The organism is Lentilactobacillus rapi DSM 19907 = JCM 15042, assembly GCF_001436255.1.
In the GTDB taxonomy this organism is placed as follows: Bacteria; Bacillota; Bacilli; order Lactobacillales; family Lactobacillaceae; genus Lentilactobacillus; species Lentilactobacillus rapi.
This window is the reverse complement of record NZ_AZEI01000014.1, coordinates 1-48,166: the sequence shown is the minus strand read 5'-3', so window position 1 is coordinate 48,166 and position 48,166 is coordinate 1. Positions and strand designations below refer to the sequence as shown.

Annotated in this window: 54 protein-coding genes and 1 riboswitch; of the genes, 26 read left to right on the top strand and 28 right to left on the bottom strand. The window is 43.9% G+C overall.

Annotation, left to right across the window (positions count from 1 at the left end; genetic code table 11):
- Window positions 1–345 precede the first annotated feature (345 nt).
- Window positions 346–1,194 (bottom strand): metallophosphoesterase, encoded by an 849-nt coding sequence (locus FD12_RS02335; protein ID WP_056981465.1) that lies wholly within the window; start codon window positions 1,192–1,194, stop codon window positions 346–348.
- A gap of 328 nt (window positions 1,195–1,522) precedes the next feature.
- Here FD12_RS02335 and FD12_RS14375 point away from each other — a divergent pair, with 328 nt between their 5' ends.
- From FD12_RS14375 to FD12_RS14370, 3 genes are read left to right on the top strand one after another with little or no spacing between them, the layout of a single operon-like run.
- Window positions 1,523–1,858, top strand: coding sequence for a type II toxin-antitoxin system RelE/ParE family toxin (locus FD12_RS14375; protein ID WP_082622141.1), 336 nt, complete (start codon window positions 1,523–1,525; stop codon window positions 1,856–1,858).
- Window positions 1,845–2,003: a hypothetical protein gene (locus FD12_RS14130; protein WP_225427355.1), complete on the top strand. Its 159-nt coding sequence runs from the start codon at window positions 1,845–1,847 to the stop codon at window positions 2,001–2,003. The genes FD12_RS14375 and FD12_RS14130 overlap by 14 nt, the downstream gene beginning before the upstream one ends.
- Window positions 1,948–2,079 carry a helix-turn-helix domain-containing protein gene (locus tag FD12_RS14370; protein WP_225427354.1) on the top strand — a complete coding sequence of 44 codons (132 nt, stop codon included), beginning with the start codon at window positions 1,948–1,950 and terminating at the stop codon, window positions 2,077–2,079. The genes FD12_RS14130 and FD12_RS14370 overlap by 56 nt, the downstream gene beginning before the upstream one ends.
- 346 nt (window positions 2,080–2,425) lie before the next feature.
- Here the strand turns inward: FD12_RS14370 and FD12_RS02330 are convergent, their stop codons facing one another.
- The 7 genes from FD12_RS02330 to lysA all read right to left on the bottom strand — a co-directional run bounded on the left by FD12_RS02330 (window position 2,426) and on the right by lysA (window position 9,948).
- The gene (locus tag FD12_RS02330) at window positions 2,426–3,508 is read right to left on the bottom strand and encodes an aspartate-semialdehyde dehydrogenase (protein WP_186825972.1); all 1,083 of its coding nucleotides are present in this window, start codon (window positions 3,506–3,508) and stop codon (window positions 2,426–2,428) included.
- Between the two features lie 257 nt (window positions 3,509–3,765).
- Window positions 3,766–4,953 (bottom strand): aminotransferase class I/II-fold pyridoxal phosphate-dependent enzyme, encoded by a 1,188-nt coding sequence (locus FD12_RS02325; protein ID WP_054747887.1) that lies wholly within the window; start codon window positions 4,951–4,953, stop codon window positions 3,766–3,768.
- Between the two features lie 42 nt (window positions 4,954–4,995).
- Complete coding sequence (gene dapB / locus FD12_RS02320; protein WP_054747889.1) at window positions 4,996–5,769, bottom strand: 4-hydroxy-tetrahydrodipicolinate reductase; 774 nt, start codon at window positions 5,767–5,769, stop codon at window positions 4,996–4,998.
- Between the two features lie 34 nt (window positions 5,770–5,803).
- A complete protein-coding gene (dapA, locus tag FD12_RS02315) occupies window positions 5,804–6,709 on the bottom strand; it encodes a 4-hydroxy-tetrahydrodipicolinate synthase (protein WP_056981463.1) in 906 nt (301 codons plus the stop codon).
- A gap of 40 nt (window positions 6,710–6,749) precedes the next feature.
- Window positions 6,750–7,901: an N-acetyldiaminopimelate deacetylase gene (locus FD12_RS02310; protein ID WP_054747891.1), complete on the bottom strand. Its 1,152-nt coding sequence runs from the start codon at window positions 7,899–7,901 to the stop codon at window positions 6,750–6,752.
- Window positions 7,902–7,905: 4 nt separating this feature from the next.
- Window positions 7,906–8,616 carry a 2,3,4,5-tetrahydropyridine-2,6-dicarboxylate N-acetyltransferase gene (dapD, locus tag FD12_RS02305; protein WP_054747892.1) on the bottom strand — a complete coding sequence of 237 codons (711 nt, stop codon included), beginning with the start codon at window positions 8,614–8,616 and terminating at the stop codon, window positions 7,906–7,908.
- A 24-nt stretch (window positions 8,617–8,640) separates the two neighbouring features.
- Entirely contained in the window at window positions 8,641–9,948 is a 1,308-nt protein-coding gene (lysA, locus tag FD12_RS02300) for a diaminopimelate decarboxylase (protein WP_056981461.1), read from the bottom strand.
- Window positions 9,949–10,367: 419 nt separating this feature from the next.
- Window positions 10,368–10,547, bottom strand: a riboswitch (Lysine riboswitch).
- Window positions 10,548–11,001: 454 nt separating this feature from the next.
- Here lysA and FD12_RS02295 point away from each other — a divergent pair.
- Window positions 11,002–12,372, top strand: a complete 1,371-nt coding sequence (locus FD12_RS02295) for an aspartate kinase (RefSeq protein WP_056981459.1) — start codon at window positions 11,002–11,004, stop codon at window positions 12,370–12,372.
- A gap of 31 nt (window positions 12,373–12,403) precedes the next feature.
- Window positions 12,404–13,393: a diaminopimelate epimerase gene (dapF, locus tag FD12_RS02290; protein WP_056981457.1), complete on the top strand. Its 990-nt coding sequence runs from the start codon at window positions 12,404–12,406 to the stop codon at window positions 13,391–13,393.
- Window positions 13,394–13,630: 237 nt separating this feature from the next.
- On the opposite strand, the gene FD12_RS02285 is transcribed toward dapF, so the two are convergent.
- Together FD12_RS02285 and FD12_RS02280 are read right to left on the bottom strand one after the other, a co-directional pair.
- Window positions 13,631–13,852, bottom strand: coding sequence for a hypothetical protein (locus FD12_RS02285; protein ID WP_307725452.1), 222 nt, complete (start codon window positions 13,850–13,852; stop codon window positions 13,631–13,633).
- Window positions 13,853–13,856: 4 nt separating this feature from the next.
- On the bottom strand, window positions 13,857–14,450 hold the full coding sequence (locus tag FD12_RS02280) for a hypothetical protein (RefSeq protein WP_054747896.1): 594 nt from the start codon (window positions 14,448–14,450) through the stop codon (window positions 13,857–13,859).
- Between the two features lie 127 nt (window positions 14,451–14,577).
- On the opposite strand from FD12_RS02280, the gene FD12_RS02275 reads away from it, so the two are divergent.
- Window positions 14,578–16,938 (top strand): ATP-dependent DNA helicase, encoded by a 2,361-nt coding sequence (locus tag FD12_RS02275; RefSeq protein ID WP_056981452.1) that lies wholly within the window; start codon window positions 14,578–14,580, stop codon window positions 16,936–16,938.
- 101 nt (window positions 16,939–17,039) lie between these two features.
- Window positions 17,040–17,891: a fumarylacetoacetate hydrolase family protein gene (locus FD12_RS02270; RefSeq protein ID WP_054747899.1), complete on the top strand. Its 852-nt coding sequence runs from the start codon at window positions 17,040–17,042 to the stop codon at window positions 17,889–17,891.
- 598 nt (window positions 17,892–18,489) lie between these two features.
- Here the strand turns inward: FD12_RS02270 and FD12_RS02265 are convergent.
- Window positions 18,490–19,545 (bottom strand): lactonase family protein, encoded by a 1,056-nt coding sequence (locus tag FD12_RS02265; RefSeq protein WP_056981450.1) that lies wholly within the window; start codon window positions 19,543–19,545, stop codon window positions 18,490–18,492.
- Window positions 19,546–19,643: 98 nt separating this feature from the next.
- Here FD12_RS02265 and FD12_RS02260 point away from each other — a divergent pair, with 98 nt between their 5' ends.
- The 5 genes from FD12_RS02260 to FD12_RS02240 all read left to right on the top strand — a co-directional run bounded on the left by FD12_RS02260 (window position 19,644) and on the right by FD12_RS02240 (window position 24,376).
- Window positions 19,644–20,135, top strand: a complete 492-nt coding sequence (locus tag FD12_RS02260; protein WP_056981448.1) for a GNAT family N-acetyltransferase — start codon at window positions 19,644–19,646, stop codon at window positions 20,133–20,135.
- A gap of 146 nt (window positions 20,136–20,281) precedes the next feature.
- Window positions 20,282–20,752 (top strand): Fur family transcriptional regulator, encoded by a 471-nt coding sequence (locus FD12_RS02255; RefSeq protein WP_054747901.1) that lies wholly within the window; start codon window positions 20,282–20,284, stop codon window positions 20,750–20,752.
- A gap of 308 nt (window positions 20,753–21,060) precedes the next feature.
- A complete protein-coding gene (locus FD12_RS02250) occupies window positions 21,061–22,053 on the top strand; it encodes a peptidoglycan recognition protein family protein (protein WP_054747903.1) in 993 nt (330 codons plus the stop codon).
- A 270-nt stretch (window positions 22,054–22,323) separates the two neighbouring features.
- The gene (proB, locus tag FD12_RS02245) at window positions 22,324–23,139 is read left to right on the top strand and encodes a glutamate 5-kinase (protein WP_056981471.1); all 816 of its coding nucleotides are present in this window, start codon (window positions 22,324–22,326) and stop codon (window positions 23,137–23,139) included.
- Window positions 23,132–24,376 carry a glutamate-5-semialdehyde dehydrogenase gene (locus FD12_RS02240; protein ID WP_054747905.1) on the top strand — a complete coding sequence of 415 codons (1,245 nt, stop codon included), beginning with the start codon at window positions 23,132–23,134 and terminating at the stop codon, window positions 24,374–24,376. The genes proB and FD12_RS02240 overlap by 8 nt, the downstream gene beginning before the upstream one ends.
- Window positions 24,377–24,542: 166 nt before the next feature.
- Here the strand turns inward: FD12_RS02240 and FD12_RS02235 are convergent, their stop codons facing one another.
- From FD12_RS02235 to FD12_RS02220, 4 genes are all read right to left on the bottom strand, one after another.
- Window positions 24,543–25,313, bottom strand: a complete 771-nt coding sequence (locus FD12_RS02235) for a YibE/F family protein (protein WP_054747906.1) — start codon at window positions 25,311–25,313, stop codon at window positions 24,543–24,545.
- Window positions 25,313–26,428: a YibE/F family protein gene (locus tag FD12_RS02230; protein WP_054747908.1), complete on the bottom strand. Its 1,116-nt coding sequence runs from the start codon at window positions 26,426–26,428 to the stop codon at window positions 25,313–25,315. The genes FD12_RS02235 and FD12_RS02230 overlap by 1 nt, the downstream gene beginning before the upstream one ends.
- A gap of 298 nt (window positions 26,429–26,726) precedes the next feature.
- Window positions 26,727–27,161: a universal stress protein gene (locus FD12_RS02225; protein WP_056981446.1), complete on the bottom strand. Its 435-nt coding sequence runs from the start codon at window positions 27,159–27,161 to the stop codon at window positions 26,727–26,729.
- A gap of 74 nt (window positions 27,162–27,235) precedes the next feature.
- Complete coding sequence (locus FD12_RS02220; RefSeq protein WP_082622137.1) at window positions 27,236–27,751, bottom strand: acyl-CoA thioesterase; 516 nt, start codon at window positions 27,749–27,751, stop codon at window positions 27,236–27,238.
- Window positions 27,752–27,893: 142 nt separating this feature from the next.
- On the opposite strand from FD12_RS02220, the gene FD12_RS02215 reads away from it, so the two are divergent.
- Together FD12_RS02215 and FD12_RS02210 are read left to right on the top strand one after the other, a co-directional pair.
- Window positions 27,894–28,241, top strand: a complete 348-nt coding sequence (locus FD12_RS02215; protein ID WP_054747910.1) for an ArsR/SmtB family transcription factor — start codon at window positions 27,894–27,896, stop codon at window positions 28,239–28,241.
- Entirely contained in the window at window positions 28,231–28,857 is a 627-nt protein-coding gene (locus FD12_RS02210; protein WP_054747912.1) for a cation efflux transmembrane domain-containing protein, read from the top strand. The genes FD12_RS02215 and FD12_RS02210 overlap by 11 nt, the downstream gene beginning before the upstream one ends.
- 208 nt (window positions 28,858–29,065) lie before the next feature.
- Here FD12_RS02210 and FD12_RS02205 read toward each other — a convergent pair whose 3' ends face one another.
- The gene (locus FD12_RS02205) at window positions 29,066–29,539 is read right to left on the bottom strand and encodes a GNAT family N-acetyltransferase (protein WP_263862407.1); all 474 of its coding nucleotides are present in this window, start codon (window positions 29,537–29,539) and stop codon (window positions 29,066–29,068) included.
- A gap of 61 nt (window positions 29,540–29,600) precedes the next feature.
- On the opposite strand from FD12_RS02205, the gene FD12_RS02200 reads away from it, so the two are divergent.
- Complete coding sequence (locus FD12_RS02200; protein ID WP_054747914.1) at window positions 29,601–30,119, top strand: NUDIX hydrolase; 519 nt, start codon at window positions 29,601–29,603, stop codon at window positions 30,117–30,119.
- A 3-nt stretch (window positions 30,120–30,122) separates the two neighbouring features.
- On the opposite strand, the gene FD12_RS02195 is transcribed toward FD12_RS02200, so the two are convergent.
- From FD12_RS02195 to FD12_RS02180, 4 genes are all read right to left on the bottom strand, one after another.
- Window positions 30,123–30,455, bottom strand: a complete 333-nt coding sequence (locus tag FD12_RS02195; protein WP_056981445.1) for an AzlD domain-containing protein — start codon at window positions 30,453–30,455, stop codon at window positions 30,123–30,125.
- A complete protein-coding gene (locus FD12_RS02190) occupies window positions 30,442–31,149 on the bottom strand; it encodes an AzlC family ABC transporter permease (RefSeq protein ID WP_056981443.1) in 708 nt (235 codons plus the stop codon). The genes FD12_RS02195 and FD12_RS02190 overlap by 14 nt, the downstream gene beginning before the upstream one ends.
- Window positions 31,150–31,487: 338 nt before the next feature.
- Window positions 31,488–31,991, bottom strand: a complete 504-nt coding sequence (locus tag FD12_RS02185; protein WP_054747916.1) for an O-acetyl-ADP-ribose deacetylase — start codon at window positions 31,989–31,991, stop codon at window positions 31,488–31,490.
- Window positions 31,984–33,327 (bottom strand): replication-associated recombination protein A, encoded by a 1,344-nt coding sequence (locus FD12_RS02180; RefSeq protein WP_054747918.1) that lies wholly within the window; start codon window positions 33,325–33,327, stop codon window positions 31,984–31,986. Before FD12_RS02180 ends, FD12_RS02185 begins: the two co-directional genes overlap by 8 nt.
- Before the next feature lie 210 nt (window positions 33,328–33,537).
- Here FD12_RS02180 and FD12_RS02175 point away from each other — a divergent pair, with 210 nt between their 5' ends.
- The 4 genes from FD12_RS02175 to FD12_RS02160 are packed head-to-tail and all read left to right on the top strand — an operon-like array spanning window position 33,538 to window position 36,167.
- Window positions 33,538–34,401: an ABC transporter ATP-binding protein gene (locus tag FD12_RS02175; RefSeq protein ID WP_056981441.1), complete on the top strand. Its 864-nt coding sequence runs from the start codon at window positions 33,538–33,540 to the stop codon at window positions 34,399–34,401.
- Window position 34,402: 1 nt separating this feature from the next.
- The gene (locus tag FD12_RS02170; protein WP_054747919.1) at window positions 34,403–35,272 is read left to right on the top strand and encodes an ABC transporter permease; all 870 of its coding nucleotides are present in this window, start codon (window positions 34,403–34,405) and stop codon (window positions 35,270–35,272) included.
- Window positions 35,273–35,295: 23 nt separating this feature from the next.
- Window positions 35,296–35,751, top strand: a complete 456-nt coding sequence (locus tag FD12_RS02165; RefSeq protein ID WP_056981439.1) for a LytTR family DNA-binding domain-containing protein — start codon at window positions 35,296–35,298, stop codon at window positions 35,749–35,751.
- 8 nt (window positions 35,752–35,759) lie between these two features.
- The gene (locus tag FD12_RS02160) at window positions 35,760–36,167 is read left to right on the top strand and encodes a DUF3021 domain-containing protein (RefSeq protein ID WP_082622136.1); all 408 of its coding nucleotides are present in this window, start codon (window positions 35,760–35,762) and stop codon (window positions 36,165–36,167) included.
- A gap of 50 nt (window positions 36,168–36,217) precedes the next feature.
- Here FD12_RS02160 and FD12_RS02155 read toward each other — a convergent pair whose 3' ends face one another.
- Complete coding sequence (locus FD12_RS02155) at window positions 36,218–36,562, bottom strand: hypothetical protein (RefSeq protein WP_054747924.1); 345 nt, start codon at window positions 36,560–36,562, stop codon at window positions 36,218–36,220.
- Window positions 36,563–36,876: 314 nt separating this feature from the next.
- Window positions 36,877–37,773, bottom strand: a complete 897-nt coding sequence (locus tag FD12_RS02150; RefSeq protein WP_056981437.1) for a polyphosphate kinase 2 family protein — start codon at window positions 37,771–37,773, stop codon at window positions 36,877–36,879.
- A 176-nt stretch (window positions 37,774–37,949) separates the two neighbouring features.
- Between FD12_RS02150 and FD12_RS02145 the strand changes: the two genes are divergently transcribed.
- A complete protein-coding gene (locus FD12_RS02145; RefSeq protein ID WP_371862797.1) occupies window positions 37,950–39,920 on the top strand; it encodes a M13 family metallopeptidase in 1,971 nt (656 codons plus the stop codon).
- A 473-nt stretch (window positions 39,921–40,393) separates the two neighbouring features.
- Here the strand turns inward: FD12_RS02145 and FD12_RS02135 are convergent, their stop codons facing one another.
- Both FD12_RS02135 and FD12_RS14030 read right to left on the bottom strand, forming a co-directional pair.
- Window positions 40,394–40,639, bottom strand: coding sequence for a hypothetical protein (locus FD12_RS02135; RefSeq protein WP_054747926.1), 246 nt, complete (start codon window positions 40,637–40,639; stop codon window positions 40,394–40,396).
- 240 nt (window positions 40,640–40,879) lie between these two features.
- Window positions 40,880–41,041, bottom strand: a complete 162-nt coding sequence (locus FD12_RS14030) for a hypothetical protein (RefSeq protein ID WP_164480507.1) — start codon at window positions 41,039–41,041, stop codon at window positions 40,880–40,882.
- Between the two features lie 485 nt (window positions 41,042–41,526).
- Here FD12_RS14030 and FD12_RS14025 point away from each other — a divergent pair, with 485 nt between their 5' ends.
- From FD12_RS14025 to FD12_RS02125, 3 genes are all read left to right on the top strand, one after another.
- Window positions 41,527–41,697, top strand: coding sequence for a hypothetical protein (locus FD12_RS14025; protein WP_164480506.1), 171 nt, complete (start codon window positions 41,527–41,529; stop codon window positions 41,695–41,697).
- A gap of 86 nt (window positions 41,698–41,783) precedes the next feature.
- Complete coding sequence (gene map / locus FD12_RS02130) at window positions 41,784–42,581, top strand: type I methionyl aminopeptidase (RefSeq protein ID WP_056981430.1); 798 nt, start codon at window positions 41,784–41,786, stop codon at window positions 42,579–42,581.
- Between the two features lie 279 nt (window positions 42,582–42,860).
- Window positions 42,861–43,361, top strand: coding sequence for a phosphatidylglycerophosphatase A family protein (locus FD12_RS02125; RefSeq protein ID WP_054747928.1), 501 nt, complete (start codon window positions 42,861–42,863; stop codon window positions 43,359–43,361).
- On the opposite strand, the gene FD12_RS02120 is transcribed toward FD12_RS02125, so the two are convergent.
- The gene (locus FD12_RS02120; RefSeq protein ID WP_056981428.1) at window positions 43,358–43,984 is read right to left on the bottom strand and encodes a DNA-3-methyladenine glycosylase; all 627 of its coding nucleotides are present in this window, start codon (window positions 43,982–43,984) and stop codon (window positions 43,358–43,360) included. The two genes, FD12_RS02125 and FD12_RS02120, sit on opposite strands and share 4 nt — an antisense overlap.
- 46 nt (window positions 43,985–44,030) lie before the next feature.
- On the opposite strand from FD12_RS02120, the gene FD12_RS02115 reads away from it, so the two are divergent.
- The gene (locus FD12_RS02115; protein ID WP_054747929.1) at window positions 44,031–44,399 is read left to right on the top strand and encodes a DUF488 domain-containing protein; all 369 of its coding nucleotides are present in this window, start codon (window positions 44,031–44,033) and stop codon (window positions 44,397–44,399) included.
- Here the strand turns inward: FD12_RS02115 and pgmB are convergent.
- Window positions 44,381–45,055 (bottom strand): beta-phosphoglucomutase, encoded by a 675-nt coding sequence (pgmB, locus tag FD12_RS02110; protein WP_056981426.1) that lies wholly within the window; start codon window positions 45,053–45,055, stop codon window positions 44,381–44,383. The genes FD12_RS02115 and pgmB overlap by 19 nt on opposite strands.
- Window positions 45,056–45,277: 222 nt before the next feature.
- Entirely contained in the window at window positions 45,278–45,718 is a 441-nt protein-coding gene (locus tag FD12_RS02105) for a VOC family protein (protein ID WP_054747930.1), read from the bottom strand.
- Window positions 45,719–45,899: 181 nt separating this feature from the next.
- Between FD12_RS02105 and FD12_RS02100 the strand changes: the two genes are divergently transcribed.
- Complete coding sequence (locus tag FD12_RS02100) at window positions 45,900–46,463, top strand: DUF2179 domain-containing protein (protein WP_054747931.1); 564 nt, start codon at window positions 45,900–45,902, stop codon at window positions 46,461–46,463.
- Here FD12_RS02100 and FD12_RS02095 read toward each other — a convergent pair.
- Window positions 46,457–47,317, bottom strand: coding sequence for a ribonuclease H family protein (locus FD12_RS02095; protein WP_054747932.1), 861 nt, complete (start codon window positions 47,315–47,317; stop codon window positions 46,457–46,459). The genes FD12_RS02100 and FD12_RS02095 overlap by 7 nt on opposite strands.
- A gap of 200 nt (window positions 47,318–47,517) precedes the next feature.
- Here FD12_RS02095 and FD12_RS02090 point away from each other — a divergent pair, with 200 nt between their 5' ends.
- Complete coding sequence (locus FD12_RS02090) at window positions 47,518–48,009, top strand: hypothetical protein (RefSeq protein ID WP_056981423.1); 492 nt, start codon at window positions 47,518–47,520, stop codon at window positions 48,007–48,009.
- Window positions 48,010–48,166 lie beyond the last annotated feature (157 nt).

Here is a 48,166-nt window from a genome sequence, read left to right as displayed (position 1 = left end):
GTTACTGTTTAGTGTACACTCATTTTTTGAAATAGTAAGTTTGACTTTCTATAGGATAGGCGTTTTGATCCCAGAATTTAACGAATAAGACCAATTATTCCTGATTTTTGGATGCAGGAATAGTTGGTCTTATTCGTTAAATGGCCGGGACCAGCCGTTTATCGCCGCTTTTATCCAAGTGGCGACAGCGATCCAAATGAATAAGTACTGAGTGGAAATTAATATTTGTCCCAGTCTCTAATATCTCAAGCTAGCTATCTAATAATGCTTCTCTCTGTGGACATGCAAATACCGGGCCAAAAAGAATGCCAAATCACAACACCAAGTCTCAATTTGCTTCATCACTTAATCCTCCAAAATAAACATTAATCGTTTTAACTCACTCAACGCATCCCCAGCATTTTGCCACTGGAAGTCATACCCGAGGGAAATGTTCCGGTACTGGATACCATTATAGTCAACTTTGGTCGGCATATGGGAATGACCACTAATTGATATGCTAACGTGGTTTTGTTCAAATAATTTCCGATATCTTTCACTCCCTAATTGATACATAAACCGATCGTAAAACGGAATCGGCATTTGCCGAGCAAGCCGCTTAGTTGGGAGCATGTGGCTGGCCACTAAAAGTTTCCGGGAACCGAGCTGCAATTGATTAATTTGGTGCTGCCAGGCGAATATTTGCCGGGTGACCCAGTTGCGATCACGTTGATAGTCGATTTGATTGCCATTAATATACATCTGATCCGGCCAGACGTGTTTGGCCACAAAATTATCCGCATACTCAGGACCCCTTTGTGCTTTGAAATTCTTGGCAAAAGTGTAATCATACCAGCCATTGATCCCGGTGATTGCCCAGTGAATGGTCAAAATTGGATGCCGCGTTAAAGCGGTCGATAAATTGTCCAACTGAAAATATGTTTGCCGTGACTCACGTTGAATACTGTCAACACGACGCCTTCGAGGATGACTTACATATAAATCATGATTACCAATCAACGTGTTAAATGGAATTGGTAATTTCTGAGTTAAACGAGTATAAAAGTTCAAATTACGTTGCCGCCCATTAGCAGAATCGCCCATGATAACCAGTCGATCCAGCTGTTCATCTTGTACCAGTTTGGCCAAGATATCGCAAAAATCATACTGGCGATTAAAATCGATATGGAGGTCTGACACAAACCCAATCCGCATAAGTCCACCATCCTTTAATTGCCGCTTTTCTTTATTGTATCTCAATTTAAAGTTTTTTTATCTTTCAGAAGAGACACCATCCATTGCAATCCTTTTACGTAACAATCTCGACCCGCATAAGACAAACTGCATATTCTTGGCAGTTTGTCTTATGTGGCTTTTTTATAAATAATGCCTCGTAAAAAACTATTTGGCATTATTTTCGTATTTATAGTATTAGGTGATCAAAATGTGTGAAAGAGCCCATTGTATTAGGTACACCCAGAGACCAAATATATCGACAACCCCTTTCATAACATATATGATATAAAAGGCAGCTAAGGAGAAACTGTTAAAATTCCAATACTATAACTACCAAGAATTCACGAAGTTTTTAGATAAACTTTCGAATGAGGATGTTTCACTTATTTTATCTAGACTCAAGAAGCTTGAAACGATCGACATTGTAACTGCTATGAGCTATCAAATGATTAAAAAGCTTGAATCAAATCTTTACGAGATTAGAATTCATCTAAGCCATGGGATAAGCCGTTCAATTTATTTTAAAACGGTTGACCACAACAATGTTATAGTAACAACGTTTATCAAAAAATCTCAAAAGACACCCCAGTCTGAACTAAAGAAAGCACGCAACAGAAGGAGGAAGTATCATGACCCAGACTGATGATTTAATTAAAAAGTTTACGAAGAAACGTCCCGGCTTGGAAAAGCAGATTGCATACTACGACCAACAATTTGATTACGCAACAGCAATTGGCGGACCGAATCGGGGTTCCTCAACCAACGATTGCGCGTTGGGAAACTGGTAACGGTAATATCACCATGAAAAACATGGAAAAAATTGCCCATGCGGCCAACAAAAAGTTAATCATTGGCTTTGTTTAGTCATTTTGCTATTCTGATGGTTTCTTTCATATACGACATATAGTGTAAGATACCAAAATATGTCGTATCTAAAAAATTCAATCACTATTTTGACCGCCAATTGGCGAGACCGGAACATTCATTTTTGGGTTTTGCTTTTTTATGTAAAAAAGACCGACCAATTCGAAAAATGGTCAGCCTTTTGTTAATTTTTGAATTATGTGTGAATCGTGTTTCTCTTCTCTGTAGATTAGGACAGCTCCGACGCAACTGATGCTAACGTGTAAGGTCGAAATGATTTAAATCCAAGACCAGGATTTTAATCATTTCGACCTTACACACCGCATCACCCGTTGCTAGTCGCTCACTATCCCAAGTACGGATTATCCGGTACTCTTACCAGATCATCAGCAACTAATCGTTCAGCAATCTGAACAGCGTTCCACGCAGCACCTTTTAACAAGTTGTCGGAAACAACCCACATATTGAAGGCACCCTCGTTTTCATAATCAGGACGAACCCGGCCAACAAACGTTTCCCGTTTGCCTTCAGCGTTAATGGATTGTGGATAAATTTGGTGAGCCGTGTCATCTTGTAAGACAACGCCATCAGCACCATCCAAAGCGTCTTTAATTTGATCAGTCGTTGCACTCTTGTCGGCAACTTCAAAGTAAACCGTCTCGCCATGAGCAATTCGGATTGGCACTCGGACACAAGTTGCAGTTACCTTAATGTCCTTGGCATCCATGTCGTCCAACATGATCTTCTTAGTTTCATGGATCATCTTCCACTCTTCGTGAGTGTAATAGCCATCTTGTTCGAAGACATCAATTTGAGGTAAGAGGTTAAAGGCCATTTGGTAATGCTTTTTATCACCCTTAGTTGGCAAAATCTTTGGATCAGTTGGTTCGCCGTTCAAGACTTGTTGAGATTCTTCCATCAACTCATTAAGGGCAGATTGACCCGCACCGGAAACGGCTTGATAAGTTGAAACGATGACTTGCTTCAAGCCAAATTTCTTATAGATGGGTTCCAAACAAACCACCATCTGAATAGTTGAACAGTTAGGGTTTGAGATAATCCCGCGATGATTGTATAGAGCTTTTTCGTTAACTTCAGGAATGACCAATGGCACTTCTTTTTCCATTCGGAAAGCACTGGTGTTGTCAACGCACACAGCACCACGTTTAACAGCTTCTGGCAGGAACTTCTTAGAGGTTGAGCCACCTGCTGAAGACAGCACCAAATCAATCCCATTGAATGAATCTGGGGTGGTCTCTTCGACGGTCACATCTTGACCTTTAAATTGAAGCACCTTACCTGCGGAACGTGATGAAGCCAGTAACTTAACACTCTTCACCGGAATGGTTGATTGTTCCAACTGCTGGATCATCCGAGTTCCAACAGCACCAGTAGCACCTAAAATTGCAACGTTAAACTCTTTCATCATAAAACTCCTTTTCTGTAGTGAGCGGAGCCGGGCGCTTAGAAACTGGAACATAAGTCTCCTTCAGCGGAAATTCCCGCTTTTGGAATTTTGGCGGAAGGTGCTTATGTGCAAGTTTCTGCCCGGCGCAGCTGTCCTAATATAGTGAGCGGAGCAAAGCGGTTAGAAAGCGGAGCATAAGTCTCCTCAAACTGAAATTCCCGATCTTGGAATTTTGGTTTGAGGTGCTTATGCGCAACTTTCTGCTTTGCGCAGCTGTCCTATTCAGCTAATTCTAACAAATATTGATTCATGCGATCCATTGCCAACTTGATATCTTCATCAGCGGCTGCATATGACATCCGAATCCAACCTTCACCTCCGGGGCCAAATGCTGAACCTGGAGTCACGCCAACCTTAGCTTCCTTTGCTAATTTTGTCGCAAATTCCACTGAGGTTTCGTTTATTGTACCAGGAATTTTGGCAAAGATGTAAAATGCGCCTTGAGGAAAGGCAATTTGCATCCCCATTTGCTTCAATCGATCCGCGATGTAGTCCCGGCGCTTCTCATAAGTAGCCCGCATTGGAATTGGATCATCCAAGCCATTTTTCAAAGCTTCCGCAGCCGCATATTGAGCGGGATTGGAAGGGGCGGTGACAACAAATGCATGCATCTTGGAAGCATTGGTAATAAAGTCCTTGGGAGCGGCTAAATAACCGATCCGATATCCGGTCATCGCATGGGACTTGGACAAGCCGTTGATCAAAATCGTTTGCTCAGGAATCATGCTGGCAATTGAGTGATGCTCAACCCCATAAGTTAGTTCACAATAGATTTCATCGGCCAAAACATACATCTTGTGCTGCGAAATAATGTCTGCCAACGCCTTTAATTGGGCTTCAGAATATTCAACGCCGGTTGGGTTAGTTGGATAATTTAAAATAATTGCTTTAACCTGATCGCCATTCTCATCGAGAGCTGCCTGCAGTTTCTCAGGGGTTAGGACAAAACCATCGTCAGAAGTATCAATTGTAATCAATTCTGCGCCAGCGACTTTGATAATTGGGAAATACAATGCAAATGCTGGGGTTGGCACAATCACCTTATCGCCAGGGTTCAAAATCGTGGTTAGGGCTGAGTAAATTGCCTCTGTTGCCCCAACCGTGACGATTACTTCTGATTTAGGATCATAATAAACGCCAGTCCGTTTTTGAAGATAATTGCTGATACCTTCGCGCAATTCAATAATTCCCTTTTGGGCTGAATAATGTGATTTGTTCTCCTTGATACTTTCAATCGCGGCTTGTTTGGCATGTTCCGGCACGTCGAAGTCCGGTTCACCAATCGTCAATTTCACGATTCCAGGAACTGATGAAATCTCTTGATCAAATTCTCGAATTCCTGAAGGGGCAACTGACGCAACGTTCTTGTTAACAATCCCTGAAATTTTGCTATCTAACTGTGGCATTTTATCCTCCCGTTGTTGATATCTATTTTAACTCTGTTGTTGCTATAAAATGTTTTCCAATCCGAAAATGAGCTCCGTCGCCTTGGCCGCAAATGGAACCGCGATTTTAACCCCGCTCATAAACGAACCGCGGTCAAACGAGTCCTGTCTAATGGTTAAGGCCTCGCCTTTGCTGCCGAAAAGCACTTGCTCATGGGCAACGTAACCTGGCAGTCGAACCGAATGGATCTTGATGCCATGATAGTCACCGCCACGAACACCTTTTAACGTTTCCTCTGATGCTGGTGCTGGCTTGTCACCACGGACTTCACTGATCATTTGAGCAGTGGAGAGTGCCGTTCCTGATGGGGCATCCAATTTGTCTTCGTGATGCATTTCAATGATTTCAGCATCCGGCATGTACTTCGCAGCTTCCTTAGCAAATTTCATCAACAACACTGCAGAAATCCCAAAGTTTGGCGCAATCATGCCGCCGACCTGTTTCTCAGCTGCAAGCTTCTGTAACGTCTTAACTTGGTCTTCACTCAGACCTGAAGTTCCAACAACTGGATGAATGCCATGTTCAATCGCAAATTTGGTATTCTCAAATGCAGCCGCTGGAACCGTAAAGTCGATCCAGACATCCGCATCAGTTTGAATATCATCTAATTGACTGAAGACTTTCACATTGTCACTCAAGCCCATCCCCTGCAGATGGTTCATATCAATTTCGGGACTATAGGCGCCAACCAGCTCAAAATCGTCAGTATCATTAACCATTTGAACCGTCTTTTGACCCATTGAACCCGTAAATCCAGCTACTAGAACTTTGATCATCGGAAAAACTCCTTTTTAATCATTATTTTTCAATTTAAACCCGTGCTTTATCAAACGGAATGTCTGACAATTGGGCAACCCCAAGGGCAGCTGCCAATTTGGCCTCTTCCTCGTCGTTCAACGAAAGAATCGGCAAGCGGCAATCACCGACGCCATACCCGTTGGCGTTTAACACAGCCTTAACTGGAGATGGTGATGGGTACATGAACAATGCCGCCATTTTAGGGGTAAGGTCACGCATCAGTTTGCCCGCTGCGTCAACGTTTCCGGCAGCCAAATCATCGTACATTTCACGCATTTCGTTACCATAGATATGACTGGCAACGGAAATGACCCCGTTGGCACCCACTGTTTTAGCGAATAATGCCTGGGCATCTTCGCCCGTATAAACGTTAAATCCTTGGGCAACGTTTTGAACCAAGTACTCCAAGTCTGCCATTGACCCACACTGCTTAACACCTGCAATGTTTGGGTTCGAGGACAAGGCCACGATGGTATCGGTTGTCATTGTCACGCCAGTTCGGCCAGGAATATTGTACATGATAATCGGAACAGCAGATTGAGCTGCAACCGTTGTAAAATGCGCCACCATTCCCCGTTGGTTCGGCTTGTTATAGTATGGCACAACTACCAGAGCGTAATCAATACCGGGGATCTGGCTGACTTCAGCGGTAAACTCAGTCGTTTGGCGGGTATTGTTACTTCCCGTTCCAGCGATGATCGTTCCTCTACCATCCACAATCTTGGCAAATCGGGTATAGAGTTCGATTTTTTCATCATGGCTCAAAGTTGGCGTCTCGCCAGTAGTGCCACCAATGACAAATCCTTTACTGCCAGTTTCAATACAATGGTTGGTGAGTCGTTCGAGGGCATCAAAGTTGATTGTCCCATCGTCCCCAAATGGCGTGATAATTGCTGTCATAATATCTGCATTAATCATAAGAACCCCTACTTTCTTAATTGACTGTGATCTTCATCGATTACTCATTCATCCTGTAATTCAAGAATCTGATAATTGACCCAACGCCCTTTGGAATTGACGACTCCTTCGGGTTCAAGGTCGCTGAATGCAGTTGAGAGTCATCATCGACTCCCAGCCAAAACATGGTACCCGGGATCTTCGAAAGCAGATAGCCAAAATCTTCGCCGGTCATGGCCGGTTCTGTTTCAACGAACTCTGTTTTCGCGTCCTGTTTAGCAAATGCTATGAAACGTCTGGTTAATTCGTCGTTATTCTCGACTGGTAAATAGCCACCTTGATTAAATTGGATATCTACCTTGGCACCATAACTAGTGGCAACCCCATCAGCAACTTGCTGCAGTCGGTCGACAATGTGCTCGATCATCTTCTGGGTGAGCCCGCGGATCGTTCCTTCGATTCGGGCTTGACCGGCAATCACATTTCGGATGGTGCCGGCGTCCAATTTGCCAAAGGTGATCACGCCACCTTCAATTGGATTAACGCTTCTGGAAACAATTGTCTGCACTTGGTTAATGAACTGGGCTGCCGCAACCACCATATCGTTAGCATCTTGCGGATAAGCCGCGTGCCCACTTTTACCGATCAGATCAACATTCACTTCAGTGGTTCCGGCAAACAATGTTCCCATCCGACAGCCAATCGCTCCAGCCGGTAAATCAGGATTGTCATGCAAACCATAAAATTCGTCTGGCCGCCATTTTCCTTCAAATACGCCTAATTCATAGGCAACCTTACCGCCATTTTCACTTTCTTCAGCGGGTTGGAAAAAGAAGATCATGTTGTCTTTTGGCTGATGTTCCGTGAAGTAGTTAAGAACCCCAAGGGCCACCGTCATGTGAATGTCGTGCCCACAAGCATGCATCACACCGGGATTTTTGGAGGCAAACGGTAATCCCGTAGCCTCGGTCACCGGCAGGGCATCGATATCAGTTCGATAACCGATTGTCCGCTGAGGATCGCTGCCGTTCACATAAACCAGCAAAGCAGTCGGTAAGGATTTAACTTCTCTAATTTCGATATACTGTTGATTGAACTTTTTAATCGTCGCCAGCAGGTAATCGTGAGTGGTAAACTCGTGCATTGCCAACTCTGGATGTTCATGCAAATGGCGACGAATATCAATTAATGCTTCCTGAGTAAGTTGAGCCATTTAATCACAGCTTTCTTAAATCGTCTTCCAAACCCGTTTCAGATGTTGTCTTATCGTCAACATCTTTGATTTTACGGGCAGGGACACCGGCAACGACTGTGCGGGGAGCAACGTCTTTGGTTACAATTGCGCCCGCAGCAACCACTGCGCCTTCACCAACGTGGACGCCTTCAATGACAACTGCGTTAGCGCCAATCAACACATTATCGTCGATTTGGACTGGTGTTGCCGAGGCGGGTTCAACCACCCCGGCAAGCACTGCGCCGGCACCGATATGCGAATGTTTCCCAACAATAGCTCGGCCACCCATGACAACGCCCATGTCGATCATGCTGTCATCGCCAATTTCCGCGCCGATATTGATAATGGCGCCCATCATCACAACAGCGTTATTGCCGATAGTGACGTGATCCCGGATAATCGCACCTGGTTCAATCCGGGCATTAATATCTTTAACATCTAATAATGGAACAGCGGAATTTCTGGAATTTGCTTCGATTTCATAGTCATCGATTGCTGATTTGTTTTTCTTCAAGAAATGTTTGACGTCTTTCCAATCACCAAACAAGGTAGCCGTGTGCTTTTCCGCGAAGGCCTTGATCGTTTTTGGAAATTTGATGTCCTTGATTGATCCCTTGAGATAGACCTTGACGGGCGTCTTCTTCTCAGCATTACCAATAAAATCGATGATTTCTCGTGCGCTTAATTGTTCCATTATGATTCTCCTTCGAATTATTTCCTATTGTAATGGTTGATCGAGTGATACTAAATCTGCAAATGTTTCTCGTTTAATTGCTAACTGGGATTTGCCATTTTCGACAAATACCACAGCCGGCCTTGGATTACGATTATAGTTTGATGCCATTGCGTAGCCGTAAGCCCCAGTTGCCAGCATCGCCAGCACGTCTCCCGGCTTAGTTGCCGGTAAAGCCTGCTTTTGGATCAAGATGTCGCCTGATTCGCAATACTTGCCGGCAACCCGAACCGTTTCTTTCATTGGTGCCTTGGGATTGTTGGCAAGGACTGCTTCATACTTGGCTTGGTATAGGGCGGGACGAATGTTGTCGCCCATACCACCATCTACCGTCACATAAGAACGAATCCCGGGAACGTCTTTGCGGCTGCCAACTGTGTACAGATTATAGCCTGCCGGGCCGGCAATTGAACGACCGGGTTCGATCCAAACGGCTGGCATTGGTAAGGATAGTTCACCAACTCGTTTCTTGATTGCCTTGACAATCGCGTCCACGAACATCTCAGGGGCAATTGGATCGTCTTCTTCAGTGTAGCGAATCCCAAAGCCACCGCCGACGTTGACCACTTTGGCTTCGTACCCAACTTCTTGATGCCATTGACCTAACGTATCGATCAATTTAGTGGCGGCCATTTCAAAGCCCTTGACTTCAAAGATCTGGGAACCAATGTGGCAATGAATGCCAAGCATGTTCATCCGTTTGTCTGCCAGCACTAAGTCCAATGCTTTTCTGGCCTGGCCACTTTGAAGGTCAAAACCAAATTTACTATCTACCTGGCCGGTTTGATCATATTCATGGGTATGAGCGGAAATTCCGGGCGTCACCCGTAACATCACATTGATGCTGGCGTCTTTTTCCTCTAGAATCTGCTTCAATAAGTCAATTTCATGGAAGTTATCCAAGATGATGACCCCAATTTGGTGATCAACAGCCATTTCCAACTCATCAACTGATTTGTCATTGCCGTGAAAACTGACATGATCCATTGGAAAGCCTGCTTTAATTGCGGTGTACAACTCACCACCAGAAACAACATCGATGTGCGCATTTTCTTGATTTACCAGTTGAAACATAGCGATGCAGGCAAAAGCTTTGCTGGCATAACTGACGGCATAATCAACTCCGTTATCATTAAAGACCTTTTGGAAATGATGAATCTGATCTCTAATTGCCTTAACATCATAGACAACCAGTGGCGTTTTATATTGTTTGACCAAATCAAGGCTGTCGACACCGCCGATTTCTAGATGGCCTGATTGATTGACTGATAACTGATCGAGCTGATTACTCATGTTGGGTTCCTCCGAATGTTTGTAGTTGATGGACTGTTAATTTTGATTCAATGTTTCTAATTCATATACGACACGTAGGCATGCACTTTGTTATGGATGCCATTACTCCGTTGGGTAGAAGATCATCCATAAACGCCTTCTGCTTGGCAACAGAGATGAAATGTGTTCCAACAAGCAGTGATCTGCACGTAGGCACCTTTCTACTTGGCATCATAGGTGAAATGTGTTCCACCAAGCAGGAATCTCCGCATAAGCACCTTTAGGAAAAATTCCAAGCCCAGGAATTTCTCCTAAAGGCGTCTTATGCTGCGATTCCTAACCGCTTGGTTTCACACTCTCCACAAAAAAACGTCCCTTCATTCAGCGCTTGCCAAACAAAGAGACTCAGAATTTTATAGTCGCAATAATATTCTTTATCAATTGTCGTTAGCGCCCCGCCACGGCGTACCATGGCGACAGTCCAAAGCCTCTTAAGCTAAGTCCCAGCGCGCCAAAGGCTACCTCCCTTGGTGCTTCGGCAACCGCCCCTTTTGCCAGCTTCAAAGTCCAAGTAGGAACTCCACTGGTTACTGATGTTGGTCGCAACCTCTAATGATTTAATTGACATAATTCTATAATGTTTCTCATAAAGTGTCAACTGTTTATGGAAATTTATGCAAAATTGCCATGGCAAAGGATATCAATTTGCAGAATTTAATTTTTCTAGGCAACACAGATTAAGATCGTTCCGCAGAGCAGAAGTCTGCACATAAGCGGCCTCGTTCAAAAATCCCAAGCCCGTGGATTCTTGAACGAGGCCGCTTATGTACCAACTTCTAACCGCTTTGCTACACTCACTTACTTTAGGACAGTTCCACAAAGCAACAACCTACACAGAAGCAACTCAACCGTCAGTTCCAAAGCCAGGAACTCACGGTTGAGCCGACTTCTGCTCCGGTTATTAACCGCTTTGTTACACTCACTCTTGCAAATTCATTCAAAAATGCTAGAATTCGTTTTAACGATTTCTAATCGAATTGTTAATTAATGGGAACATCCAGGGAGTGGAAATTAATGAAAGTTGTCAAGTTTGGGGGCAGTTCTCTTGCGGACGCCGCCCACGTTGAAAAAGTCGTTCAGATTGTGCAAGCCGATCTAGATCGCAAGGTTGTGGTTACTTCTGCACCCGGCAAACGTTTTGCTGGTGACATCAAAGTGACCGACCTGCTCATCAAGTATGCTAACGCCACTTTGACGGGCGACACCGATCCAAAATACGTTGCCGATATTTTCACTCGTTATGAAGAAATTGGCCAGGGATTCAATGTTCCCGAAGCTGTATTAGCTGACATCAAGGCCAAATTAGAGTCGCTGCCAAAACAATCTTATCCAAATGATGATTATTTGATGGCGGCTTTTAAAGCTCATGGTGAGCGATTAAATGCCGAACTTTTTGCGGCCTGTCTCACTCAATCTGGAACCAAAGCCCGTTTTGTTGACCCTAAGGAAGCCGGTATTTTACTCAGTGATGATCCGAACCAGGCGTCTGTGCTGGAAGAAACCTATGATAACCTTAAAAAAATTAAAGTGGGTGACGAAAAGCTCGTCTTTCCTGGATTCTTCGGCTTTACTAAAAATGGTTATATCGCAACCTTTGCCCGTGGTGGCTCTGATATTACCGGTTCAATTCTTGCCCGCGGTCTGAATGCTTCTCTATATGAGAACTTCACCGATGTCGATGCCATTTTTGCTGCTAATCCTAAGATCGTTGATCATCCACTGCCAATCACCAAGATGACTTTCCGCGAAATGCGAGAACTCTCTTATGCCGGCTTTTCGGTGTTCAATGACGAGGCCATCATTCCAGCTATCCAGGGTCAAGTTCCAATCAATGTCAAAAACACCAACAACCCTGACCTGCCGGGAACGCTGATTGTCCCTGAAAAAGATGTCACCCCCACCCGACCGGTAACCGGGATTGCCGGTTCAAATCGCTTTGCGGCTCTCTACCTGCATCGTTACTTGCTGAACAAACAGGTTGGGTTTACGCTTAAAATTTTGAACATTTTATACAAGTATGGCGTATCATACGAACATATGCCTTCCGGAATTGATGACCTCACCATTATTTTCGACCGTAATCAGCTGGATACCGACACCATCCACAAGATGTGCAACGACATTCAGAAGACGCTCAATCCTGATACTTTGGAATGGATTGACGATTATGCGATCATTATGGTTGTCGGTGAGGGAATGCGTGCTAAAATTGGTACTATTGAGAACATTATTCGTCCCCTCGCTGAACATGGCATCGCTGTCCACATGATTAACCAAGGTGCATCCCGAATTTCAATCATGTTGGGGACTCGCGAATCGGATGCCGATGATGCTGTCAAATATATTTATCAGCATTTCTTTAGTAATGCGAAATTAAAGGTTTAACAAATCAGTTTCATAATTGGAGGAACACATGATGGTGCAGTTATTAAAAGTCCACGGATCCCAAAACCAATTTTTCATTCTTGATCAAACGCAATTAAAAAATAAGCTTTCCGATCAGGAACGAGTTGACCTGGCAAAACACATCACGGATGAAAAAGCCGGCCTTCTGAATGGTGCCGATGGCTTATTAGTGATCGACAGTTCAGATCATGATGGTGCGCTTGGCAGCATGGAAGTCATCAACACGGATGGCAGTATCGCTTCAATGTGTGGCAATGGCTTGAGAACCGTTTCCCGCTATTTGTCAGAAAAATATGGCAAGGATGAATTCAAGGTTCAGACCCAGGATAGTGACCTCGCTGTTCATAAAGAAGCTGACCTCGCGGCTGGTGTACCAACCTTTAGTGTTGAAATTTCACCCGTTTCTTTTAACAAGGAATCCCTGCCATTTGATAACTTTGGCGTGGACAAAATCATTGACCAACCAATTCCTGAATTTGGCGTTGGCGTTCATTTTACGGCCTTAGCAGTTCCAAATCCCCATTTGATTGGCTTTGGCAACTTCAAAACGATGAAGCCTGATGGCCTGAGAGTATTAGGTTCCATGCTCAATCACAAGAACAAGTATTTCCCAGATGGTGTGAACGTCAGTTTCGCGGAAGTCGAAGGGCCAAACACCCTCTTTGTTCAAACTTTTGAACGCGGGGTTGGCATGACCAACGCCTGCGGAACCGGGATGTCAGCCGCTAGTTTGGCCTTTTGCTTGAACAAGCCCGGGATGGCTGAATTTGAAAAGACCATCACCGTTTATAATCCGGGCGGCATGGTCAAGACCCGGGTTCATAATAACGATGGCGACTACACCATCGATTTGATTGGTAACGCCACCTTCACTCACACCGTTGATATCGATGAAGCTGCTCTTCATGCAAATGACTTGAGTGACGCTGAAGTTGAGGAAACCAACGAACAGGATGCTTACGATCAGTTTGTCGGTGCCTTGGATAACGGCCGATTCTAAACATTAAAACAAGTCTAAGACAGGGTACAGTTGAATCTAAATTGAAGAGGTTGAGACATATATTAATTTCCAATCAGTCATTATTCGTTTGGATCACTGTAGCCACTTGGATAAAAGCTGCGCCAAACGGCTGATCCCAGAATTTAACGAAAAGAACCAACTATTCCAAAATCAGGAATAATTGGTTCTTTTCGTTAAATTCTGGGATCAAAACGCCTATTGTCTCAGTCTCTTTTGTTATACCCCCGGAGTTGTCCGCTCATTCTGCCACACTTCAGCAATCAATTGGTTAGCCATCACCTTACAAATCAATTCAATCAACTGGTCCTGCATGTATTTGGTTGCGTCAAAAGTGACCGCATGACCATTAATCTTAGTCAGGATCATCCCCTTTGTTTCAATGGCAATCTGATACTTGGCAAATGCGGTCACAATTGCCTGCAGCTTTTTTTCATTCATCAATTTACTGGCCTCCCAACTTCAATTTTAGCCGCCATTCATCTTGACGAACCTGATTGTCAGTTAAGCGCAGATCCATATACGGAGTCACCGATAATAAGAAATCTTTCACCTGTTCATAATGAGCCTTGCTGGAAAAATAGTGATTGGCTTTCCGCTGTGATAGCTTATCAATTTTAGCCTGTAAATCTTTCAAATAGGCCTCAACCAACTGAATGGTATTTTCTCGAATACTGGCCACGTAAGCGATCTTCTCGTCCTTAGGATCTTCAATCTCCAATTCTTCAACTAAGTGAAAATCGCTAAGTTGGTCAGCATCGACATTCAATAAGTCAATCTCGTGATTCAAGACAGCCGCTTTGAAGCCTTCGAGATCCGTTTTATCCAGATAGGCTGGCAGCTCATGGCCATTCACCTTTACCAATAGTTGTGCCTTTCGGGTAATCCCGGCGCCAAATTTGATATGGATCACAAAATCCTTTTTGCCAATATAATTAACATTATCCAAAATAAGCTGTGGATTATTGGTCACAACTGTTCCCAAGGCAAAGTACCGGGCGTGTTTAGTTTTCAATAATTGACCAAATTGCAGTTCCATCGCTGCCTCCCATTTCGTTGAATTCAATGTTTTAATTGTATAACGTCAAATTTCGACTGTATAGTGTTTTTAGTTCGTTCAGCTATTGTATAATGTAGAGCAGTGAAAAATCGAAAGGAGTGGCAACATGACTGTTCATCAAATTGGCATTCGCGAGCTGGTTGAATTTTTACTGCGAACCGGCGACCTGAGCCCTGTCATCAGCAGTGAAAACACCCCTCAGGAAGGCAGTCGGATTCACCGAAAAATTCAGCGTAGTCGACCAAGCACCTACACCCCAGAAGTCGCCTTGAAAACTTCATTTGATTATCAAGACGATGAGTATGTCATCAACGGCCGAGCGGATGGGATCGATACCCAGGACGACCAGATCTTGATTGAAGAAATCAAAACGTCCGATCTGGAATACACAGCGATCCCGCAGGCCACCCTCGATCTTTATTGGGGACAAGTGAAAGTGTACGCCTATATCGTCCTTCAAGATCAAGATCTGGCGTCGCTCACCATGCAATTGACGTACGTGCAAACCCCGGATGAAATCATCACCACCAAGCAACAAACAATCACCAAAGATGAGGCCAATCAATTTTTTGCAGACCTCATCACCGAATACAAGGAGTGGCTCAAGCTGCGCCGTGAACTTGACGAGCGCCGAATTTCCTCAGCTAAGCAACTCAAATTCCCATTTGCCAACTACCGTCCCGGCCAACATCAACTCGCAACCAATGTCTATAAGGCGATCATGCTGGAAAAGCACTTATTTGTTGAAGCACCGACTGGAACGGGTAAGACCATTTCAACCCTCTTTCCAGCCATTAAATCAATGGGTGAGGAATTGATTAGGCGGGTCTTCTATTTCACCGCCAAGCAAAGCACGCGCCACGTTGCAGAAAATACCATTTCAATCATGAGTAAAAAAGGACTAACCCTCAAAAGCATCACCCTCACGGCCAAAGACAAGATCACCTTCCCGGCAGAAAAGGACGTTGTCCCCGAAGAAAATCCTTACATGGTGGGCTACTATGATCGAGTCCGCCCCGCCATTAAAGACCTCATCCAAAACGAGAATCAAATCACCAAAGAAACGATTCAAAAATATGCGGAAAAACACAAGGTTGACCCGTTTGAATATTCACTGGATGTCAGCTTATTTTGCGATGTGATCATCTGCGATTATAACTACCTGTTCGATCCCCAGGTCCACTTACAGCGATTCTTTTCGGTTCCGGATAAAGACAACTGTTTTCTGATCGATGAAGTCCATAACCTGGTCCAACGATCAAGAGAAATGTACTCAGCCACCTTGGAGTCAACCCCGATTGACCCCTTAATCAAGCGGTTATCACATAAAAAAGCTGCGAACGCCAAATTAATTAGCAAGCTCAAATCACTGAAGCGCTCATTCAAACGTTACAGCAAGGATGCTGCAGCAACCGTTGATCACCAGCTTGCCCAGCTTGAACCACTAACGAATTTCAACAGTACTCTCGGTGATTTGATTGAAATTACTCATCAATGGTTAGCCACTCAACCGCCGAGTGACACGGTTGATGCGGTGGTGGATTATTACTTTGCCTGCCGCAGTTATTATTTGATGGTGCAATTTTATGACGAAACGTACCGTACCAGAATAATCGTCAACGGTGACCGCATCATTTTCCGTCAGTTTTGCCTGGATCCCAGCGAGCACCTCAAGGAAAGCTTGGACTTAGGGCGGGCAGCGATTCTCTTTTCAGCAACTCTCAGCCCAATTAACTATTATCAACAAGTTCTGGGAAATGAAGCAGAGAGTTTGTGTATGATTTCCAATTCCTCATTTCCACAAAAAAATTCACAGGTCATTATTGCCAATAACATCAACACCCTCTACGCCAACCGGCAAAATAGTATCGAGCCAATTTGTGAGACTATTTTTACCATGATTTCGGCAAAAACTGGCCATTACATGGTCTTTTTTCCTTCCAACACTTATATGAACTTAGTCCTCAACCGCTTTGTGGAGCGCTATCCGGACGTGACCGTTGTCAATCAACGCCCTGATATGGATAACGCCGCCCGACAAGAATTTCTGGATGAATTTCGCACTCCCGATGGTCAAACCAAAGTCGGGTTTGCCCTTCTTGGTGGGATTTTTTCTGAAGGAATCGACTTGAAATACGACGCGTTAATTGGTGTCGGTATCGTGAGCGTGGGTTTACCTGGCATCAATGAAGAATCCGACTTGATTAGGGATTATTTTGATCAACTGAACGGTCAGGGATTTTCATTTGCCTACCAACTTCCGGGATTTAACAACGTCAGCCAAGCCGCTGGCCGGGTCATTCGCACTGACGACGACAAAGGCGTGATCGTGTTGATGGATCGGCGATTTAACCAAACCCGTTATCGCCAAATTTTTCCTCAGAACTGGCAAAATATTCAAGTTTCCAATAATGACCGTCAGCTGAATCATTTATTGGGACAATTTTGGAAGAATGGCAATGTTTGAGAATGAGTCGCTTTCTGGACACACTCACTCTGGTTCCCATTCACAATTGGGTGTATACTAATATCGCTATTTGTAATTGGACTATGCCAGGAGGGGTTATATTGAAATTAGCAATGTATGAAGATAAGCCAACATTGGTGGCTCTCCAAAATAATCAATTCTGGGGAGTCCCAGTTGATGGCTACAACTCAATCGACGACATTTTAAACGATTGGCAGGGATTCGTATCCAAAGTTCTGATTGATGTCAGTGACGAAAAAATCATTAACAACGATGATTCCAAAGCACTTGATCCATCTCAGTTTGAGTTACCCGTTCAACATCCCCGTCAAATTCCAGCAATCGGCTTCAATTATCTTGATCATATGAAAGAAATGGCGACTGCCAAGCCTAAAGCACCCAACGTCTTTAACAAATTTGTCAGTTCATTGGCGGGCCCGCAGAACGCCATTCACCTAAGCAGCGATACCGTGGACTGGGAAACTGAATTAGTGGTTGTCATTGGCCGCGGTGGCCGTAACATTAGCCGTGAAGACGCCGAAGATGCGATCGCCGGCTACATGGTCGGCCAAGACCTTTCCGATCGGCACCTACAGTCGATTGACGGTGCTGGCACTCAATTCGATCTCAGCAAGTCATTCAAGCACTACTCACCAGTTGGCCCTTACATAAGCACAATCGCCGATACCGATGACATTGTTTCCAAGCAAGTCATTACCAAGGTTAATGGTGAAATCGTCCAACAGGCGACCATTGACCAGATGATCTTCGATATTCAGACACTTGTGTCCTATATTTCCGGCGTCATTGAGCTGTATCCCGGTGATCTCATCTTCACTGGAACCCCTAGTGGAACAGGAGTTGGCCGGGATCCCCAAGTATTCTTGAAATCTGGCGATGTTATTACCAGTGAAATTGATGGCTTGGGAGCTATTTCAACGAAAGTTAATTAATGTGTTAAATACAAAAATTCCGGGAGAAGTTGTCTCTCGGAATTTTTTGATTGGTCTGTTGATGTTGGATTGGGGAATGGTTTTAGCGGGCTTGGCGGCGTGGATTAGGACAGCTCCTCCAAGCAGGAACTTCCACATAAGCACCCCAATCAAAAATCCTCAAAACCAAGGATTTCTGCTTGGGGAGACTTATGCTACAGTTCCTAACCGCTTGGATCCGCTCACTTTTCTTAGGACAGCTGCGTAAAGCAGAGATCTGCATGTAAGCACCTCGAACAAAAATTCCCAAAATCGGAATTTCCGTTCAAGGAGACTTACACTCCGATCTCTAACCGCTTTACTCCGCTCACTTTTCTTAGGACAGCTCCTCCAAGCAGAAAGCTGCATGTAAGGACCTCGGAGAAAAATTTCAAAACCGGAAATTTCTCTCCGGGGACACTTACACTCCGCTTTCTAGTCGCTTGGATCCACTCACTCTTTTCTTAGGACAGCTGCGTAAAGCAGAAACTTCCACTTAAGCACCTCAACCACAAATTCCAAACCCAGGAATTTCTGGTTGAGGCGACTTAAGTTCCAGTTTCTAACCGCTTTACTCCGCTCACTTTTTTCTTAGCACGCTAACCCCTTCCGGTACCGCGAAGTCCTTCTGGAGCATGGTTAATTTGCCAGATTCTGCATCTCTGGCATATAATGTGGCATTGTCAGAATTTTGATTTAAACAGATCACAAATGACTCGTCATCGCTCAAGTTGAAATCTCGTGGGAAATCGCCTTCCGTTGAGATTCTTTGGATTAATTTCAGGTCACCTTTTTCATCTGAGCTGAATACGGCGATCGTATTATTGCCCCGGTTGGAGACATACACAAATTTGCCATCGCTGGATTGTCTAACGGCAGCTGCACCATTATGTTCCGTCCAGTCATCTGGAATGGTTGATAAAATATTTCTCAATGACAGCTGACCGTTCTTGGCATCATAATCCAAGACGGCAATATTACTGCTCAATTCACCCACCAGATAGGCCACCTGCTTTTTTTCATCGAATGTGATATGGCGGGGGCCATAACCGTCCTCCATCTGTAATTCACTGACCGGCGTCAACTTACCAGCCTCACTTACGTCATAAATAAAGACCTTGTCAATTCCCAGGTCAACGACAACCACCCGATTATCCGGAGTCAAGTCGATATAATGTGGATGAGGGCCATCCTGCTGTTCTTTTCTGAAGCCAAGGGTTCCCTTATCCATAATTCGATCAGCCAGAGAAATTGACCCATTGTCAGCAATTTTATACGTACTGATAATGCCAGCATGGTAGTTAGCTGTGAAGACTAATTTTCGGGCATCGTCTACCGCGATATAAGCTGGTGAAGTTTCTTGATCGTGAATCCCGGCGATTGGAGCAAGTGGATAATTATCGTTAGTCCCATCCCATTCATAAAAACCGCCGGTGACATTACCGTTATTGTCATCTCTGACTTTAGTAATCGCATAGATGCGTTTTTGCTTCGATTCAGCGACATAGGTGGGATCAATGGCGCTGCCAACAAATTCCAAATTTTTTAGTTTTTGATTATCTGGATCCAATTCAAGTTGATAAACACCTTTACTGATTCTTCTGGTGTAGGTTCCAATTAAATATGTTTCAGTCAAAATGATACCTCCAGTAATTCAGTTTATATATTCATTATGCCACAGATAAAGCGCAACCAAAATACTTTGAAAGCTTTTTCACGAAAGGATCGTTTTACATGACTTCATTTGAAAAGTTTCATCCCGTTCTAACCGCCTACTACACGTTAGATTGGCTGACCCAAACACCCGTTAAACAAGTTGACGCCCTTTTTAATCAGCCAGTAATTTCAACCACCAAAGCCGATCACCTGCCCACCCAAATTTTGGATACAGTTAAAAGTATCAACCGGGTGATGCAAAAAGTGATGAATGGCGCTGAATTGACTTGGGGAATCACTAACTCCGATTCTCAGCAGTTTATTGGAATCATCACAATCTCTGGCTTTGAAACCACCGATCAAGTTGGCAACATCGACTTCATCATTGACCAATCAGCAATCAATTCTTCGAAGGAAGTCATTGAACGAACAGTGAAATTTGCCAGCGACCATTTTAATTTCTCAAGCTTGCAGATTGAACTCGCCCAAAAAGATGATCAGATGATTCAGATTTTGGCAGGGCTTGGCTTTTCTCGGGCATCCTCATTAACATTCACCACCCAACTGTAACCAGCCAACTTGTCGCAATTGAACCGCTTATTATTTGTAACCAATTTGTAACTTCATAATGATTGAATAAATCGTCAAAACATATTAGAATGATTCTAAAGTAGTTAACGATTCTATTTCACGTCATTGTGTGAAAGAGGCCCACCATGCCCACTAATTCAACATTAAATCACTCACTTGGTCGCCTGAAGGAACAAGGCGTTCGGATCACACCACAGCGAGAAATTATTTTGGACTATTTGATCACTCACCACAATCACCCATCCGTCGATACAATTCGGGAGGGGATTGAATCTAAGCTTCCCAATTTGAGTGTTGCCACCATTTATAACACCCTGAAACTGTTAGTGGATAAGGGATTGGTGATTGAATTACCAAATAACGACGGCGGCATTCGCTACGACTTTTTTGGCTTTCCTCACTATCATGCGATCTGTGAAAATTGTGGAAAAATTATCGATATTTTCGACGATGAGTATCCGGATATCGTTAACCATGTCCGAGAAACGACCAAGGCAAAGACTGGTTTCCTAATAACGGGAACTCAACTCGAAGTTTCCGGTATCTGCCCAGATTGTCAACGCAAACTTCACTTAGATAGCGGTTCTAAACAATAACCGGTTTGCTTTATTCAGGCAATTGTTACAAGCTAAACACACTGGTACATCAATGTTTTAATCAGTTTTCGCCCATTTTGTCAACAACTCTTAATATGATTGACAATAACGACGCTAAAGCCCGTGGGAACGCGTTAAATCGCGACTCACGGGCTTTTTGTCTGGTTGAAATGACCCACCCAAATCGTTTATATTAACACTCGTAGCATTAAACTATGTAAATATATGATATATAAAAACAACTAAAACTTTACTTTTAAAAATGCAACTTGTAACAAACTATTATCAATTCTGAAGGGGAAATCACTTTGAAAAAGCAAACCATTTTAACTGCCGTTTGCTCGCTGTCATTTGCAGCACTCGGCCTATTTTCACTTAATACCACGCCGGCCCATGCCAGCAGCGTCAACGACTATATCGCCAGCAATAATATTGGCCATTCGAGCATCACGTCGTCCATCTGGAGTGGCTTTCCCAAAAATAAATACCGCAACAACAAACCAGAAGGCGTTGTGGTTCACGAAACCGCAAACCCAAATTCAACCATTTATAACGAAATTGCGTATATGAAGCGCAACTATTCTGCTGCGTTTGTCCACACCTTTGTGGATGCCAGCCGAATCATTAACATTGCCAACACCAATTACTTGGCTTGGGGAGCCGGTTATCCTGCCAACGCCCGCTACGTCCAATTTGAGCAGGTTCGCGTTCACAGCAAGTCAGCATTTGCTCACGAGATTGCAAATGCAGCCTACTATACTGCCTATATTTTGAACCAGTACGGTCTCACCCCAAATGATGCTGCTTATGACGGTAAAGGCACTGTCTGGTCACACGGCGCCGTTTCCAAGTATCTCGGTGGCACCAATCATACCGATCCAACCAGCTACTACGCATCAATGGGGAAAACTTACTTTGGGGCCAGTTATACATTTGCCCAATTCTACCAATTGGTTAAGACAACTTACAATAACCTTCAAAGCAGCGGCTCAGCTCATGGGGCAATTACGTCGAGCGTGAAAAAATCATATGATCAAGTTTCGTATGCCAGTGCAGATTCACAAGCGTTATTAGGAGATAACTACGATTCATACAGGCTATACAATCATGTGAAAAATTCTCGGGCGAATGTCAAAAAGTACTCATGGTCCTCTGTCAAGCCGAAAGTTGGTAAGAAGGTCTATATTGATAACATTGGGACTAAAGATAATGGTCACGATTGGTACCGAATTCGTTTCTCATCGGATGCTGGAGCAACCAAATACTGGGTTTACGAAAAGGCCCTCAATTTGGAACAGTAACAGCCAATCAGTTGACAATTACGCATCAGTTAGGATATGATTACGGTGTTTTAGAAGACCAAGTAGTGCCCCTCAGAGAGGATGCCAATAGCTGAAAGGTGTCCGTTGTGCACGAATCCTACCTTCTTCATAATTTGTCTTAACCTGATACGGATCTTTCCGTTATAAAATCAAAAGTGTGAAGCCTAGCTTTGAATGAGAATGGTACCGCCCGCAATGGGTGTCTCAATTCAAGGCGGGCTTTTTTTATACAAAAATGGTGGTGAAAAAATGGGAACTAGAAAAATTAACGCAAATCGAATTGTCGTCAAAGTTGGAACCAGTAGCTTGATCCATCCAAATGGCGCCATTAATTTAGAAACCTTTGACCAGTTGGCCTATACCCTGAGTGCCCTCAATAATCAGGGGAAAGAATTGATTCTGGTTTCCTCTGGCGCGATGGGGGTCGGTCTTAATAAGATGCATCTCAAGCAGCGGCCAGCAGAAATTGGCGCTCAACAGGCATTATCAGCGATTGGGCAATCGGAATTGATGACGTTATTCACCCAACGGTTTGACCATTACCTGACAGATATCGCTCAGGTCCTGCTCACCCACGATATCTTCGACTATCCCAAGAGCAACAAGTTCGTTATGGACACCTTCAATTGTTTGCTCAAGGACAATGTTGTCCCGGTTGTCAATGAAAATGACACTGTGGCAACCGATGAATTGGATCACCGGACAACCTTTGGTGATAATGACCAGTTGTCAGCAATCGTTGCCAGTCATATGAATGCCGATTTATTGATTGTCTTGTCAGACATCGACGGCTTTTATGACCAGAACCCCAAAAAGTTTACCGATGCGCATTTGATTAGTGAAGTTTCCAACGTTGCCGATGATGAGTTTACCGTTGCCGGCGGCAGTGGCAGTCGTTTCGGTACCGGTGGCATGCACACCAAGTTACTCGCCGCTCAACGCATGTTGGCTGAAAATCGGCAGATGGTGCTTGCTAACGGCAAAGACCCCCAGATCATTTTTGATATATTGGCCGGTAAACCCGTAGGAACCCTATTCTCAAAGGAGTGTGTTACCCATGAATGAGGAATTAATCCAGATAGGTCAAAACGCAAAGGCAGCTGCTTATAAACTGAATTTGTTGGATACCGTTACCAAGAACCAAATCTTGAATCAGTTTGCCGAATCCTTAGTTGCAAACACCGACGACATCCTGGCCGCAAATCAAAAGGACGTCAAAGATGCCAACGACATGCCAGCTAAATTTACTGACCGGCTTAAACTAACCGAACAACGCATCAAAGATATGGCAACCGGCTTACAACAAGTTGCTGCCCTCGCCGATCCAATCGGCAATATTGATAAGGGCTGGACCAACGATGCCGGCTTACTCATCGAAAAGCGGCGCGTGCCATTAGGTGTCGTTGCCATGATTTTTGAGGCCCGGCCAAACGTCACCGTTGACGCGTCTGCCCTCACCTTTAAAAGTGGCAATGCCGTCATTCTTCGAGGGGGCAAGGAAGCTTTGAACAGCAATCTCGCCCTTGCCAACGTTTTACGGGGTGTCCTTAAGAAAAATGGCCTAGATGAGAATGCAATCCAAATTTTACACGACACCAGCCATGCCACTGCCAATGATTTAATGCATCTCAACCAATACGTTGACGTGTTGATTCCCCGTGGTGGTGCGGGCCTCATCAATGCGGTTGTCAAAAATTCAACTGTCCCCGTCATCGAAACTGGGGCCGGCAACTGTCATATCTACGTTGATAAGGACGCCGAGGAACAAATGGCCATTGACATCATCGTGAACGCCAAGGTGCAGCGCCCCTCTGTTTGTAACGCAGCTGAAAAATTGCTGATTCATCAAGACGTTGCGGATCAAATGCTGCCAGCCATTGCCCAAGCACTCGCGGATCATGGCGTTGAGTTGCGGGGTGACGACCGCAGCCGGGCAATTGTCCCTTCAATCAAACCGGCAACGGATGAAGACTGGTCAACTGAGTACAATGATTTGATCATGGCAATCAAAGTCGTTGACGATGAGCAGGCTGCCATTGATCACATCAACACCTATTCCACTGGCCATTCAGAGGTCATCATTTCAGACAATTATCAAAGCGGTCAAGCGTTCTTGACCCAAATCGATTCAGCGTGCGTTTACGTCAATGCTTCGACCAGATTCACCGATGGCTTTGAGTTTGGATTTGGTGCCGAAATCGGCATCAGTACCCAGAAGTTACATGCACGGGGCCCAATGGGATTGACCGAACTTACGACCACTAAGTATGTGATCCGTGGAAATGGCCAAGTTAGAAAATAAACTCAAGGATGGACATTAGTCAGCAAAGGATTTATCAATGCAATCTGGCTTTCCCGTATTATATTGATAAAACTTGCGACAAATAGTTAATCCAAATCTCAAAAAAGCACTTCGAAATCAAAATCCGCGGCTTGGATTTTGGCTTCGAAGTGCTTTTTTAGTGTGATCATTTATTCATCGTTTTATCCTGAACTTTTTTCAACCGAAAACTCATCATCCAAGTCGTAATTGGAATCGTCAGGACGACCCCGATCAGCGACACCACAATTGCAATCAGCTCAGCGGCGAACACCTTATCATTCAAGATTTCACCCAATGAGTAGTTCAAGCCATAGAACCAAATGAACAGCGCCAGGGAACTACCGAAGAAGCCAAAGAACAGGGTGTTGACCGCCGTGCCGATAATCTGCTTGCCGATAAAAACGCCATCAGCAAATAATTCGCCACTTCGAATTTTATCATGCTGGGTCAAAATTTCATCCAGGCCTGAAGCGATCGCAATCGCGGCTTCAGCAATCGCACCAAGTGAGCTCAAAATAGCTGTGGCAATTGCAATCTTGGTAAAGTCAATTCCAATGTAGGTCGACAGGCCCTCCAATTCCTCGCTGTCCTCCAAGCCAAATCCACCAACCTGCGCCCAATACTCAATTGGGATAATGATCGCAATGAGGAGAATCAAGATGACACATGAAGCTTGAAATGCGGTCGTAGAAGCATTATCGCTAGCGCTGCTCCAGAAGATCGTAATGGACAGCAGAATCACGCTGGCAACTATCGTCACAATGATCGGCGGCGTGTGAAAAGCAATCAGGACAATCGAGAAGAACAGGATTCCAAAATTGACCACCATACTGAGAAATGAAGTGATCCCCTGCTTGCCGCCAACAATCATCATTAGGACGAGCAAAACGATCCCCAGACATGTAATTGATCCCATCAGCGTTCATCCCCTTTGATCCACAAGCCGGCAAATAGGCTTGATAAAATGACCGTCAAGACAATTCCAATGCCACTAATCAGACTGGAAGTCATCCCCAGTGACATGTTCATCGAAAATGAATATTGCCATGTATTACCATTTTTCAAATACAGCAGCGTCATTGGCAATGTTTCCGCCATGAAAATGAAGAATAGGACGTTAATCAGCGGTCCCATGATCGATTTCCCAATTTGACGGCCAGAATTGAACAACTGCATTTTAGAAAGTTCGGGCTTCTCAGTCTTCAAAGTCGCCAATGAGGCCACAATATCAGTGGCTTCATCCATGACGGCACCAAGGACCCCAATCAAAACTTCAGCGATGAAAAGTGGCTTCGGCAGCTGAGTTACATATTGCATCGATTCATAATAAACGCCCTTTTCATGGGTAATACCAAAGACCATTAGCGTGATCAAAATGGTAATTGCGGTTGCTGCCAACACGGCTGAGAGGGTCACCAACATTTTCCGACTCCAGCCCATGACTAAAAACAACGTGACGAAGCAGAAAATCACGGCGAGAATGCTAAAGATTAAAATCACGGCAGCCCCGTCATTATTGTGATCAATTATGATCGCAATCCAAAACAGAATGGTATTAATGACGATGCTGGAGATGACCGTCACCCCTTTCCATTTCAAAATGATAAACAACAAGCTGATTGCCAAGGCAAACAGAAAGGCAATTGGCGCGTCCCGCTTCAAATCTTTAACGGTTGCGTGAAGTTTGGGGCTTGTATGGAGGGTGATAAACAGTTTCTGGCCTTTAATGTAATGATGATCCATTGCGTGGGAGTCTGAATAAGCGTTATCAATCGTCAGCCGATGACCAGCATATTTGCCATTCACGATCTTGCCGTAAAGCGTCTGTTCATGATAATGATCGACATTTTGAAATTCATCCGTCATTTTGGATGTCTTGCCTGATTCCACCTTGGTCACTTCAAAAATCGGCTGGGAATATAAGGCATCATTATGCATAAATAAAAACGCGGTCAAAAAGCAAAAGGCGATTGCAATTAAAACTTGGACCCACGTCATCTTGTTCGTTAATTTATTATCCATGTCAGCCATCTTTTCAAAATTAAGTTAGTGTTATTGTAACATTTGAAAAGACCAGTTAAAGGGTAATCGTTACATATTAAAAAAACCGCAAACAATGACTAATTGCTTGCAGCTTCTGGTCGCCCACCAGATTTTCCAGCCTGTGCGTGGAGATTTCTCCAAGCTGAGAGAATACCGGCCATCGGAGCTGAACCCGGGCTTCGAGTAGCACAGCTCACTTCTAAAAAGGGGCGCTGATTCAAACCCTAAAAGTCAGGATTTAATCCAGCGTCCACTGTCGAAAATGATCCTAAAAGCCAGCTTCTTTCTATGCGCGCTGGTCAATAACCATCACATTTACTTGAGAATGACGAACCACATATGCGGTAGTTGAGCCTAAAATCGCTCTGGAGATGCCGTTGACACCCGATTTCCCCATGACGATCAAGGATGCGCCGTATTTTTCTGGTAATTCTTTTGAAATTTGAACCTTTGGCACCCCAACGACAAAGTGGGTTTCTGCCTTGGCATCTGCTTTTTCAGCTTGTTGCTTAGCATCAGCCAAAATCTCTTCGCCGCGCTCACGAAATGTCTCCATCACATCTTGGCCTAAAGTGACCCCGTATTGAACATATCTTTGGTCACTGGCCACCGACACAATTTGCAGCGTTGACCCAAATTTTGCGGCAAGGGTGGCTGCTTCGCCAACAGCATGCTTGGAATTTTCACTCCCATCAACTGGGACTAAGATTGTTTCATACATAACCGACACCTCCAAATTGGTATTTTCACCTTTAGTTTACCATTTTGGTCATGATTAGACATGCATAAGGATTGTTAGTTTGATAAATGTTTCAGAATCGTTTGATTAGCTGCCAATTCGGTGTGTCGACTCGCCAACCGGTCTTGAAATCCCCCACATATGAATTTCTCTTCGGCACTTTCAGGCACTAATTTTGGAAACTGGATTTGCTGAGGATCCGCCATCACAATTAAGGTGCAAAATGCAATGAACGCCGGTCGCACTGCCCTCGTTTGCTTATTAAACGTTGAAAATTTGGTGAACACCTCAACTGATCGTTTATCGGCGCCAGTCACATACGACGTGCATTTCAGGATATCTTCCGGCGTGGCTGGGCTGACAAACTGAACGTGATCGTAACCAGCCGTCACGAAATCTAAGTCGGCCGGAATAAATTTAGCCGCTGCCAAGCCAGCATTGGCATCCAAAATTTCCAGCGTCTTGCCACCAAATTGAATCCCGCCATTATTGAGGTCAGCGGGAAAAATATAACTTTCATGAATCGCATAGGTTGCTGCACAAGTTATTTTCTCGATAAAGATCGCCTCCAAAAAACATTATGCGGACCATACTTGCTATCATGATACCTTTTTTAGTGGGGCGAGGACAACTTCCACCATCGTCATTTTTAAATCAAGTGATTGCAAATCCCAGTTCATATGTTATGATCTTCATATGAAAGAAGTGACATATATGAAGACTGAATCGGATCTTTCGACTCAACCAAGCTTGATTGATTTAAAACATCTCTCCGAATCGGAACGGATTTTTAAGTTACTCAGTAATCCCACCCGGCTGCAAATGCTCAACGTGCTGGAACAGCAGGAATTAAATGTGACTGAATTAGGCGAACTCTTGAATCTGGAACAATCCGCCGTCTCTCACCAGTTGGCCCTGCTACGGAAGCATCAGTTAGTGTCCGCGAAACGGGTTGGCAAATCAAACTATTATCAATTAGATGATCCCCACATTTTAGATGTGATCAATGAAATGTTGGAACACGCGGATCACGTTATTAGGGGGAAGCAGCATGGCCAGTAACTCACCAGCAACATCGCTCGTCACCAAAAGCCTGCGTATCGAATATTTCTCAACGGCGTGGATGGCCTTCGAATTTATGGTGGGCTTTTATTCAGGCCTCAAAGCAGGTTCAATTCTGCTGATTGCTTTTGGCCTTGATAGCTTTTTAGAAATCATTTCCGGCAGCACCTTGATATGGCGGCTGCGAAAAGAAAACGCCGGCGCACCAGCAGCCGAAATTGAAAACGCGGAACGCCGATCATCGTTAATCGTTGGTAGCGTTCTATTACTGCTGTCAGTGTACGTGGTTGGGGTCTCACTCTTTAATCTGTTTGCTCACCAGGCTGCGGACACCAGTTTTTCTGGGATTGCCATCGCGATTGCATCGGTCATTTTAATGCCGGTCTTGACTTTAAAGAAACGATCACTGGGAAAATCATTACATTCAGACGCGTTAGTGGAAGATGGCATGTGCAACATCACCTGCGCTTACATGGCGGCAACCGTCTTGATTGGTGGCCTATTGACGGCCTTGTTTAACTGGTGGTGGGTTGATTCTGTCGCCGCATTAATTTTAGTTTACTTCATTGCCAGTGAAGGTTGGGAATCATTTCAGGCAGGCCGAAACCGTGACTAATCAGGGCATTTAATAAAGCGAGGCGGGGAAATCTATTGATTTTCAATCAATGATCATTCACTTAGATTGCCGTAGCTACCTAGATAAAAGCTGCGCCAAACGGCTGATCCCCGCCATTTAAGCAAAAGCGGCAGCGCATTCCAAAATCAGAATGCACTGCCGCTTTCACTTAAATTCTGGAATCAAAACGCCGATTGTCCCAGTCTTATCATATTTTCTTTGACATCCAAACGTCCGTCGTTTCAAAGCCACTCTTCTCGTAGACATGAATGGCCCGCTTATTCTGACCGAATACGTGCAGGCCAATTTTTTTGAAACCCAGATGCTCCGCTTCATCATCGATGAGTTGAAGCGCCTTGGTTCCGAATCCTTGATTTTGATACGCTGGCGAAATCGAAATATCATAGATAAAGGCCTCTTCAGAACCGGCCTTGCGTTCCGCGAGCCAGACCACCCCAACCTTGGTGTTGCCCGCCACAATTTCATAGAGGTAATGTCCCGGGGTCGATAAACCATCCGGGAGCAGTTTTTCGAATTCTTGATTGGCATTTGCCTGAGCAGTATCCTTTTCCCACGCCCCAGCTGTCACTTTTTGGTTAGCGTAATTGACAACCGCAGTTTGGCGATATCTATCAAAGTCTGATTGAGACATTTTCTCTAATTTGAGCAGAATAACAATCATCTCCTAATCAGATAGTATATTACAATATAACCAACCCTAAATAAAGAAGGCTACCCAAAAAATGACAAATACCAGCGACCATCTATACGAACTCTGGGATATATATGATCATGATCTCAACATCGTCGGAACGCAGCAACGCGACCAAGACGTGCCTACTGGCTATTTTCATCTTGTCGTCAGTGCATTTATTTTTACTGATCAAGATAAAATCATCCTACAACAACGTTCCGCAACCAAATTGAATTATCCCAATCGATGGGACTGTTCTGCTGGTGGATCCGCCTTAAAGGGTGAAAATCACCTGCAAGCAATTCATCGAGAAATCTTTGAGGAACTTGGGCTAACGATCAACGTTACTGAAAAGAACTTCATCGTGCGTCGTTATAACAGTGATTGGATTGAAGACTGGTTTGCTTTGAAAACTCATTTAACAATGGACCAACTGCGGATTCAAAAATCCGAAGTCAACCAAGTTCAGTTATTCTCATTTAACGACGCAGTGGTCCAACTACGACAATTTGGCGTCGCACCTTATACCAGTGAATTAACGGCCGCCAAAGAGTGGCACGATCAATGAAAATCACATTCCGAAAAATAACCGCAGGCATCCCAATGAAATCACGCCAACAATGACGATGACCAACAAGTTCTTCCAAATCACGGCACTGATGATGCTTGGGGCTGAAGCTAAAAAGTTGCCCCAATCAATTGATGGCAAATGACCAATATGTTGAACAAATAAATTTTCAAACCAGAGAGCAGACATAATCGCAATGGGGACAAAGCTCAAAAATTCGACCACTCCGGCTGACAATTTGAATTTTTTCAAGATGACAAAGGGTAAGATCCGTGATAGCCAAGTCACCAGACCCGTCCCGATAATCGTGAACAGCACAAAATTAAAAGAAGACATGTTTCATCACCACCCCAAACGTGCAGGCTACCAAAGTCACCAGCAGAATTAATAAACTACTTGGAATGAAAATCAATCCAAAATAAATGGCCACCAATACGAATCCAACGACAATCAATTGCAAATTAAAGTTGATTGATTTATCGGAAATTAATTGCAAATACAACAGCCCAATAAACATGGCAACTAACGCAAAGTCCAAACCAAACTTCTCAGGATTACTGATGAAGTTGCCCAACACAGCTCCTACCAGAGAAGAAACAATCCAAGTTAAGTATGAGATCACGTTTGCGGTATTAAACCAGCTAAAGTTCAGGTGATTGTCCGTGTAGTTAAGCTTGTTCATCCCCAACGCAAAACTTTCATCAGTGAGCAGTGTTCCCACCAACACATTTTTCAGGAGACTTTCTTTCTTGAAATATGGGGCCAAAGTCGTACTCATCAAAATCATCCGGGAGTTCACGAGAAACACCGAAAAGACAATTGACAACAACGGACTATGGGTTACCAGCATGCTCACGATCACAAATTGGGCAGAACCGGCATATGTAATAATTGACATCAATGTCACTAATAATGGGCTGAGTCCGGCTGCCTTGCCAACAATCCCGAAGGCAACCCCAATCCCTATGTAACCAAAAACAGTCGGCAGCGTTTCTTTGGCGCCGCTTGGAACGTTTAATTCATTGTTCATTCAGGTTCCTCCTTTAGAACATAATCTATGTAGCACCACGTTTGGATTATTTTGACTAACCTCACACGAACGTGTCCATGATACATTAATAAAATTCTAATCTGGGTCTCATTTAATGTCAACGGGAACTTGCCCTTAATTACGCTAAAAGATTAGCTATTTGCTTCTAGGAAACAACAAAAAGAGTGTTGAGCAATAAGCGGCTGACACCTGCCATTTAAGTGAAAGCGGCAATGCATTCCAAAACCAGAATGCATTGCCGCTTTCACTTAAATTCTGGGATCAAATCGCCTAGGTCCCAATCTTTTCTTTTTACATAGTCACAATTTCATGACGTATTATTGATGATCTGTCATCAGTACACGCTCAAAAGCCTCATAAGTCCCACTATCAAAACAAACCATCGTCACATCCAATGGCGCATCAAATTCTTTAATCGCATCAATTGCGATCTTGGCGGCCTGGTCTAGGGGATAATCGTAGACGCCAGTGCTGATCGACGGAAATGCGACCGTTTGACAGTCATTTTCGACCGCACGTTTCAAACTATTGACATATGAATTTCTCAATAATTGCGGTTCATTTCGGCTGCCGCCATGCCAAATTGGTCCCGGCGTATGAATGACATATTTTGCTGGTAGTTTAAATCCAGGAGTTACCTTGGCCTCACCCGTTGGACAGCCATTTAATTTGCGACAAGCCGCATCCAACTCCGGCCCGGCTGCTCTGTGAATTGCGCCGTCAACACCGCCACCACCAGACAAAGCTGTGTTAGCGGCATTCACGATCGCATCAACTTTCATCGTGGTGATATCGCCCTTCATTAATTTGAAATTAGCCATCGTTATCTCCTCCTTGTCGGTGAACCTTTTCCCAATGCTTAATCTGTTCCAACCGTTTCTTGAAGCGAATTTCGTTTCCTTGCTCAGTCGGCTCATAGTAAGTCTGGCCAACCAATGAATCCGGCATGGTTTGCATCGTGGTCAACTTGTCTTTGGCCTCATGGGCGTATTGATAACCCTTGCCATAGCCCAACTCACTCATCAAATCAGTTGGGGCGTTTCGCAATTGCAGGGGCACTGGTTCGTTGATTGAATGCTTCACATCTGTTTCGGCTTTGGTGACGGCTTTATAGACCGCATTGGACTTCGGTGCCAGGGACAAATAAATAACCGCTTCAGTCAAATGCACGTTACACTCCGGCATCCCCAAAAATTGGCAGGCTTGAAAGACGTTAATTGCGACATTGAGCGCATTGGTATCAGCCAGCCCAATATCTTCGCTGGCAAACCGCACCAGCCGCCGAGCAATATACAGCGGGTCTTCGCCGCCGCTCAACATCCTGGATACCCAATACACTGCGGCATCTGGATCACTATTTCGCATGGACTTATGAACCGCAGAAATTAAATTGTAATGTTCTTCGCCATGCTTATCATACAGAAATGATTTGGTATTCATTAATTGATGGAGACTGTCGGCGGTCACCTTAACTTGGTTGCCAGTCTTGTCACCGTTATTAACGGCCATTTCCAGGGTATTCAAGGCAACCCTGGCATCCCCATTGGCAAATTCAGCGATCGTCTTAATGGCCGGCTCGCTAATTTCAATTGCCTGCTTCGGAAATGCCGCTGGATTCTTCAAGGTCTGATGAATCAACTGCACAATATCTTCAACTTTGAGGCCGTGGAGGACGAACACCTTACACCGTGACAAGAGTGCTGAATTAATTTCAAACGATGGATTTTCAGTCGTGGCCCCAATCAGCGTGATGCTGCCCCGTTCGACAAAGGGCAAAAAGGCATCCTGTTGGGCCTTATTAAATCGGTGGATTTCATCAACGAAGACAACTGTCTTGCCGCCCATTTCCCGGTTAGCTTCAGCGTACTTCATGATGTCACGAATTTCTTTGATCCCGCTGGTGACGGCACTAAAGGTAATAAATTTCGCCTGGGTCTTCTTGGCAATGATCTCAGCCAAAGTTGTCTTCCCAACGCCCGGCGGCCCCCAGAAAATCAATGACGGCAGCTGGTCGCTTTCGATGATTTCACGCAGCACTTTACCCTTTCCTACCAATTGCTCTTGGCCAACAAATTGGTCCAAAGTCGTCGGTCGGACTCGATAAGCCAGCGGTTGATTGGCTTTGCTGCTGCCGGCAAATAACGATTCCTGCTTCAAAAAATCCACCTCCTAATTTGATATAGAACATATGTTTGTGTTTGCTAAGTTCATTATAACTGAACCTCATTTATATGTTAATACTAATCCTTCTCACATTTCATGGGGCCATTTTAACCACTCATCTTCTTAAAGCCACCACTTAACGAAATTTCGCGCTATTTTATCGGTTGACCTGTTAATATTTGCGGTGTAAGGGAGATGACCTCGATGATTATTCAAACAAAAGAGCTCACCAAAACATTCGGCGAAACGGTCGCTGTTAATCATATCAACATGTCAATTCATGAGGGCAGCCTGACCGCGATTTTGGGGCCGAATGGAGCTGGAAAAACAACCACCATGTCAATGCTCACCGGCTTGCTCAAGCCCACCTCAGGAACAATTGGCCTTAATGCGAACACTAAGATTAGCATGGTCTTCCAACAAAGTATCCTCGATAACCAACTTTCAGCCTATGAAAATCTGGTCATCCGCAGCCATATGTATCGGCCAGCAACCGCTGATCACCTTGATTTCTTGATTGAAAAGATCGGCCTCAAACCGTTCATCAAGCAAAGATATGGCAGCTTATCAGGCGGTCAGAAACGACGGGTGGACATTGCCCGCGCGTTGATCAACCAACCGGACATTTTATTTCTAGACGAACCGACTACTGGGTTAGATATCCAAACCCGAGAGGCCATCTGGAACTTATTACATTCCCTGCAGGAAGATCGGGGGCTCACCGTCGTTTTAACCACCCATTATCTGGAAGAAGCCGACCACGCCGACGAAGTTTATATCATTGATCATGGCAATGTCATTGCGGAGGGATCTGCTGCCGCAATTCGGGAACGCTACTCCAAGAATCAATTAACTTTGCGGAGTTCAGATCCACAAAAAATCATTAAGCAAATCCCCACCACCATGAAATTTGTTCAGGATAAAGAAGCGATTGTCTGTTTTCCAACAAGTACGACGGCCACAATTGAGTTGCTCGCAAAAATCCCCAGTGATCTCAGTGGGTTTGAATACCGCCCCGGTACGATGGACGATGCCTTTCTCAATTTGACTGGAAGGGAGATGCGTTAAGATGTTGTCATTATGTAAAAGAAATTTACTGCTCTATTTTCGGGACAAATCGGGCGTCTTCTTTTCGATTCTCGGCGCGATGATTTCACTTGTCCTCTATGTGATTTTCATCAAAAAAAGTATGCTGGCTGAATGGTCTCAAGTTCCCGGAGCCAAGCAATTGTTAGATCTGTGGTTAATTGGTGGCACCCTGGCGATTACCGCAGTAACTGCTACGCTGGCTTCATGGGGGCAATTCGTGAAAGATGAAGAGCACAATGTCCTCAAAGATTTTTATTTAACTGACATTTCCCCGTTTCGACTTAAAATGAGTTACATGCATAGTGCCGGCATCATCGGCTTTATGATGCAACTCATCATGCTGGCAATGATGCTGGCCTATTTCAATGTCACTGACAACTTAGCGATTCCCTGGTCAAAGCTTTCGGCAATCATCCTTGTGGCCTTCTTGAGTTCCTATTTAGCCGTCATTCTCAATATGCTCATCACTCAATTTGTCCATAAGGTAGACACGTTTAGTCGGCTCAATTCGATCATCGGAACAGCAGCTGGATTCCTAATTGGGACTTACATTCCAATCGGCGCCCTACCCAATTTTGCCCAAATCTTGATCAAGCTCACACCACCGGCTTACGTTGCCGCCATCTATCGCCAAATCCTAATGGGTGATAAAATTAAGGCAGCCTTTAAAGCACCGGTTTACGAAGATAATTTCAACAAATTAATGGGTGTCAAATTAAGTTGGTCGCACCTGTTAAGCCTGACTGCCACTTCAGAAATCTTATTCATCGTATTTTGGGGTAGTATTTTCCTGATTTTCATGACAGAATTGGTTAAGAGGAAGCAAAGCGCGATTGATATCATCAAATAATTCTGGATTAAGGGACTCGCTATATGGAAATTCACTTTCAAAAAAATGAACAGTTAAAGAACGACGAAATCGACGTGACCGTAACTGCTAAGGAACGGTCACCCAAGGTTGATGCCTTATTGGCGCACCTGAAAAGCTACGAGTCCTTGCCGCCAACCGTCATCCCGATTAAATCAGAAGATCATGTTGTCCTGCTAAAACCCCAAGATATTATTTTAATCGATGTCACCGGCAACGATCTCCTGATCTACGCCAAGCAAACGGTTATCAAGTCAAAAGGCCGGCTGTATGCGCTGGTTGCCAAGTTGAATAACCCGAATTTTGTTCAAATATCCAAACACGCTGTCATCAACTTGGATCATTTGCTTTCACTGGAAGATAGTTTTGCTGGTGGTATGACGGCTTTTTTAACTGGAGATTTAAAAACCAGCGTTAGCCGGAAATACCTCGGATTACTTGAACAACGGTTAGGATTGTGAGAATTAATATGAAATCATTAAAAATGAGCTTAAAATTCTTTTTTGAAGGTGTCGAAATTGGCTCGGCCATCTACCTAATTATCCTGATGATCGGTCTGCAGGCTTCAAGCCCAACACCACTGAATATTGCTAGCATTATGTTAATGGGCGGTTTGGTGGGGTTATGCTCATGGCTATTTACATTTGAAAATATTCGCTTTTTGACCGCTTTTGCCATTCACTTTGTGTTCACCTTTATCTTGGTCATGATCATGATGGCAGTTAATGGCTGGCTTATTTGGCACAGCCCAACTTTTTGGCTTGAAATTATCATTTTTTATTTGGTCGTTTATGCAATTGCCTGGGCATTAGTCAGAATTGGTAGTTATACCAAACTCAAGCGGATCAACGACGCCCTGAAAAAAAGAAATCAATAAAAGACGACCATCGATTTTCTCGGTGATCGTCTTTTATTGACGCTTCATAATTATAACTTGGTATCAATTAAATCTGCTGCCATGTGGAATACATCGGTCAACGACATATTCTTATCGGCAAACTTCTTGTTCAATAGTAACTGTCTGAAGTCTTCGATTGAAATGTTCTCGCGGTCCTTTATTGGGAATCCTTGACCAGAGAATGAACCGGTCGTCAAAGTCACAACCAGGCCATCTCGACTATCCAGCCGAACACCATATTCCTCGAAGTAATAACCGTCATCATAATTACCAGTTAATTGCTTGTGATTCTTGAAATAATCTGTAATGAATTCGTGGAATTTCTCTTTTGAGTTAACGACGTCTTTCCATTCTGTTTGAGTAGTAGCTGCCATACTAAAGCTTCCTTTCCCTCTATAAACAAACTTAGTACAAATCAATAACACTCGTAAAATGGTTTAGAAATGTAAATGAATGTTCCTATCTCACTTACAATTTTCATTCTAAACACTTCGAGCCCGATTTCAAGGGAAAGTGTCGATGTAAACGTTGCCAGTTTTGAATTTGTAACATCCAAAAAATTAACCGTTTTCAGAAAATAAATGAAAAAATCATGATATCGCTGGTCCACCCTACTCCGCCTACAATGAAGTCGAATTAGAGGATACGTCATCATTTATTGAATGGGAAAACCGCTTTACTCCGCTCACTAATTGTTTTTCAATTCCTCCAACGCTTCCTCCAGCTTCTGCTTTTCGGCATCATCCAAATCTGGATAACTCAACGGTAAATCCTTCATCCGCTGATCGATAATATCCGACACACATAATCTGGAATACCACTTATCGTCTGATGGGATCACATACCAGGGATTCTTCTTACTAGATGTATGATTAATTGCGTCTTCATAAGCTTTTTGATAATCATCCCAATAACGACGTTCACGAATATCCGCCGATGAGAACTTCCAGTTGTGATCCGGCAAATCAATTCGTCTGCGGAAACGGTCCTTTTGTTCGTCCTTAGACATATGTAAGAAGAATTTCAGGACCAGGAAGCCATTTCGAGTTAAGTAATCTTCAAAGAAATTGAAATCTTTGAACCGATCTTCATAAAACTTGTCGTCAACTTGATTCAATTTGGTGATGCCACCAATATGCGCATCGACAATTAACTGTGGGTGAACCCGGCTGACCAAAACATCTTCATAATAAGAACGGTTAAAAATACCGATCATCCCCCGCTCAGGCACATGGCGATGAACCCGCCAAAGATAATCATGAGAGAGCTCAATACTGGTTGGCTGCTTGAAGCTGGTTACTTCACAGCCCTGCGGATTAATGCCACTCAAAATATGGCGAATCATGCTATCCTTGCCAGCGCCATCCATGCCCTGAATGATGACCAGCACGCCGTAGTGAGTCTGAGCGTATAGCTTGCCTTGTAAATCTTGCAAAGTCTCAATGTTTTTTTCGATGCGGGCCTTAATATCGTCTTTTGACAATTTTTCGTCCACTGCTGCCGTTGACGCTTTATTGATTTTAAATTCCGTTTTTCCTGTGTATCTAAACGATTTTTCACGATCAAAGATTTTTTTATTATCCATTGTGTAATCCCCTCAGTTTGTGATTGATATTTTAAGTTGTTTTGTGAGATAGGATTCTTCTCGCTTACAAACTAAATCTAACACAAATCAAACGGAATGGCTCAGATACTCACATTTACTTCTCGTTTTGAGTATACTGGTTACATAGTCTGAGTTACAAAAAAGGAGGAATCAGTTTGGATAAATTTGTTCGCGCAACCGAAGTAACCGGTGGCAATTCTGATCAGCCAACCGACGATTCAATCGACACTGCATTATTAAAGGATGACCTTTACAAGGCCGTTAACGGCAGATGGGAAAAGACGGCTCAAATTCCCGCCGATCATTCTTCAACCGGTGGCTTCATGGATCTGAACGATAACATCGATAAGCAGTTAATGGGTGACCTTGACGAAATTATTGCGACCAAGAAGTCCTATGATGGCCCCTTCGCTGAATTTTTGAAGCTGTATGAATTAGCCAGGAACTTCAAAAAGCGGGACGCCGATGGTGCTAACCCCGTTAAGCCTTATCTAGAGAAGATTGAAAGCCTCTCTGATTTTGACGACCTCAACAATCAGTTAGTTGACTTAACTAAAGCCGGCTTCCCACTGCCAATCGGCTTTGGGGTTGAGCCAGACATGAAGAACACCAAAGTAAACGCGCTGTTTGCCGGTGCCCCCGGCCTCTTTCTTCCTGATCGAACTTATTATGAGAACCACAACCCGGCCTATCAACAACTGATGCCAATCTTTACCAAGATGGTCAGTCAGCTCTTTGTCCTGGCCGATTATAGTAGCAGTGAAGCCGATGAAATTGTTGAATCGGCCAAGAAGTTTGATGCCGCCATCGCGCCTCATGTAAAATCTGCGGAGGAATCAGCCGATTACAGTAAGATGTACAACCCGATGGCTTTTGATAAATTTGCCCAATCGAGCTCGCATTTTGACTTTACGAAGCTCGCTGACGGCTTGTTTGACGAAACACCAAAACAAGTGATCGTCACTGAGCCGAAATACTATCAGGCTTTGGATACAATTACCAACGATGACACCTTCAACGATATGAAAAATTGGATGCTGGTTAACATGATCACCTCAGCTGCCGGTTATTTGTCAGAGGAATTCCGCCAGACTGGTTCCACCTTTAGCCGCGCATTGTCTGGTAAAAAAGAAGCCACCCCACAGAAGAAATCTGCGTTCTATTTGGCATCCGGTACTTTTGGCCAAACGATCGGTGACTACTACGCCAAGAAATACTTCGGCCCCAAAGCCAAAGCAGACGTTGAACACATGGTTAAAAATATGATTAGCGTCTATGAAGATCGCCTGCAAGCAAATACCTGGTTGGGAAAAGCAACACGGGAAAAAGCCATTTTAAAGCTCCAAAAGCTGGAGCTTCAAGTGGGCTACCCGGATCACATTGATCAGTTGGAATACAAATTTAAAGTCACCCCTGAAAATGAAGGTGGGACTTTATTTGATGACATGACTAAGATCGGTGAAGTCGCCCTGGCCGATAACTTTGCCAAATTAGGCAAGCCGGTCGATCGAACCAAATGGGAAATGAGCGCTGCTACGGTGAACGCCTATTACGAACCATTCAAGAACATTATTGTTTTCCCAGCGGCTATTTTGCAGGCGCCATTCTACAGTTTGAAGCAAACGTCCAGCCAAAATTACGGCGGGATTGGCGCGGTCATTGCCCACGAAATTTCCCATGCTTTTGATAACAATGGGTCGTTGTTTGATGAACTCGGTAATTTGAATAACTGGTGGACCAAGGAAGATCACGAATACTTCTCCAAGTTGGCCGACAAGATGGTCAAAGAATTTGACGGGATTGAATTCGCTGGCGGCAAGGTCAACGGTAAGCTGACGGTATCGGAAAATATCGCTGACGCTGGTGGCTTGAGCTGTGCCAACGAGGCCGCCAAGAACGAAAAAGATTACAACTTGTACGACTTCTTCATCAACTGGGCAAAGATCTGGCGAATGAAGGCAACCAGCCAGTATAAGCAATTACTGCTAAATATAGATGTCCATGCCCCAGCAGAATTGCGAGCTAATGTTCAGGTTAAGAATTTGGATGACTTCTATTCCACCTTTGAAGTTAAACCCGGTGATGGTATGTATTTGAAGCCGGAAGATAGGGTGAAAATCTGGTAGAGTGCGACTACACATCGGTAGTTTCCGGAGCATAACTGGTAAATGATCATTGATCGGTGCTTTTTCCGATCAGTGATCATTTTCAGTTATGTGCAGGAAACTGATGTGTTGAGCACGTTTAGTGAGCGGATCCAAGCGGTTAGAGATCGGAGTGTAAGTCGCCTCGAACGGAAATTCCGGTTTTTGGAATTTTTGATTGAGGTGCTTACATGCAGATCTCTGCTTGGAGGAGCTGTCCTAAAATGAGTGAGCGGAGTAAAGCGGTTAGAAGTCGGAGCGTAAGTCTCCTCGGAGGAAAATTCCCGGTTTTGGAATTTTTCTTCGAGGTGCTTACGTGCAGACTTCTGCTTTACGCAGCTGTCCTACTCCGTGTAGCACCAGAAACGCCACTCCTTCCAACTACAAATCAAAAAAATAACGATCAATCCTCCATCTAAAAAAGGATCGATCGTTATTTTGTCTCATCCAAGAAACTAATCTTTCATAGCCCACACATAACCGCCGACTACCAAGACGATCCCCACAGCTATCAACGATCCCGCCAAATAATGAGCTTGATAAAACATGCTGTAACAAATGATTCCGGCTCCCGCAACCATTGCCGAAACAATCACAGAGGCTAATAACGTCTTTAGAAATGAATTAGGTCGCCAAATACCATTGACACCCATGTTGATTGAAAACATAATCAACCAAGAAATAAGAAATGTCCACGACATGTTATCACCTCTTGAGCCACAATGTATCCACAGTATTAAAAATTTGGCCCAAGTATACTACCTTTGCGCTTGGCGTCAAGATACATGTTCCTTATCAGTTAAAGAAGCCCCACAAAGTTGATTCAGGTCAACTTTGTGGAGCTTCTTGTTGTTACTAGTATTTAAAATCAAAAAACATTCATTAATCAGTAAGTATGATGACTTTAGACCAATTGTATTAATATAGCTGCTGCTAACTCACTACTTCTTCACATAATAATCAACCGCACTAATCAACGCTTCCAAAAACATCCCGATCACCATCAAATACATGACAATCATATTCATGCCCATGTAAAGCAAAATACCCATCACAAAATATAGGCAAACAAAGAACCAACGTAACCAAATATTGTGGACCATGTGGGATCACTCCCCCTCTTTATGTAGTTTTTAGTTGTGCAATTTCCGCAGAAGCCCTGAATAATTGATCATTTCCGGGAAGATACCCCCAAGCAGAATCTTCCACTGGTGAACGGCTGGTGGCTTTTGTGGGCAACCTTGCAGAATGGTGCTTCGCAAAGCAAAAGTTTGCACATAAGCACTAACCTGTCAAAACTTCTAGACAACATTGCAGAATAGTGCTCCACAAAGCAATAACCTGCACATAAGCACCCATAGTGTAAGCCCAAAGCCCAGGGCTTACACTATGGGAGACTTATGTTCCGGTTATTAACCGCTTTGTTACGCACACTTTCTACTTTAGAACCATTCCAACTTAAAAACAAATCAATTGTTATTTTTCACCATCAAATGTAAACTGGAAAGCGTTAATATATATTTCATGTAAACGACGCATTAATGATATATAATATATATAAAGAGTACCAAACCAGTGAGGTGATAGCATGAAACTAACAGAATATCTTCATGACCAACTGCAGTTTTTGAATGAGCAAATGAGTTCCGCTAAAAAAGACAAAGACGAAACCATGCAGTACTTGGTTGACTCTAAAATCACGGAAGTTAAATTAATTCTTGAAGCCTTGCAAAAGGGCATCATCGACGAGATGAGTTAAAAAGTGGCCGCTTGGCCATTTTTTATGTTTTAATAGGTATTAGGCTTTATGAGTTATTTCAATCAAAATAAAAGGAAGTAAAGTAATTGATTACATTAAAATCACCACGTGAAATTGAAAAAATGGCTGAATCAGGTGCCGTTCTTGCCGGAGTTCATAAGGAACTTCGTAAGATGATCAAGCCTGGTTTGGATACCTGGGACATTGAACTGTTCGCCCGTCGCTACATCAAGGAACACAATGCTTATCCCTCAGAAATGGGCTTTGATGGCTATAAATTTGCCACTTGTATCTCCATTAACGAAGAAGTTGCCCACGGAATTCCACGTAAGGGCTTAAAGCTCAAGAATGGTGATGTCCTCAAAGTTGATATGTGTGTCAACAAGGACGGCTTTGAAAGTGATTCTTGCTGGACTTACGCAGTTGGCGACGTTTCAGATGAAATTAAGAAGTTAATGGAAGTGACTCGCAAGGGCCTCTACCTTGGAATTGACCAAGCTGTCATCGGCAACCGTTTAGGTGACATTGGTGCTGCAATCCAGACTTACGTTGAAGATGAGAACCACATGGGTGACGTTCGAGAGTTAATCGGCCATGGAATTCAACCATCAATCCATGAAGCACCAAACGTTCCGGCTTATGGTGTCCCAGGTCAAGGTCTTCGTCTTAAAGAAGGCATGACCATCACCATCGAGCCAATGGTCAACACGGGTACTTGGGAAATCAAGGACCGTTACGACAAGAAGGATGATTGGACTTATTACGTATCAGCTGATGGCACCCCATCTGCCCAGTATGAACATACCTTGGCAATCACCAAGGATGGTCCGAAGATCTTGACTTCACAAGATCCAGATATCGACAAAAAATACTTGCTAAACTAGTCTGACAATCACGATCGACTGGTTGCAACCAATTAATAAAACCCAACGCATTCCAAGCCGGAATAGTTGGGTTTTTCATTAAACACTAAAATGATAAGTGGCTTAAATTGGGGAGTAATCAATTGTCTGCTGTCTCCAACATTAAGCCATTCATTTCACTTGTCCCCTGGATAATCATGATCAGTATCGCCTGTGAGCTGGCATCCCCATTTTTGTAATCCTATCATTAATACTTTATAACCAACTTGTTTTATAATTGTGAGAGGAAGGACTGATTACATGAACAATAAAGATTTTAAGTTTCCAGACACCGCCGCATATAATTTTGTCATTGATGCTTTAAAATCACGGGGCGTCACCCCTGAAGATATTTCGAAAATGGCCTACAAGCTACAGAAAACGTACATCCCTGACATCTCCATGGAAGAAGTCAGGAAAGACACCACGGATGTGCTTCATAAGCGAGAAGTGCTGAACAACGCAATGGTCGGCCTTGAGCTTGATCGTTTGGCAACCCAGGGTCTTCTCAAAGAACCCTTGGAAAGCATTGTCATGAATGACTCGGGTGTCTTTGGCGTCGACGAAGGGATTGCCCTCAACATCGCCAATATCTACGGCACCATTGGGATCACCAACTATGGCTACGTTGATCGTGATAAGAGCGGCGTCGTTAAAAAGCTGGACGAAGAAAAAGATGGCACCTCCAATACCTTTATCGACGATATTGTCGGTGCCATCGCCAGCGCAGTTTCGGCAAAGATTGCTCACCGGAATAACTAACGCCAGCCAAAATTTTCTAAGTCCACGTCACGTTTTTTAATTCCCGAAACATAGGGATTGCCTTTAACAAAATATCTCAGCGGCTTGGTCGCCCAATCGCCCTGATTAGCAACCCCAATTCGATTTGATGCTTCAATCGCTGCGGGGATTTTTTGGGTTTGTTTATCGATATTCAACTGACAATCACCAAAGATTTCGAAGTTCATTTTCTTATCGTCAATCCCAAACGCCTCCATCAATTTGCCAGGTCCATTGGTCAAATTGACCCCGGATTTGTCCCGATTGGTCAGCATAATATCTTCACCAATTGTCGGTTGGATTGCTCGAATCAAAATCCCTTGGGGCACGTCCTGTTCTTGGGCGGCCACATCCAGCAAGTAACGCCCGTGGATCGAATAAATATAAACAGTGCCCGGCGGTCCGTAAAGCGGTTCGTTGGATGCCGTTCGCCTGCCTTTAAACGCATGAGCTGCAGAATCCTGCTGCCCCATGTAGGCCTCGGCTTCGACAATCCAACCGCCGACCCTGCCTTTAGGAGAATCATATGTAAGCAGCATCCCCAAAATGGCTTTGGTGAGTTGACCAGTTGGGGCACTGGCGTAAAATGGATCAGATTTACTCAAATTTAAACATCCCTTTAATAAAAAATAACTACAAGGAGATTCTATAATGGAACTTAAACTAGAACGAATTTATGATAAGCCTCAAGACATGTCTGGTTACCGCATCTTGGTTGACCGCTTATGGCCACGGGGAATTTCGAAGGTCAATGCGAAATTAGATGAGTGGGAAAAAGAAATTGCCCCTTCAAAAGAGCTGCGGTCCTGGTTTTCCCATGATCCAGAAAAGTTCCCGGCCTTCAAAGATAAATACGTGGCAGAACTTAATCAAAATCCTCAAACAGCTGACTTTATCAAGCTCATCAACGACAAGCTCAAAGCCGGCAACGTTATCTTGTTATACGGAGCCAAGGATCGTGAAAATAATCAGGCGGTCGTTTTGAAACAATATCTTGAGCATCACTTAGGCCAAGCCTGACGAATATTTTCAAGGGTCAGTTCTTTAGTGGAGGTAAAATTGATGTCTGCCTCGTGTAGAATCTTCGGGTCACCAACGCCGATCGACACCACGTGGGCGGCATTAATTGATTCAACGCCGACGACCCCATCATCGATACCGATACATTCTTCCGGTCTTAGATGAATCATTTCAGCTGCCTTTAAAAAAACATCCGGTGCTGGCTTGTTATGCTTGAGCTTGGTGATATCGACAATGAGCGGAAAATAGTCCTCCAAGTCGAGTTTTTTAATTTCTTTTGGGGCATTGGCAGACGCGGAAGCAATAATCATTTGGTAGTGATTTTGTTTAAGTTCAGCCAAAAAATTGTGAATTCCCGGTAAAATATCACCTGGATTCATTTTGTCCAGCATGGTTTGATAAATCGCGTTCTTTTTATCTGCCAGCCGTTCTTTTTCTGCATCAGAAAATTGGTCGAGTTGACCGCCAACCTTTAAGATCTCATTGAGTGAATCAATTCGATCCCGCCCCTTAATCGCTTCTTCAAGCTCAGCACTCCAGGCGATCCCAAGAAATTCTGCAACCTCTCGCCAAGATTTACTATGGTAGCGCCACGAATCAGTCACGATGCCATTTAGGTCGAACAAAACGCCTTTGATGTTATCAAATTCGCTCATCGGATTCATCTCCTGTCTAAAGTGGTGAAGTAAAGCCATAAATTAATAATAAGCCTGATTGTGAGGGAACACCACTTTTTGGTTCGCAGTTGAGCAGGCAAAAGACACCTGAAAAGTCTCAGTACCTATGATATAAGGCAGAAAGACCAACAATGAACAAAATCGTCCATCAGTGGTCCTTCTGCCTTATTTTTTAAGCGTCCTTCAGATCTAATCAGGCAGTTACTTTTTGCCTTCAAATATCCAAGTCACGCCATATTTATCAACAACTTGTCCGTACTTATCGCCGGAGGATTTCTTTTCAAAGGTGACAATGACCTTGACTTCCTCCGATGCCACAACTTGTTTATATAAATCCTCCAAGTCATTGGCAGCATCCGAATCGTGTAAATCGACTTGCAACATTAATGATATAAGTGATGATATCACCGGCTTGCCCATAAAGCTGTCGGCGCAATCAACTTCTTGCCCCAATATCTTAAAGCTTGCCCGCAATGTTAAATCATCGAGGTTAACGTCTTCGTTTAATGACATCTCTTCCGCTTGTTTTTCAGTCGGTGCCTGACGGGTTACGTCGGTGACACCAAATACCCGTTGATAATAGTCGAGGGCACTTTTTGTATTTTCAAAGGTTAGATATGGAATTAATTTGGTATTATTCATTAAGTCAGCAACCCTTACTTTAAGATATTATACAAAATTTAGAATACCGTTAATTACGATAGTTGTCAATGTTAACAAGAGGCCCGAACGTTGCTACTAAGGTTTTGAATGCATTATTTAAGTAACATATTACCCAAAAGTGATACACTATTCACTAAATACAGTGGGAGGAATAAATTCAATGAAACTTGCGATCACAATTTTTATTTTAAACGCTTTATACATTTCGATTAACACATTTAGAACGATGCTGGTTGTAAAGGGCCACCAATACTTGGCGCCAATTGTGGCGGTGGTTGAGGAATTCGTCTACGTAATGGCCTTGGCAATCGCCCTGCAGCACATTGACAGTCCCTTAAACATCGCGGCTTATGCGATTGGATTTGGGGTTGGGATTTATATTGGGATCATCATTGAAGATAAGATTGCTTTGGGCTACGTTAACTTCGAAGTAACCGTCCAAATTGATCCCACCAATCCAATTCATGCCCACAACGAAGAATTGGCCGAACACCTGCGAGATCTTGGTTATGGCGTCACCGTCAGCCGGGCTCAGGGTCGTTCCGGCGCCCGCTTGGTTCTCAGTATTTTGGCCCCACGGAAAGCTGACCGCCGCTTGATGGAACAAATTCAGGAACTCTCTCCGGATGCGTTCATCATGGTTCAAGAACCGGTTCAACTTTCAGGTGGCTTCTGGAGCAAGGAAGTCGACCGCCGATATCACCACGTGAATAAAAATCATTGATCATCGTCGTCAAATAAACCGAGTTGCTTCAAATTGTGTTCAATGTCTTGAACCGATTTTTCAGTATCATGACTTGGTTTAAGATCGGTCTCATGCGTCTTGGATGAAGCGGGCTTGGCAGCCGGTTGAGAAACTGGTTGTCGCTGACTGGCAGTTTGAGGCGCTTTTGCTTTCATTTTGTCCATGGTTTCATTTAGCAGCCGATCAACGAATACGTTGCCTTCGTTGTCCGCATGCCCCTTCGTCCAATATAGTGACAAATGCGGAAAGTTCCGCAGCTCTTGAGCCAATGAGCGCCACAATTCCTTATTTTCAAGCTTTTGTCCCCCACTACGCGTCCAACCACGTCGCTGCCAGCCCTTGAGCCAATTTTTGTTAATGGCATTTAGGACGTATTTGGAATCTAAAACCGCATGGATGTGGCTGTCTTGAAGATCATGAGCATTGAGGTAGGCAAGGGCTTCATAAAGGGCCATGATTTCCATCCGATTGTTCGTCGCTCCAAATTCACCACCGGAGTCTGAAAACCGATTGGTCGGCGTTACAATCAGGTATGCCCAAGCTGCTTTATCATTAGATTTGACATGGCCGCCCTTCACGTTGCCGTGATTTCTGGCCCCACCATCCGTATACAGAATAATGTCGTCTGTGTCAGCGGTCGGAAATTTGACATCCGGTTTGCCAGATTGATGAGAAGTTGACGATAATTGGCCATTGAGAAATTGCTCGGCTTCAGATTTTATTTTGAAGCTCTTATATTTGGCGCCTGGATAGCCTTTGACCTGTTTTTCAGCAGCATCCCAGGTTGTAAAGATCCCAGTCTGCCGGCCTTTTCTTACTGCGTAATATTTCATTTAAATTGGTTCTCCTACTTGAATTTAGTCTCCACAATCTTAAATCTTACCATGTCTGCTGCAGTTAACATAGTCGACCGATGCCGACACACTGTATAAAAATGCTGATTAATTTGTTAATTATTAATTATAATGTTTCTATCTACTTTCCAATTAGATAAATCTATGCGAAAATAGATTATAAAAGGGGGCAAAATTTTATGACCCAAACTAAAGCCACATTGATCTCGGTAACGGAGGCAACCGCCCTCTTAAAGGACCGCTCAGATCAAATAAATGAACGTTTCCCTCAACTGAAAAATAAGGGCAAGTACATTTTACCTGATTATCGGTTGACGCGTAAACGTGAAGCGTTCAAAATTCGCAAACATACATTTTTGCAGCGGCATGCCCGCTCGTATGTTGCGTTCGATTCAGAAAACGGTCAAACGCTCTGGATGCATAATTTCCCAAGCTTAACAGAATCACTCTTTTGGTTGGACACAGGACTTAAGCCAACTGATACGGATACGAACACCTCGTATAAGCAGTGGAAAAGTCAGCACGAAGATGACATCAATGCGCTCAAAGACATTCTGAGGGAACGTTCCAGAAGGCGAAAGGAAGCAGCGGCTGCCAAAAAAGCAGCAGCAAAAAAGCCAGCGGTACCAAAGAAGTCACCAGCTTTAATGAAAAAGTCGAAAAAATTATAGCATGGACTTCAAGCCGGTTCGTTTCTTATCTTTGAAACAATCGGGATGAAAAGCGCTTTGATCCCAGAATTTAAGTCAAAAAAGTAATGCATTCTGATTTGTGAACTGAACCCCTTGAATTGGAGAAATCTAATTCAAGGGGTTTTATTATGTTTTC

Coding starts and splice junctions, on each gene's coding strand:
- FD12_RS02185 (WP_054747916.1), bottom strand. CDS start 31,991: ATGGCTAATTTCAAATTAATGAAGGGCGATATCACCACGATGAAAGTT.
- FD12_RS02190 (WP_056981443.1), bottom strand. CDS start 31,149: ATGAACAATGAATTAAACGTTCCAAGCGGCGCCAAAGAAACGCTGCCG.
- FD12_RS02205 (WP_263862407.1), bottom strand. CDS start 29,539: ATGATTGTTATTCTGCTCAAATTAGAGAAAATGTCTCAATCAGACTTT.
- FD12_RS02285 (WP_307725452.1), bottom strand. CDS start 13,852: ATGAATGAAAAAAAGCTGCAGGCAATTGTGACCGCATTTGCCAAGTAT.
- FD12_RS02195 (WP_056981445.1), bottom strand. CDS start 30,455: ATGTCTTCTTTTAATTTTGTGCTGTTCACGATTATCGGGACGGGTCTG.
- FD12_RS02165 (WP_056981439.1), top strand. CDS start 35,296: ATGGAAATTCACTTTCAAAAAAATGAACAGTTAAAGAACGACGAAATC.
- FD12_RS02310 (WP_054747891.1), bottom strand. CDS start 7,901: ATGGCTCAACTTACTCAGGAAGCATTAATTGATATTCGTCGCCATTTG.
- FD12_RS02325 (WP_054747887.1), bottom strand. CDS start 4,953: ATGCCACAGTTAGATAGCAAAATTTCAGGGATTGTTAACAAGAACGTT.
- FD12_RS02135 (WP_054747926.1), bottom strand. CDS start 40,639: ATGTCGTGGACATTTCTTATTTCTTGGTTGATTATGTTTTCAATCAAC.
- FD12_RS02230 (WP_054747908.1), bottom strand. CDS start 26,428: ATGGCTGACATGGATAATAAATTAACGAACAAGATGACGTGGGTCCAA.
- FD12_RS02260 (WP_056981448.1), top strand. CDS start 19,644: ATGACTTCATTTGAAAAGTTTCATCCCGTTCTAACCGCCTACTACACG.
- pgmB (WP_056981426.1), bottom strand. CDS start 45,055: ATGAGCGAATTTGATAACATCAAAGGCGTTTTGTTCGACCTAAATGGC.
- FD12_RS14030 (WP_164480507.1), bottom strand. CDS start 41,041: ATGGTCCACAATATTTGGTTACGTTGGTTCTTTGTTTGCCTATATTTT.
- FD12_RS02295 (WP_056981459.1), top strand. CDS start 11,002: ATGAAAGTTGTCAAGTTTGGGGGCAGTTCTCTTGCGGACGCCGCCCAC.
- FD12_RS02210 (WP_054747912.1), top strand. CDS start 28,231: ATGGCCAGTAACTCACCAGCAACATCGCTCGTCACCAAAAGCCTGCGT.
- dapA (WP_056981463.1), bottom strand. CDS start 6,709: ATGATTAATGCAGATATTATGACAGCAATTATCACGCCATTTGGGGAC.
- FD12_RS02280 (WP_054747896.1), bottom strand. CDS start 14,450: ATGGAACTGCAATTTGGTCAATTATTGAAAACTAAACACGCCCGGTAC.
- FD12_RS02200 (WP_054747914.1), top strand. CDS start 29,601: ATGACAAATACCAGCGACCATCTATACGAACTCTGGGATATATATGAT.
- FD12_RS02155 (WP_054747924.1), bottom strand. CDS start 36,562: ATGGCAGCTACTACTCAAACAGAATGGAAAGACGTCGTTAACTCAAAA.
- FD12_RS02150 (WP_056981437.1), bottom strand. CDS start 37,773: ATGGATAATAAAAAAATCTTTGATCGTGAAAAATCGTTTAGATACACA.
- FD12_RS02175 (WP_056981441.1), top strand. CDS start 33,538: ATGATTATTCAAACAAAAGAGCTCACCAAAACATTCGGCGAAACGGTC.
- FD12_RS02335 (WP_056981465.1), bottom strand. CDS start 1,194: ATGCGGATTGGGTTTGTGTCAGACCTCCATATCGATTTTAATCGCCAG.
- FD12_RS02330 (WP_186825972.1), bottom strand. CDS start 3,508: ATGATGAAAGAGTTTAACGTTGCAATTTTAGGTGCTACTGGTGCTGTT.
- FD12_RS02255 (WP_054747901.1), top strand. CDS start 20,282: ATGCCCACTAATTCAACATTAAATCACTCACTTGGTCGCCTGAAGGAA.
- FD12_RS02090 (WP_056981423.1), top strand. CDS start 47,518: ATGACCCAAACTAAAGCCACATTGATCTCGGTAACGGAGGCAACCGCC.
- FD12_RS02125 (WP_054747928.1), top strand. CDS start 42,861: ATGAACAATAAAGATTTTAAGTTTCCAGACACCGCCGCATATAATTTT.
- FD12_RS02235 (WP_054747906.1), bottom strand. CDS start 25,313: ATGGGATCAATTACATGTCTGGGGATCGTTTTGCTCGTCCTAATGATG.
- FD12_RS14130 (WP_225427355.1), top strand. CDS start 1,845: ATGACCCAGACTGATGATTTAATTAAAAAGTTTACGAAGAAACGTCCC.
- FD12_RS02095 (WP_054747932.1), bottom strand. CDS start 47,317: ATGAAATATTACGCAGTAAGAAAAGGCCGGCAGACTGGGATCTTTACA.
- dapB (WP_054747889.1), bottom strand. CDS start 5,769: ATGATCAAAGTTCTAGTAGCTGGATTTACGGGTTCAATGGGTCAAAAG.
- FD12_RS02100 (WP_054747931.1), top strand. CDS start 45,900: ATGAAACTTGCGATCACAATTTTTATTTTAAACGCTTTATACATTTCG.
- FD12_RS14025 (WP_164480506.1), top strand. CDS start 41,527: ATGAAACTAACAGAATATCTTCATGACCAACTGCAGTTTTTGAATGAG.
- proB (WP_056981471.1), top strand. CDS start 22,324: ATGGGAACTAGAAAAATTAACGCAAATCGAATTGTCGTCAAAGTTGGA.
- FD12_RS02215 (WP_054747910.1), top strand. CDS start 27,894: ATGAAGACTGAATCGGATCTTTCGACTCAACCAAGCTTGATTGATTTA.
- FD12_RS02170 (WP_054747919.1), top strand. CDS start 34,403: ATGTTGTCATTATGTAAAAGAAATTTACTGCTCTATTTTCGGGACAAA.
- lysA (WP_056981461.1), bottom strand. CDS start 9,948: ATGAGTAATCAGCTCGATCAGTTATCAGTCAATCAATCAGGCCATCTA.
- FD12_RS02225 (WP_056981446.1), bottom strand. CDS start 27,161: ATGTATGAAACAATCTTAGTCCCAGTTGATGGGAGTGAAAATTCCAAG.
- FD12_RS02275 (WP_056981452.1), top strand. CDS start 14,578: ATGACTGTTCATCAAATTGGCATTCGCGAGCTGGTTGAATTTTTACTG.
- dapD (WP_054747892.1), bottom strand. CDS start 8,616: ATGGAACAATTAAGCGCACGAGAAATCATCGATTTTATTGGTAATGCT.
- FD12_RS02105 (WP_054747930.1), bottom strand. CDS start 45,718: ATGAATAATACCAAATTAATTCCATATCTAACCTTTGAAAATACAAAA.
- FD12_RS02160 (WP_082622136.1), top strand. CDS start 35,760: ATGAAATCATTAAAAATGAGCTTAAAATTCTTTTTTGAAGGTGTCGAA.
- FD12_RS02115 (WP_054747929.1), top strand. CDS start 44,031: ATGGAACTTAAACTAGAACGAATTTATGATAAGCCTCAAGACATGTCT.
- FD12_RS02240 (WP_054747905.1), top strand. CDS start 23,132: ATGAATGAGGAATTAATCCAGATAGGTCAAAACGCAAAGGCAGCTGCT.
- dapF (WP_056981457.1), top strand. CDS start 12,404: ATGGTGCAGTTATTAAAAGTCCACGGATCCCAAAACCAATTTTTCATT.